This is a genomic window from Frankia sp. CgMI4 (assembly GCF_001756285.1).
GTDB classification, from domain to species: domain Bacteria; phylum Actinomycetota; class Actinomycetes; order Frankiales; family Frankiaceae; genus Frankia; species Frankia casuarinae.
Window position 1 is genome coordinate 1 of sequence record NZ_MAQZ01000084.1, and the last position, 45,125, is coordinate 45,125.

The following is a 45,125-nucleotide window of genomic DNA, read 5'->3' on the forward strand; positions in this document are numbered from 1 at the left end:
GGTGCAGTGATCGGGCCGGTGCAGTGATCGGGCCGGCCCGCCGCGGCGGTGGGCTACGGTCATCGCGTGACCTCTGCCCCCGCTCAGGCGCCGGTCATCGCGGGTGAGTCGCTCACCCGCCGGCAGCTCGTCGTCGAGGTCTGGCTCGTGCTCGGGGTCTCCTTCGCCACCTCGGCGCTGTTCGCGGTCATCCGCTACGTCGGGGTGCTGACCCGGCCGGGCCCCGTCCGTTCCCAGGTGGCCCGGCTGAACACCTCGGCGGCGCCGGGACGGCCTTGGCTCGACCTTGCGCTCCAACTCGCCGACCTGGTCACCGGGCTGGTGCCAGCGCTGCTCGCCGTATACCTGCTGACGAGGCACGGAGGCGGACCGCGGGCGATCGGCCTGGACGGTCGGCACACCGGTCGCGACGCCGGCCGGGGAGCGGCGATCGCGGCCGGGGTCGGCGGGCTCGGCCTGGGCCTCTACCTGCTGGCGTGGCACAGCGGGGCGAACCTCACCGTCGCGCCCTCGGGCCTGCCGGACGTGTGGTGGCGTGTACCGGTCCTGGTCCTCAGCGCGGCGCAGAACGGCCTCGCCGAGGAGGTCATCGTCACCGGGTACCTGCTGGTGCGGCTGCGTGAACTTGGTGTCGCGGCCAACCGGGCGCTGGCGGCCAGCGCCCTGCTCCGCGGTTCCTATCACCTCTACCAGGGGCTCGGTGGGTTCACCGGTAACCTCGCGATGGGCCTGCTGTTCGGCCGGATGTTCCAGCGGACCGGCCGGGTGCTGCCGCTCGTCATCGCCCACGCACTCATCGACACCGTCGCGTTCGTCGGATACGTAGCGTTGGTCGGAAAGATCTCCTGGATCCCGGCGCCGCGCTAAGGTTACGGGTGGGGAAATAGAGATCGTCTGATGGGCATACGATGCGTATCTCAACGGTGTATCGCGGAGGCGGTGGATCGTTCGAGGACGTCAACGTCGGCGGGTTCGGGGCGCCGGAAGGCCATGGGGCGCCGGAAGGCATAGCCGTCGAGTGCCTGCCGCGGTACGGCTGGTCGGGGAGGACCGATGGTCAACGGAATCCGCGAGATCGAGCGCAAGTTCTCGGTCGAACCGACCTTTGTGCTCCCGAAGTTGGGGGAGGTTGCGGGCGTCGCCACCGCGCGCACCCGCAAGACCGTCAGCCTGGAGGCCGTCTACTACGACAGCGACGATCTCCGATTGGCCCGTAACAAGATCACGATACGGCGTCGGACCGGTGGGGCGGACGCCGGATGGCACCTCAAGCTGCCCGTCCGGGTGGGGGAGYGGGACGAGCTCCAGCTCCCGCTCGACGCGGGCGTGGGCGTGGGCGTGGGGGCGGAGGGCCCGCGGTACAGCCCTCCCGCGGAGTTCGTCGATCTGGTGTCGGTCCATCTGCGCGGCGCCGAGCCGCGGCCGGTCGCCAGGCTGCGGACACTGCGGACAGYGCGCCGACTGCGGGACACGGTCGGAGTCGACCTGGCCGAGGTCGTCGATGACCAGGTCTCCGCGCAGACCCTGGGGGAGACGACGGTACTGAGCAGCTGGCGGGAGATCGAGGTCGAACTCGTCAACGGCGGGCCCGAGGTGCTCGACGAGGTCGCCGGTCTGCTCACGGCCGCGGGCGCCACCCCGGCGGCGGACTCCTCGAAGCTCGCGCGGGTCCTGGGTGAGGCGCTGGCCGCCGGCCCCGGGCCGGACGTTCCTTCGCCGCCGCGCAAGCCACGACGCGGGACGCCGGCGGGCGAGGTGGTACGGGCCTACCTGATCGAACAGGCACGTGCCCTGCTCGCGGCCGATCCGCGGGTGCGGCTCGACGAGCCCGAGGCGGTCCACAAGATGCGCGTCGCCTGCCGTCGGGCCCGCAGCACCCTGCGGACGTTCGCGCCGCTGTTCCCGCCCGAGAGAGCGCTCTTCCTGGACGGCGAGCTGCGGGACCTCGCCGGCGCGCTCTCCGGCGCCCGCGACGCCGAGGTCCAGGCCGCCTATTTCGAGACCCGCCTGGCGGAGCTGCCCACCGAGCTGGTCGCGGGGCCCGTGCGCAAGACGGTCACCGCGCACCTCGGCGCCGGCACGGCCAACGGCCGGGCGGAGGCGTTGGCCATGTTGCGCAGTGACCGGTACTTCGCGCTCGTCTCCAACCTGCTCACCCTACTGCGGGGCCCGCTCACCCCCGCGGCGGCCCGTCCGGCCGGCAAGGCCCTCCCCGATCTGCTGCTCGGCGCCGACCGGAAGCTGGCGAAGAAGGTCCGTGCCGCGAGCGCCCTGAAGGCCGGCTCGGAACGGGACGAACTGCTGCATTCCGCCCGCAAGCAGGCCAAGCGGTTACGGTACGCGGCGGAAGCCGTCGCACCGCTGTACGGGAATGACGCGGCGCRGCTGGTCGAGCAGGCCCAGATCGCGCAGGAGCTGCTCGGAACCCATCAGGACGCCACCATCGCGCGCAGGCTGCTGGGGGACTGGGGGACGGCAGCGCAGGCCCAGGGCGCCCCCACCGCGTTTACTCTGGGTGTCCTGCTGGGCCTGGAGGAGTGCCGGGCACGCATGGCGGAACGAGACTTCTTCGATGCGTGGCCCGCGATCTCGGCAGCCCGGCACCGTCGCTGGATCCGCTGACCTGAGGCCGTGCCGGGTGGGCTCTGCCGTGGTCTGACCGATTACCTCCTCCGCGTCACCCATTCGTGCGCCACATCCGGGCCATCGGGCGCACGACCATCCGCCACGGGTCGGCGCGMTCGGGAAATCCCTGTCAGCTCGACGGATTGCGGGACGGGACGGGTGGAGCTGCCGGCGGCCGGACCTGCTGCGTTGTTCTGTGACCGGGGTATGAAGTGGACTTCCTTGCCCGGAGGACTCCCGCGAAGGCCTCCGTCCGTGTAGCGTCGTCCCTGGCCGGAGTTCGGCGGTTCGCGTCTCAACCGAGGCGCGGCGGAACAACGTCAGGGGCTCTTGCAGCTTCCTGATGTTCGGCCCGGGGCCCGCGCGGTGCGGGTCCTGACTGCACCAGCAGGGAGAACGGCACGTGGCTCAGGGCACGGTGAAGTGGTTCAACTCGGAGAAGGGCTTCGGCTTCATCTCCGTGGACGGCGGCGGTTCCGACGTCTTCGTTCACTACAGCGCGATTCAGATGGACGGTTACAAGGCACTTGAGGAGGGCCAGCGGGTCGAGTTCCAGGTGACCCAGGGTCAGAAGGGTCCGCAGGCCGACGCCGTCCGCGTCGTCTGAGCCACGAGAGACTTCAACGGTCAGCCCGCCCAAGGGTCCTCCTGGGGCGGGCTGACCGCTTCTCGACTTCTCGATCAGTTCGATATCCGACAGTTCGGTGGAAGGTATGTTTTTTCCGGCTGATCTCGATCGTTTTCTCGGGCCGGAAAGCGCGGGGCGTTCATCGGTTCCCGGATGGCGTGGTTCGCGGCCAAAAGCTTAACGCCTGATTAAAGGTACAGCCAATCCTGCACGAGAAGTTCGGCGATCTGCAGGGTGTTCAACGCGGCGCCCTTGCGCAGGTTGTCCCCGCAGAGGAACAGCGCGACCTCGTGCGGGTCGTCCGGCGACTGCCGGATTCGGCCGACCCAGGTCGGGTCCGTTCCGACGACGTCGGCCGGGGTCGGGAACTCGCCGGCTGACGGATCGTCGACGACGGCGACGCCGGGAGCGTTCAGCAGCACCGTGCGCGCCTCGTCCGCGGTCACCGGCCGGGTGAAGCGGGCGTGCACCGCGACCGCGTGCGTGGTGATGACCRGCACCCGCACACAGGTAGCCGACACCCGCAGATCCGGGATACCCAGGATCTTGCGGGACTCGTTGCGGACCTTGAACTCTTCCGAGGACCAGCCGCCGTCCTTCAGTGAACCGGCCCAGGGCACGACGTTGAGCGCCAGCGGCGCCGGGAAGGGGCCGAGGCCGTCCTCACCGATGGCCTTACGCACGTCACCGGCGGTCCGCCCCAGCTCGCGGGTGCCACCGACGACGGTGAGCTGGTCGTAGAGGGCGTCGATGCCGGCCTGCCCGGCGCCGCTCGCGGCCTGGTAGGAGGCCGCGAACATCGACTCCAGCCCAAACGCCCGGTGCAGAGCGCCGACCGCAACGATCATCGACAGGGTGGTGCAGTTCGGGTTCGCGATGATGCCCCGCGGCCGCGTGGGGATCTGGTCGGCGTTCACCTCCGGCACGACCAGCGGCACGTCGGCGTCCATCCGGAACGCGCCGGAGTTGTCGACCGCGACCGCGCCGTGGGCCGCCGCTACCGGTGCCCACCGGGCGGAGACCTCGTCGGGAACGTCGAACACGGCCACGTCCACGCCGTCGAAGACCTCCGGTGCCAGGGCCTGGACGACGACGTCCGCGCCGCGCACCCGTACCGTCCGTCCCGCGGATCGGGCCGAGGCGATCGGCCGGATCTCTCCCCAGATGCCGGGGCGTTCGTCGAGCAGCGACAGCATCACCGTGCCGACCGCGCCGGTCGCCCCCACCACTGCGAGCGTCGGTCGCCGGCCCGCCTCGTTGCTCGTCACGATCCATCCTCCTGATTCGCCACTGTGCCGCCGCGGCGTGTCCAGCTGCCGCGGTGTGCCGCCGTCTCGAGGACCCACGACGTCGCCAACGTCATCGTCCGGTTCCCGCGTACACGATCGCCCCGCCGTTCGGGTCACCCAGGTCGAAGGCGCCGTGCACGGCCCGCACGGCGAGCGGGAGGTCGGTGTCGCGCACCACTACTGAGATGCGAATCTCAGAGGTGGAGATGATCTCGACGTTGACCCCCGCGTCGGCGAGGGAGYCGAAGAACCGGGCGGACACCCCCGGGTGCGACTTCATCCCCGCGCCGATCAGCGACAGCTTGCCGATGTGGTCGTCGTAGAGGGTGCGCTCGAAGCCGATCTCGCTTTGGACCTTCGTGAGCGCGGTGAGCGCGGTACGTCCATCCGCCTTGGGCAGGGTGAACGAGATATCCGTCCGCCCCGACCCGGCGACCGAGCCGACCTGAACGATCATGTCCAGGTTGACGTCGGTGTCCGCCACGGCCCGGAACACCGCCGCCGCCACCCCGGGCTTGTCYGGGCATCCGACGACCGTCACCTTCGCCTCGCTGAGGTCGTGCGCGACCCCACGGATGATGGCCTGTTCCACGAGCTGTTCCTCCGGAATCTCGGTGACCCACGTGCCCGGCTTCGCAGAGAAGGACGATCGGACATGCACGGGGACGCTGTAACGGCGGGCGTACTCGACGCACCTCAGCATGAGGACCTTCGCGCCGCACGCCRCCATCTCCAGCATCTCCTCATAAGAGATCGTGTCGATGCGGCGGGCGTCGGGGACGATGCGCGGGTCGGCGGTGAACACGCCGTCTACATCGGTGTAGATCTCGCAGGCGTCCGCTCCCAGCGCGGCAGCGAGCGCCACCGCGGTCGTGTCCGAGCCGCCTCGACCGAGCGTGGTGATGTCCTTCGTGTCCTGGCTCACACCCTGGAAGCCCGCGACGATCGCGATGGCGCCGGAGTCMAGGGCGGCGCGGATCCGCCCGGGGGTAACGTCGATGATGCGCGCCTTGCCGTGCACCGAGTCGGTGATGACTCCGGCCTGGGAGCCGGTGAACGAGCGGGCTTCGGCGCCGAGGGTGGTGATCGCCATGGCCAGCAGCGCCATCGAGATTCGCTCACCGGCGGTGAGCAGCATGTCGAGCTCCCGGGCGGGCGGAAGCGGCGAGACCTGTTCGGCCAGATCGAGAAGTTCGTCGGTGGTGTCACCCATCGCGCTGACCACCACGACGACGTCGTTGCCGGCCCGCCGGTTCTCCACGATTCGCTCAGCGACTCGTTTGATGCGGTCCGCGTCGGCAACGGAGGACCCACCGAACTTCGCGACCAAGAGCGCCATGGCAGCCAGGTTACCGAGCGCGGCCGCTGACCGAGCGCGGCCGCCCGTCGCCCTTGYTCGGCGGCCTTGCCCGGATCTGGTCCGGTGTCCCTTTTCCGCCGCCGGGACGATGTCGCCCCGGCGACGGGGTGCTGGGCGTATTCCTTCCGGTGTGCCAGGGTGATGACATCCGCACGACCGGCTCACCCGTATGACCGACTCACCCGTACGACCGGCTCACCCGTATGACCGACTGCGACGCACGCGGTCCACGCGATGGTCCCCGACGCCGAGGACCAGCTCAGGAAGGACGATCCTCAATGGCAGTCAGCCTTGCCAAGGGCGGCAACGTCAGCCTCACGAAGCAGGCCGCCGAGGCCGGCACCCCCCAGCTCACCGCGTTGAACGTCGGGCTCGGATGGGACGCCCRCACGACCACCGGGACCGATTTCGACCTGGACGYCTCTGCCATCGGCGTCCGGGCGGACGGCAAGGTCCTCAACGACGGCTACTTCGTCTTCTTCAACAACCTCGCGTCCCCCGAGGGGGCGATCACGCTCACCGGTGACAACCTGACCGGACAGGGAGAGGGGGACGACGAGTCCGTTATCATCAACCTTGCACTGGTTCCAGTCGACATTGACCGGATTATCGTTCCGGTTTCCATCTACGACGCGGTGAACCGGAACCAGAACTTCGGCCAGGTGCGCAACGCCTACATCCGCGTGGTCGACCAGGGCGGAAACGAGCTGGTCCGCTACGATTTGTCCGAGGACTACTCCACCGAAACCGTCGTCATCTTCGGTGAGGTCTACCGCAACGGCGCCGACTGGAAGTTCCGCGCCGTCGGCCAGGGCCACAATGACCTTGGTGGTCTGGCTCGTGATCATGGCGTCAACATCTGAGCTACCCGAGCGGATGCGTGCCTGGCAAGTAGTCGCTCCCGGGCCGATGAGCACCCGCCCGCTGCGCCCGGCCGAGCTGCCCGTGCCCCGGCCAGGGCCGGGCCAGGTTCGGGTCCACGTCGACGCCTGCGGAGTCTGCCGTACCGATCTGCACCTCGCCGAGGGTGATCTCCCGCCGCACCGACCGCGCACCGTGCCCGGACATGAGGTCGTCGGACGGGTCGACGCGGTTGGCGAGGGGGTGAGCGGCGTGCGCACCGGGGACCGGCTGGGCATCGCCTGGCTGGCCTCGACCGACGGGACCTGCGGGTACTGTCGGCGCGGAGCGGAGAACCTCTGCCCGGCCTCGACCTACACCGGATGGGATGTCGACGGCGGATACGCCGAGTACGCCTGCGTGCGCGCCGACTATGCCTACCGGCTGCCCGACGGCTACAGCGATGCGGAGCTTGCCCCGCTGCTGTGCGCCGGCATCGTCGGCTACCGGGCGCTGCGCCGGGCGGAGCTGCCGCCCGGCGGGAGGCTCGGCATCTACGGGTTCGGCGCGTCCGCCCATCTCGCCGCCCAGGTGGCGATCGCACAGGGCGCCACCGTCCACGTGATGACGCGCTCGGCGCGGGCCCGCGAGCTTGCTCTGGAACTCGGCGCCGCCTCGGCGGGCGAGGCGTATGCCGCACCGCCCGAGCCGCTGGACGCGGCCGTGCTCTTCGCCCCGGTGGGTGACCTGGTGCCGGTGGCGCTCGCCGCGCTCGACCGTGGCGGCACGCTGTCCATCGCGGGCATCCACCTCAGCGACATCCCGCCGCTCGTTTACTCCGACCATCTGTTCCAGGAACGGTCCGTACGCAGCACGACCGCCAACACTCGCGCCGACGGTGAGGAGTTCCTGGCGATCGCCGCCGAGCACCGGCTCGCGGTGACCGTGTCGCCCTACCCGCTGTCCGCGGCCGACCGGGCCCTCGCCGACCTCGCCGCCGACCGGGTCACCGGCGCGGCCGTGCTGCTGCCCTGACCGTTTTGCCTGTCCTGTCGGTGCCGGGCCTTCCTGCCGATGCCGGCCCTTCCGGATCTGGTTCGTAGATCCGGAAGGGCCCGGGATCCGGAAGGGCCCGGAGGTTTGGCGACCTTGCCGGGGGATGCGCGCTGAGCTTCCGCGTTCAGTCGCCGCGGGTCGCGAGTCGGCGCAGGAGCAGGGTGCCCGCGGTGGTCAGTACGGCGGCCGTCGCAATCTCGCGCGRCAGGCGGTGTCGGGCCTCGTTCTGGATCGCTTCGTGGAAAYGGTCGAACCGGCTCGGCMAGGGACTCACCCCGACGAAGTACCGGCCCACCTTGTCGGTGTCCGGTAGGCAGGCACCGGTCATGCCGGCGAGGACGGCGAGTCGGCGCCCGGCGGGGGCGGACGCCGTCAACAAGGCCATGGCCGCGAGTCCCGCCACGCCGTCCTTGCGTGCGATCGGCAACCATTCCGGCTCGGTGTTCGGACCCGTTYCCCAGTGGGGCAACGCGTCCATGACCAGGTGTGAGACGAAGCCGGCGGCGAGGGCGGACACCGGGTGCCGGATCGCCATGCCCACGAAAGCGCCCGCCCCGACATGTGAACTGATGATCATGCTTCAGGACCTCCTGGTGGCAGACGGACGGCAGAGCGTTCGCCGGGTACCCCCTACCCTGACGTCCCGATTGGAGGATGCGTACCGCGGGGTGATGGTGGGGCCTTCCGGTGGTCACCATCAGTGGTCGCCCGGTGGTCTCCGTGTTTGGGGGCGCGGGTACCACCGCTCCCGGGATCGGATCCGGGTGTCCGATGCTCGCGCGAAGGTGCGCGCGGACGCCGTCCCACCTTTCTCTGGATGCTCTTGCTGCCGCCCGTCTCGATGCGTTCGTCGATGCTCCGGCCGATTCCCACGCCGACGCGCGAGCCGACGAATTCGTCGAATGCCCGCGCAGATGCTCGGGCGAATGCGCATCATGGGTAGATCGGCGCGCCTCGTAGCATCTGGGCGCGTAGCGGAGCGACTCGGCGGCAATCCATGGATGAAGGGCTGCTGTAGCGTGAAGGAGATAACTCAGAGTGATCAATTTTGAGGTTTGGGTGGCGTTGGTGCGGGAAGCTACCGGGATGTCCTCCGGTGAGGATGGCGGTTCGCCGGGCGGTCCGGGGCACCGCGGCGGCGTGGGTCCGGGGCACCGCGGCGCTGGAGACCTGAGCGGTGTGGATGGATAGGCGCGTCCGTGATCTACGCATGTGCCACCTACCAGCCGTCTGCGACCTGRCCACGCCGGTGCCGTCGGGGGTGGTCGTCTCCGTCGCGTGGCGGCTGGAAGGGGCCGGGCGGATCATCGGCGGCATGGTGCCCCGCGGCCATCCGGGGGCTGGCCCGCAGGGTAAACGGGTCCTGCACGGTGAGGGGATCTGGGCGGCCGAGATGTATCCGCGGGACCGGGAGATCGCGGCGGAGGCCGACCTCGTCGAGCCGGGTTCGGCGGCCCGGCCGGTCCGGCTGGTGGTGCACGGCTCYGACCGGGACATCATCGGCTATCTGGATCAGCCCTGCCTGCCGGCCACCCGACTCGCCCGGCTCACGACCGGGCTGCGCCGGGACGCCCGTCAGGTCAGGGTCCGGGCGGCCGGGCGGGTCTGGTGGCTACGGGCGACGAACGTCTTCGGAGTACAGGTCGTCCGGGATCCCGAGGTACGGATCTACCGCACCAGAGGATTACACGCCGTGTTCAGTGCCGAGGCCGACCACCTTGACGTCAGCGTGGTCCTGCTGGCCCTGGCCTCGATTCCCAGCTCGGCTTATGCCCCCATCCTGGGGTTCTAGCGGCTGCAGCGGCCCCGRCGGACCCGGTGGCGGACCGGCGGACCCGGTGGCGGACCGGTGGAGCCGGGTGGCTTCGGGGTGGGACCGGGTGACAGCAGGCCGGGGTGTCAGGCGCTGACGACGCGGCGTCCCTCGAAGGCGCGTCCCAGGGTCACTTCGTCCGCCCATTCGAGGTCACCGCCCATGGGCAGGCCGCTGGCGAGGCGGGTGACCTTCAGGCCCATCGGAGCGATCTGCCGGGCCAGGTAGGATGCGGTGACCTCACCCTCGGTATTCGGATCGGTGGCGAGGATCAGTTCGGTCACCGTGCCGTCCGCCAGGCGGGCGACGAGTTCCCGGATGTGCAGGTCGTCGGGACCGACACCGCCGATGGGATTGATCGCGCCCCCGAGCACGTGGTACCGCCCCCGGAACTCGCGGGTGCGTTCGATCGCCACGACGTCCTTGGGTTCCTCGACCACACAGATCGAGCTCGGATCGCGGCGGGGATCGGAGCAGATCCGACACAGTTCCGACTGCGCCACGTTGAAGCAACTCCGACAGAACTGGACCTTCTCCTTGACCTCGGTCAGGGCGGTGGCCAGCCTGCGGACGTCCACGGGGTCGGCGGCCAGCAGATGAAACGCGATCCGCTGGGCACTTTTGGGACCGATGCCGGGCAGCCGCCCGAGCTCGTCGATCAGATCCTGGACGATGCCCTCGTACACCGGTGCCGCCGGTTGTCAGCCGAGCCCGGGAAGGCCCGGGCCACCCGGAGGGGGGCCTCCGAGGCCGCCACCGGACAGCAGGCCACCGAGTCCACCGAGTCCACCGAGTCCGTCGGCGCCACCCGGACCTGCCGGGCCGCCCGCGCCGAGGCCACCGGTGATCGCGTCCATCCGGTCGGCGGCGAGCTTGTGGGCATTCGTGGTCGCGTCACGGACCGCCGCGAGGATCAGATCCGCGAGCGTCTCAGTGTCCTCGGGGTCGACCGCCTCGGGGCTGATCGTCAGATCGACCAGTTCCCCGCCGCCGTTGACGGTGGCGCGGACCAGGCCGCCGCCGGCCGTCCCGTCCACCCGGGCGGTGGCGAGGTCCTCCTGGGTGGCGAGGATCGCGGCCTGCATCTTCTGCGCCTGTTCGAAGAGCTGCCCCAGCGCCCCGCCCCCGGCGGAGGCCCCACTCCCGGCGCGGTTCTGTGGGTTAGACATGTCGATGAGCCTACGTCTCCTTCAACCGGACGAGATCTGTTCCTTCAGCCGGACGAGATCAGCCGGACGAGATCTGTTCGATGATCGTGGCACCCAGTCCGCTCCGTAGCAGGGACACGGCGGCCTCCTCGCCCCCGCGGGCCCCGCCGGGACCGGACGGGACGGCCTCGTCGTCGAGGGACGGCTCGTCCTCGCGCCGCGGACCCGGCTCGTCCCCGGCGGGAGGTGCGCTGGCAGCGGCGGCGACCCCGTTCGCCGGTCCGGGCGACGAGCCGTCCCGGCCCGTGGCGGACCAGGGCCTGTCGCCCTCGGGGCCGGGGCCGCCCTCGGGGCCGGGGCCCGGGCCGGTGGAACCGTGCCCGGCGCCGTGGGAGTCGCCGTGTTCGCGGGGGTCGCCGTGTTCGCGGGGGTCGCCGTGTTCGCGGGGGTCGCCGTAGCCGTCCGGGCCGCGGCCGGGGTCTGTCGTGCCGCCTTCGGTTCCGTCGGTGGAGCCGCCGTAGCCGTTCCCGGTGTCGGGGGACAACCCCGCCGGTCCGCGCATCTGGCCGGGCATGGCTCGGGGGGATCCCGGCGAGACGGCGCGGTTCTCGGCGCCGACGGGCGGATCCAGCCGCGGGCCCCAGGAGGGGCCGGAGGATTGTCCTGCCGGGCCGGCGGCCCGTGCCGGCGCCGGTGCTGGTGMCGGTGAGCGGGATGCTCCCGCCTGGCCGGTGGGCCCGGGGGCTCCGCCCGAGCCGGCGAACCCCGAGGCCTTGGAGGGACCGGGCGGGCCGGAGTAGCCACCGCCGCCCGGACCGGGACCCGCTGCGGGCCGCCCGCTGCCGCGACCAGATCCGCCCGCGGGAGCGACGGTGACCCGCCAGGTCCCGCCGAGTCTCTCCGCCAGCACCGTACAGAACAGCTCGGCGTTGTTCCCCTGCCCGAACATCCGGCCCATCGTCGGGGTGGCGAAGGCCAGCACGACCTCGTCGCCCCGAACGTCGGCAACGGTCGCGTGATCCTTCAGGATCGCATGCGTCTTCCGGCTGTGGCGGCCGGCGAGCGCGAGAAGCTCGTCCCACAGCATCCGCAGGCCGGCGGCGTCGATCCGCCCGGTCCCGGGCGTGCCGGCCGTGCCCGGAACACCTGCCGGGCCCGAGGGGCGATCACCCGACGTGAACGCGGGACCCGGCGAACCAGGCTGGGGGCCCGCCGCCGGTCGAGACACCGGTCCGGTCCGAGCGGATGCCCGGACTGCCAGCGGCATGGGCTCCGGGTCCGCGGCGGGCGGGTGGACCGGCGCGGGAGCCCGGCCGACCGGCAGCGGGGCCGGGGGGCCCGGCTCCGGTTCTTCCCCGCCGAGCACGGCCCGCCGTTCCAGCCGCTCCAACCGGGTGAGCAGCGCGGCCGGGTCGGTCGACGCCGTGGGCAGCAACGCACGGGCCATGATCAGTTCCAGTATCAGCCGTGGGCTCGCCGTCCCCCGCATCTCGACCAGGCCGTTGTGCAGGACGTCCGCCGTCCGGGACAGCTCGGCGGGGCCCATCCGGGTGGTCTGCGCCCGCATCCGGTCGATCTGGTCGGGGGAGAAGGATTCCAGCAGGCCGCGGGCGTCCGCGTCCGGAACGGCCGCCATCACGATCAGGTCGCGGAACCGGTCGAGGAGATCGGTCGCGAACCGGCGCGGGTCGTGACCGGCGGAGACGACCTTGTCGACCACGGTGAACAGGGCCGCGCCGTCGCGGTCGGCCAGCGCGTCGACGGTCTCGTCCAGCAAGACGCCGTCGGTCATGCCGAGCAGCGCCACCGCCCGGTCGTAGCGCAGGCCGTCGTCGTCCGCGCCGGCCAGCAGCTGGTCGAGAACGGACAGCGAGTCGCGAACCGATCCGGCGCCCGCCCGCACGATCAGCGGCAACACGGCTGGATCGACGACGACCCCCTCCCGGGCGCAGACCGACGCCAGATGTTCGCGCAGCACRCCCGGCGGAACCAGCCGGAAGGCATAGTGGTGCGTCCGGGACCGGATGGTCGGGATGACCTTGTCCGGTTCGGTGGTGGCGAAGACGAACTTGAGGTACGGCGGGGGCTCCTCGACGACCTTCAGCAGCGCGTTGAACGCCGCCGCGGTCACCATGTGCGCCTCGTCCACCACGAAGACCTTGAACCGGGCCGACGCAGGGGCGAAGAACGCCCGCTCGCGCAGGTCACGGGCGTCGTCAACGAGACCGTGCGACGCGGCGTCGATCTCCGTGACGTCCATCGAGGCGCCCGTCCGGATGCCCACGCACTCGTCGCACACCCCGCAGGGTTCAGGGGTCGGGCCCTGGACGCAGTTCAGCGAGGCGGCGAGGATCCGGGCGGAGGAGGTCTTGCCGCAGCCCCGGGGGCCGCTGAAGAGATAGGCGTGGTGCAGCCGACCGGTGCGCAGGGCCTTGCGCAGCGCGTCGGTCACGTGCTCCTGGCCGACGACCTGAGCGAACGTCGCGGGACGGTAGCGGTTGTACAACGCTGTGCTCACTGACCTGCTCCGCGTGCTCGACGAGACGATCGGCGAAACGAGAGGACCCCCCGCACACCCGCCAGAGCCCGCTTACCCTTGCTGCCTTCCGGCCCTGGGGGGGTTCACGAGGGTAACGCCGCACGAGGGGTCTGCTGTGCAGTCTAGCCCGTGATGGACGATCATGAATTCCGAGGTCTGCCGGGCGGCACGGCGGCAGGCCCGGCGCCCGGCCCCGCAACGATCAGATAGTCTCATCCACGGAGGATTCGCCTAGTGGCCTAGGGCGCACGCTTGGAAAGCGTGTTGGGGGCAACCCCTCGCGAGTTCGAATCTCGCATCCTCCGCCGTTTCGCTGTATTCCGGCAATTATGATCAAGGCTCCTGACCTGGGCGGATTCCGGGTCGGACACAGGGTCACCATCCTCCGATGATCGTTGTGAGAGTCCCGTGAGAGTCCGGCGTGTGCGGGGCACCGCGGTAGCCACCGCCTCGGCGGYCCGCTGGCCGGACGACCGCATCAGGTGGACGTAGAGGTTGCCGGTGATCGCGGTGGAGCTGTGCCCGTGCCGCTTGGACACCAGCGTGATGTCGACACCGTTGCATGTGAGCGTCCAATGGTGCTCTCATGCCGCCTTGCCTCTCGGCGAGGCGCCCCGAGTCTGATCGGCCGAAGCCGCGCTCGGTTCCCGCTTCTTAGCCACCTGCCCGCTTGCGCGGGTCTTACGGTCGTCTCCACGGGCGTTTACCGTCTCCGACGCACTGGCGGCGACGAGGTTGTGCAGGTTGRTTGCGGCGTTGTGGTCGCGGTCGAGTACCAGTCCGCAGGACTGGCAGGTGAACGTGCRCTCGGACAGCGTCCGCAGGCGCGCYCCGCGCGGCGATCGCGGAGGGAGGCCGGTGGTCTCCAACGTCGACCGCGCTCGACCGGTACACCCGGCAGACCGACCTCCGCAGGAACCACCCGCTCCGCAACGTGGCGATCCGACCTGCCCCTGCACGACGTCCAGGACGCCGCCGGCCACGCCGACCCGCGCACCACTCAGCGGTACAACCGCGCCCGGCACCCCGCCTACGCCCTCGCTGGACACCGCGCCGGCTGACGGTCACCGCTGCCGTGACACTCTCTGAGCTCGCGGTGCTGGATATGCCCGTCCGTAGGCTCTGAGGAGGGCTTCCCGCTCCGCCGGAGTCGCGCCGCGAAGCACCACGATCAGCCCCAGCAGCCAGACACCGCGGTACAGCGCCTCGGGTACCGCGGTCATCAGAACGATCAGAAACACGGGGTTCCTCCCTTTAGCCAGACCACTCCCTTGTGGAGCGGACCGACCGAGGGCGACCCACATCCGTTCATATCGACGATCATCCGGCTACGGCAAATTATTGATCTTGAAACATCAAGATCTATGATCTTCTATTGATTGACCCGCTATGTGACTGAGATCACGCGATTGGGGGCCGGGGCTGCGGGTTCCGGGCCGGATTCCGGTTCGGGACGGAGCGGCGAATACGCCTTCCCGTCCGTGTCCATCGCAGCGAACACGTTGACCTTGTGACGGATCAGCCCGGCGCGGGCGTACAGGTCATCCATGGCTGTTGCCTTCCTGGAGGATCGCGATCAGGCGCGCTAGGTCATCGCGGGACATGTGCTTACGGAGAGCGGCAGCGACCGCGGTAGGCGAGGAGACGACGATCCGCGGGTGCYGCCAGCCCATTTCCCGCGCGGCGGCATTTGCGGACATCTGGCCACCGACGACCCTCGCGGCCAGATCTGCGGCCTCGGGATCCGTTACTGCATCTGCGCGTCGCACACCGACGCCGTGACGCTGCCCGCCCGCTATGGGCAGAACGGGCGCCGCCGCGGTCCCTATGGCCGCGGAGCACGCGGTAGGCATGCAGAAAGGCGCGGCTCAGACGTTCGTTCCGGACGTCAGTGCCGGGCGTTGCGCTGCCGCGACCGGTTCGCCGAGTTCCCGGACCGCCGGCATCGTTCCCCAGCGGGCATCCAGGGTGCGCCAGGTCTTCGCGGCTGGTCCGACGACCCACGAAGTCCGCTGGTCTCCGACCGCCTCCAACGCACTGCGCGTCGCAGCGGTGGCCCGTTCCGGGTCCGGTTCGGCCCGGTGCAGGTAGCTGCGGGCGAGGGCGTTGTAGGAGCCGCCGAGGTTCGCCGACCGGCCGCTTCCGAGGTAGGCGTCGACGGCGCGCTGCGCGAACTTCTCGGAGGCCGGGTCCCGCAGGGTGGCGAGGATCGCCGCTGTCTGAGCCACGGCCTGGCCTTCATCGATGCGGACCTCACCGGGCATGACGGGTCCGTTCCACAGGTGGTCCCACATGTCGTCTAGCGCGGCTCGCGCGGTCGACTCGTCGCCCCCGCGGGCGGYGGACCGCGATTCGCAGGCGGCCAGCATGGGCCGCGCGTAGGGGTGCGCGTCACGGCGCCGCTCCGCGGCCACGCTCCGCGCGCGATGCGGATCATTCCGGAAGTAGGCGAACGAGCTGTCCGACCGCGGCGACGCAGTCGGACAGGAGCCGGTCGCCGGCTTCCTGGGCGTGCTGACCGGCAAGATCGAGATAGGTGTCGGAATCCTCCTGCGCGCCGAGGTCGTTGGCGGTCAACGCGAGATAGATCGCGTACTGGCCGGCGCGGAGGTCCAACGTGGTCCGGGTCTTCCCTCRCACCCGGCGATCGAGCATCTGCTCGACGGCCATCCACTCCCGTTCGGCTTCGGCGGCGAGCTCGGCCGGCGGGGTGACGATGTAGGCGCGGGCGATGCGGTTGATGTTCGCCTCGATCTCCCGCAGCGTCGGGGGGCGATGGCGGCGGYGGCCGCGATCCGTCCGGAGATCTGGGCGGCAACGGCAGYGGCTCCGAGCAGGCCGACTGTTCGGCCAGGACGTCGAGCACCGCGAGGCCCTGAACCTCAGCGACGAGCAGGTGAAGATCCTCACCGAGGAGTGCACCCGCTACCAGGGCACCGCCGACACCAACGTCCGCCAGATGGCGCGGACCGTCGCGCTCGTCCACCACCTCCTGTACGGCGGCACGCTGCCCGCGACCGAGCAGATGGAGGAGATCGACCGCCAGCTCGTCCAGTGGGCGGCGCTCGCGCTCGAACTCGCCCGCGCCCAGGTCGCCGGCACCTACCACGGGATGAAGGCCCTCACCCCCGACCAGCTCACGCAGCGCGCCGCCCTCCACCAGGGCGGCGAGCTCCATCCCCCGCGAGCCCTCACCGCCCACTGATCCCCACCGCATCCACCCGCAAGGAGAACAAGTGACCACCACCCTTGCCCCACCGCCGATCGACCGGCTGTCGCTGGAGCTCACCGGCCGCTGCCAGCTTTCCTGTTCCCACTGCTACGCCGACTCGGGCCCGGCCGGCGGGCACGGGCCGATGACCGCGGCCGACTGGGCGGAGGTCATCGACGCTGCCGCCGAGCTCGGGGTCCGCCTGGTGTCGATGATCGGCGGTGAGCCGACGTTGCACCCGGCGCTGCCCGAGTTTGTCGGCCGGGCGCTCGACACCGGCATGACGGTGGAGATCTTCACCAATCTGGTCCGGATCCCGGATGGCCTCTGGCCGACACTGACGCGGCCTGGGGTACGGATGTCCACCAGCTACTACACCGCGGGGCGGCGCCGTCGAGGTGCACCGGGGGCGGATGTGGCGGGGCATGGCGGAGCAGCGCCAGTTCCTGCTCGACGCGTCCCGCGGCCGATATGTGCTCTACCTCGACGACGATGTGCTCTGCGAGCCGGCCCTCGTGGACCGGCTGCTCGCCGCCATCCGCATCCTGCGCTGCGGCTTCGTCGGCACCCCACCGCAGGGGCTGAGCCACGTCACGGACGTGCGGCCGCACGAGCAGAAACCCTTCGAGACYGTTACCGACGCCGCGGACGTCCGGCCGGAGCGGGTGCGCAAGGGCACTCCCGGCTGGGAACGCTGGCGGTTGCACAACGCGGCGAACCTCACCCACATCACCGCCGACCTCGCCCGTCGCGGCCGGCTGCCGGCGGGCGGCTGCCACGACCGCACTGAGGCTCCGCCGGTGCAAAAGTCACGGCTAGTGACCTGCGCCGGGTCGACCGGTGCCGCCGTGGGACGCCGTGGGCCGTGGCCCGCAGGCCGCGGGAGACCACGTTGTGCTGGGTGTTTCCGCTTCCGGCGGGYGGCCGCCCCGGCTAGCGTCCAGCGAGTGTGCAGTCGGACCGGCAGACGGGGCATGATCATGGAAGACGGGGCGTGACCATGGACGATGACCCGTTTCTCGACTGCCCACGGACGGATCATGGTCATGGGAGGCGGGCGACATCCCGAAGCGCAGGTGCGGCATGGGCGACGAGTCCGATCGACGGCGGTTCCTCCGGCTGGCGGCGGGGGCATCCCTGCCACCCGGGCTGTTCATGGTCCGGAGCGGGCGAGTGATCCCGAGAGTGATCGCGTCCGAGGACGTCCTGAACCACATCGACGTCCGCATCGAGCAGATCACCGGGGCGTACGAGCGGACTCCGATCGGCGCGACGAGCGTGTACCTACGCCGGCATCTGCCGGCCGTCCGCTCCCTGCTCGCCGAGGGCGGGCACCCGACCGCCGTCGACGCCCGCCTGCACCGCGCCGCCGGCCGCCTGGCCGCCCTGTGGGCCACCACCCGCCACGACCTCGGTGATATCCCCGGGGCGACGGCCGCGTTCGCCGAGGCGTTCGGCCACGCCGAGGAGGCGCGGGACCGGACACTTCAGTGCTGGGTTCGGCTGTGGCAGAGCTCCCTGGCCCGCAAGTCCGGCCGCCTGACCTCCGCCCTCGCGCTGGCCCGCGCCGCCACGTCCCACGTCGGTGCGGGCTCGCCGGCCGCCAGCCGCGCCGCGGCGATAGAGGCCCGTACCCTGGGCGCGCTCGGTGAACGGGCGGGCGTGCACGAAGCGATCAATCGTGCCTGGCGCATCCAGGGGACGCTGAGTCGCGCGCAGTCGGGTAACCCCGGGTTCTCGATCGACACCCTGCACATGCTGACGCTCGCCGAACTGTCCGCGGCAGCGTACGTCGAACTCGGCCAGCCGGACGCGGCATCGGTCTATACCGACGCCTCGGTGCACCATCTCGATGTCGCCGGGGCGACCGGCCTGCGGTCGATGGCGAGGATCGCCGCGGCTACAGCGGCCCTGTACCGCCACCACGTCGACGAGGCTGAAGCGCTCGTCACCGAGGCACTGGACATCTCCGAGCACCGGCCGAACGCCGTGATGGTCACGCGGACCCACCGGTTCCTCGCGGACGCCCGGCGGATCGCCGGGCGGCGCCAGGGCACGAACAACATCGCCGAACGCCTCGACACCTGGACGTTGCCGTCGTTGCCGTCGTTGCCGAGGTAGCCGTCGTTGCCGAGGTAGCCGCCGGTGCCGCCGGCGGTCACCCCGCGCAGGTRTCCTGGTAGGGCAGGCCGGGAATGTGGAAGCTCCACGCCGACCGGTCGAGCCCGCCCTGGGCCTCGTGGCAGGCGTACTCGACGACGCCGTTGCGGCGGAACGCGTCGACCGCGGCGAGCCGCCACAGCCGGACGRTGCCATCGTTGCCGCCGGAGGCCAGCGTCCCGCCGTCCGGGGAAAACRCCAGCGACAGGACGGAGCGGGTGTGCCCGGTCAGCGGCTGCCCGATCTGCCGCGGCGGGGTGACGCTGGTATCCCAGAGCCATACCCTCCGGCCAGATCCGACCGCGGCCAGGACCTGCCCGTGCGGGGAGAAGGCCACGGCCCGGACCGGTCCGGGGTCGGCGAGAAGGATGCTGGGCGGCCGGGGCCGATCCGGGGCGGTGACATCCGCCAGCATGATTGATCCGTCCTGGCCGGTGGCTCTGAGGCGCCCGTCCGGGGAGAACGCATCCCACGGCGTGGGGAGGGCCGCGGCGGCGTTCACACGCCCCCGCAATTGTGGCCGGTCTGGGTCGGTGACGTCCCACCGCAGCACCGTCCCGTCGACGCCGGTCGCGTCGAGGTTCCGGCTGTCCGGCGAGAACGTCACCGACGTGATCCCGCTGTGCTGGCCGGTGAGGGGCGGGTCGATCCGACGATGTTGACCCTCCGTCACATCCCACAGCACGACCGTTGCGTTCGCGCCGCCGACGGCCAGGATGCGTCCATCCGGGGAAAACGCCACCGAGGTGACGGGATCGCCGCGGCTGGCGAGTGGGTTCGGGTCCTCGGCGAGGGTTTGCAGCAAGTTCGCCCGGCTGTCGGCGCCCCTGTCGGCCTTACCGCCGGCCTCACCACTGGCGGCCTCACCACTGGCGGCCTTACCGCCGGCCGCACCACCGGTACCGGGGTCGATGTCCTCGGCGGCGATGGCGAGTCGTAACGCGCGCACCTGGTCCGTCGCCCGCGCGGCGTCGGCGTCGGCGAGCAGGGTGTGAGTGATCAGGGCGTGCCGCGCCCGTTCGGTGGTGCGCTGCGCCCGTTCCGCGGTGCGCTGCGCCTGCCGGGCGGTGAGGGACTGCCAGGTGGCGACCGCGGCCCCGACGACGGTGAAGACGAGGAGCACGGAAAGGACAGCGATGACCTGCTGGCGGCGTTGACGTTCGTGACGTTCCCGGCGGCGGGCCGCCTCGACGCGCGTACGTTCCTGGCGACGGGCTTCCTCGATCCGCTGGTCGCACGCGTCAATGAACCTCCGCCCGGCCGGTTTGAGATGGACCACCGGCTCCTCACCGGCGCGGAAACGCTCATAGGACTGCCACAGCGTCGTGATGGCGGTGGTCAGCCGGTCCTCGTCCCAGAGCGGGCCGTCGTTGTGCTCCCACTCGGCGGCGGCGCGCTCGACCTTGCCCYCACTGAGCAGGGCGGCTTCCCGTTCCCGGATGACGGCATCCAGTGGCTTCCAGGCGGTCAGCAACGCCTCGTGGACGACCCCGACGGCGGTCCCCAGGCTGTCGCTGGGGGTGGACAGCAGCCATTGGTTCACGAAGACCTGGAAGGTTCTCCGCAACGCGTCGGACGGCAGGTCCTTGAGGTCGATGCGTCGGYGGGTCCGCCGACCGGCCTCGTCGAGCGTGGCGAGCTCGGCCATGCCGACCAGGATCTCCTCCCGGCCCAGCCCGCTCGTCTCCACGGCGTCGTCGAGGACGGCGTCGGCGCGGCGGGCCAGCGCCCCCCRCACGCCACCCAGCTCGTGGTACCGGTCCATCGACAGGGTGCCGCCGCGGGTCTGGTCCTTGGCCAGCTCATGGAGCGTGAACGCCAGCAGCGGCAGCGCCTCGCCGTCCTCGGTGTCCGCGACCATCCTGGCGACCAGCTCCGRCTCCACGTGCAGGCCGGCTACCCGGGCCGGCTCGGTGATGACGACCGGCAGCATGTCCCGGGCCAGCGGGCGGAGGGGGAAGACGTGCAGGTTGACCCCGCCCTGTTCGGGGGGGCCGCTCAGTTCGGGCAGGGCGAAGACCTGGTCCTGGAACTCGGAGCGAAGCGCCATGACCACCCGCACGGGACCGGTGACCCCATGCCGCAACAGGGTCGCCAACCGGGCCCGTTCCTCTTCGTCCGATCGGGTGAACARCTCCTCGCCCTGATCGATGATCAGTAGCAGCAGGCTGTCCCGCACCGGGCCGGAGCCGGCCGTCAGAAGTTCCTCGGCCAGCCCCATCAGGGCCAGGTCGTCCTCCCTGAGCTGCCGGTCGATGTCGGTGACCGCCCACTGCTGGCCGACACGCCTCGCAGCCTGGGTCAGGGTGTGGGCGAGCTTGCGGACCGGGTCCCGGCCCGGCCAGAAGGGGTCGGCCACCTCCCAGCCGGGCTCGCCCGCCAGCTGGGCCGGCAGGCCGGCGGTGACCAGCGACGACTTGCCGCATCCGGAGGCGCCGACCACCAGTAGCAGACGCTGTTCACCGAGGGAGCGTAGCCGGTGGGTGAGTCGCCGCAGCTCGTTGCCGCGCCCGTAGAACACCTTGGCCATGTCCCGGGTGAACGGCCGCAGACCCGGGAACGGGGACCGGTCGTCCGCCCAGCCCAGCCCGCCGCCGGCCTCGACGCGCCGCAGCCCAATGTTCAGGTTGTCGGCCCACCCCGGATTCTCGTGCAGGTGAACGTGCTGCCGGTCCTCCAGAAGCGGGGAGGTGACCGTCGGCTCCACGCGCAGCGGCAGCAGCAGGCTGCCGACCTCGTAGGCGATTCCCAGTTCGTAGGCGCACCACGGGGAGGCGTTGTAGGCGTTGGTGATGACACAGACCACGGCGTCGGCGGCTCGCAGCTCGCGGTGCAACCGATCCTTCCACATGTCGCCGGGCTGGACGCCCACCCGGATGTTCTGAGCGAGGAACACCCGGTGGCCAAGAAGGGTCAGCGTCTGATGCACTCTGTCGGCCAGCTCCGCGTCGGAGCCCGCATGGCTGACGAAGACTCGTGCCACCATCGCCCCCAGGACTCGCCGCATTTGCCGCGCACATTCTCGCGGACATTCTATGCGCCGCTTGTCCTACCTCCGGCAGGCGGCATGGATACTCGTCGGCGCCCGGYCGCAACCGGTCCCGTCGGCGCCCTGGAACGATCCCGCCGCATCGCCGCGAGATATCACCAGAAGGGCCGGGACGGCAACCTCGTCGCGTCGAAAAAATGTACTTTACCCGTTATCAAATTTCCGGTGTACGGAAAGTAAAGGGGGAATGGCTGGATGGTTGTGGCTGCCCCCTTTTGCGCTGTTCCCGTGCCTCCGGCACGTTTCTTACTGCAACGATCACACGATTAACGATCGTACGGTTATTGTGTGGTTATTGCACAGAGATTGCTTGTTTATTGGGGTGGCGTTGAATCGGGTCCGCCGAACGTGGACCGTCCACTGGTTCCCGGGCCCGATGTGGCTYCTCTGGTACGTGGATCGGCGGTGAGGTGGCCTGATMGGCACGGACAGCCGGCCCGGTCCGCGCCGATCGGTTGCGAACCCCGTGCGGGGGGATGGTGGTGTCCGTACCATCCACGCACGCCATTCTCACCGACGATCTGGATCTCACCGACGATCCGGGCGAGTTGGGCGGCGCCAGGGATGTCGTCGAGCTGGGAGGCCTCCGATGWTGACCGTCGCACAGTCCCATGTCCGGCTCTCCCGCGCCGCCGGGTGGCGCAGGCCCGACGACGTGGTCGTGGTCGCCCGGCCGACCCGATGGGGCAATCCCTTCGACCAGCGCGAGTGGGGGCGGTCCGCGGCGGTAGAGCTGTACGCGGCGTGGATGACCGGCAGTGGGCCGGATGTCCGGTACGACCGGTCCGGTCGCCGCTACTCGCGGTCGGAGCGGCTCGCCGAGTTGYCCGACCTGGCTGGTAAGCGGTTGGCCTGCTGGTGCCCGCCGGGCGAGCCCTGCCATGCCGACATCCTCGCAGCCCTTGTCGCCGAACGGGTGCGATGAGGGCGACTGTGAAAGCACCGTCCAAACGCCGGGCCGCGTGAAGATTGCCCCGCGATACGACACGTGTCCATCGTGCTGTCGTAGGACGCGTCGGCTTGTCCGGCGGTCCGGTCGCACGCCTGGGACCACTTCATGGCATGCTCGGTTTCGATGGCATGAGGATGTGTCAGCCGTTCGTCCCCCGGGACGGCGGGTCTGGGCACCTTCCGCGGCGTCCATGGGGTATATGGATGGACGCCCGGGCATGTCGTCCCGTAGGCCGGGTCCTCATCGTGGAGGTTTGTTGTGAAGCGTGTCGGAGCGATTGTTCTGTTGGTTGCCCTGGTTGGTGGCGGGTTCCTCTTCCGTCGTCAGCGCGGCAAGCAGGACGCGTAGCCTCGCGTCGTCCCTCGGGTCGCGGGAGATCACCCGACCCGGGCGACTTGTGACGGTCCGCGACGAGCCGGTGTGAACTCGGGGTTGACCCGGAAACGCCGGTGTTGCGGCGGGGTGAGCTGCCCGATGTCCGGGCATGGCCGACCCTAGACTCCGCCTGTGCATCGGTTTGACGCGCAGGCTGCCGACCTCGTCCGCGCGATATGTGACTTTGCCCGMGTCCGGCTCGGATTCGATCCGGTACCGCTGGACGCGCCATTGTCATGGGACGAGTTGGCGGCGGCGGTGGGATCCACGATCACCGCCGAGGGCATCGGTGGCCGTCGCGCTCTCGAGGTGTTCGACGAGGAGCTGTCCCGCGCCTGCATCTCGACGGATCATCCCCGCAATCTCGCCTTCATCCCGGCCGCCCCGACTAAGGCGGCTGTATTGTTCGATCTGGTGGTCGGGGCGTCGTCCATCTACGCGGGCAGCTGGATGGAGGGCGCGGGCGCGGTCTTCGCGGAGAACGAGGCGCTGCGATGGCTGTCGGRCCTCGCGGGCTTCCCCGCCTGYGCCGGTGGGCTGTTCGTACCGGGGGGCACCGTCGGCAACCTGTCGGCGCTGGCCGCCGCCCGGCATGCCGCCCGGAGCCGGTTGACCGCCGCCGGTCGGCCRACTCCACCGCGATGGCGGTTCGTCTGTGGGGCCGAAGCGCACTCCTCCCTCTACCAGGCCGCCACGGTGCTCGACACCGAGGTCGTCGTCGTGCCGACGGATGACGCCGGACGACTGACCGGTCCGCTGTTGGCCGAGGCGCTGGACCGGCTCGCCGAGCAGGACGGCGCCCAGGCCGTCGACGGCGTGTTCGCGGTGGTGGCGACCGCAGGGACCACCCAGTTCGGCACCGTCGATGACATCCGCGGGGTGGTGGACGTCTGTCAGGCCCGCGGGCTGTGGGTACATGTGGACGGCGCCTACGGGCTGGCCGCGCTCGCCGCCGCATCGACCCACTCTCTCTTCGACGGGATCGCCGAGACCGACTCGTTCATCGTCGATCCGCACAAGTGGCTGTTCGCGCCGTTCGATGCCTGCGCGCTGGTGTATCGCGATCCGGCGGTGGCCCGGGCGGCGCACGGCCCGCAGCGGGCCGGCTACCTCGAGGTCCTGGATTCGGCGGGGGCCTGGAACCCGTCGGACTACGCCATCGGGCTGTCCCGGCGGGCCCGCGGGCTGCCGTTCTGGTTCTCGCTGGCGACGCATGGCACCTTGGCCTACGGCCGGGCCATCGAGTCCACGCTGGCGACCGCCCGGGCGGCCGCGCTCCAGATCGCCGCGCTGCCTTACGTCGAGCTGGTGCGGGAACCGCAGCTGTCGATCGTGGTGTTCCGTCGGCTGGGTTGGCAGGCCGCGGACTACCAGCGGTGGAGCGAGAACCTGCTGCGGGACGGTTTCGCGTTTGTTCCGCCCACCGTGCACGAGGGCGAGACCGTCRCCCGGTTCGCCATCGTCAACCCGCGGACCACCGTTGACGACATCGGCGCGATCCTCGCCACGATGGCCTGATCCTCGCCGCGATGGGCTCCCTCTCCCCGCCGTCCGGTCTCCCCGCCGRCCCGGTGCCCGGGCTTGATCCTCCGGGACCGCTGTGCGGGCCCGGCCAGCACGCGAAGAGCGAGACGTGCCGCTAGGGCGGTGGAGGTGGGATTTGAACCCACGGAGGGGTTGCCCCCTCACACGCTTTCGAGGCGTGYGCCCTCGGCCACTAGGCGACTCCACCGCGGACTAGCCTACCGGACGTCGCGAGAGTCCGGTTCGCCGGGGTGTGTAGGGGTCCGACGGCGCCGAGGCTGCGGCCCGTCGCCCCGAACCGGGCGAGCGTGGCGGCGGTGTGCCGGCTAGCGCCCCGCCGGGCGCCGGCGCGCGGCGAAGAACTCCGCCAGGAGGGCGCCACACTCGTCGGCGCGGATCCCGGCGACCACTTCGGGTCGATGATTGAGCCGCCGGTCCCGCACCACGTCCCAGAGCGAGCCGACCGCCCCGGCCTTCTCGTCAACCGCGCCGTAGACGAGGCGGTCCACCCGGGCGAGCACGAGGGCCCCCGCGCACATGGTGCAGGGCTCCAGCGTGACCACGAGGGTGGCTCCCGGTAGCCGCCAGGAACCCGTCCGGCGCGCGGCCGCCCGCAGGGCGATCATCTCGGCGTGGGCGGTGGGATCGGCGCCGCGTTCCCGCTCGTTGTGCCCGAGCCCGAGCACCGTGCCGTCCTCGGTCACCACCAGGGCACCCACCGGGACGTCGGCGTGGTCCGGGGCCAGGCGGGCCTCGCGCAGGGCGAGCCCCATCGCCTCGTGGAAGCGGTCCGGTCCGGGCGGACCGCTCAGCCGGGCGGGAGCGCCCGCCCGGGGGTACTCGTCGGGATCGGTCATCCCGGATCAGCGGGCCGGCGGCGCGGGACCGAAGCGGTGGGCTCAGCCACGTGYGTCATCGAGGATCTCCCCCGCCCCGGCCCGTTCGCTGAGCGCGCTGATCACATCGCCTGGCAGCATCCCCTCCTCGCCGATCAGTTCCAACAACGCCTCCGCGGGGGTGCCCAGATCGCCGAGTAGATCGAGATCGCCCACGGGGGCGGCATGGGTGACGGCGGACGCGTCATCCTCGTCGTCCGGGGTGGTCAGCCCCGCCATCGAGGGCAGCGCGTCGGCGAACAGGCGTTCGGCGAGGTCGGAGGTCACCAGGACCCGGCGATCGGAGAGGAAGACCTGCGGATCCGGGTCGTCGGGACACACCCGGACCACCGCGAGGTACTCGTCGTCCTCCTCGAGGAAGGCGACGACGGGGCCATCACCCAGATCCCGCATCATGTCGGTGAGGGCGTCGAGGTCGTCGACGTCGGCCGGGTCGAGATCGTGCACCGACCAGTGGCCGTGTACCCGCGCGATCGCGATTGCCTTCGTGGTCACTGTGCGCCCTCACGTCCCTTCTGCAACCGCGCGGCGGACCCGGGCCGGCCGTGCCGGTCCGGGATGCCCGCCCGGMGCGGCCCCCGGTGGCCAAACCGGCGCACCCGCGCCGACCAGCCGTGTTCCGCCTGTGATTCTCACCTGTGGGGGCGGCCGTGGGTATTCCGGTTCACCCTGTCAGGTGAGTTCTACCGCGATGYCGCGTCGATTCCGCGACGGTGGTCCGGTCGACACCTTCCCCAACGGACTATGGGTAACGCCAGCTCACGTGAGGTAATGTCCGGGCTGGAACAAACCCCCGTCCGGGGGCGCTACCGGGTGGTACCGGGCCGATGACCGGGGACTGGACCGGGATCTATCGGAACAGAAGACGGGGCGGGCTTCGCCGCCCGGTGCCGTCGTGGCACTGTAGAAACCGCGATGACGACATCAATCCCCCGCCGGTTCACCGCCAGGACCCAGGCCGCGCTCGCCGTTGAACGCCTGGCGGCCGAGGCGTCACGCCGGCTCGGCCGTGGTTCCGGCGAGATGATCGGTGGCAAGCTCGCGCTGCGGGTATCCCCGGCGGCGCTCGCCGAGGTCGRCTCCCACCGGATGACCGCCTGCGTGTCGGGCACCAACGGCAAGACCACCACCACGAGGCTGCTTGCCCGGGCCCTGGGCACCCTGGGGCCGGTCAAGTCGAACAGCGGCGGGGCGAACATGGCGCCCGGGGTGCTGGCCGCGCTGTCCCGGCCGCCGTTTGACGCGGCGGCGGCTCTCGAGGTGGACGAGATCTGGCTGCCGAAGGTGGCCAGGGAGATCTCGCCGCGGGTGGTCCTGCTGCTGAACATCAGCCGTGACCAGCTCGACCGGTCCAACGAGACGCGGCGCATCGCCGCCATGTGGCGCGAGCTCGGCTCGGAGCTGCGCGACACGACGGTGGTCGCGAACGTCGATGATCCCCTGGTGGCCTGGGCGGCGGCGGGCTGGCACCGGCAGGTCTGGGTGTCGGCGGGGCAGAACTGGACGGCGGACGCGATGGTCTGCCCGCAGTGCGCCCGGCTGCTACACCGCAACAGCAGCGGCTGGTGGTCCGAGTGCGGGCTGGCCAGGCCCGAGCCGATCGTAGCGGTCACCGGCTCCCGGGAACTACTCTGGTACGGCCGCACCATCGAGGCCCGGCTCGATCTGCCCGGACGGGTGAACCTCGGCAACGCGGCGATGGCCGCCGCCGCGGCCCGGGAGTTCGGCGTCGAGATCGAGGATGCGCTTGCGGCCATGACCGGCCTGGGCGATGTGCAGGGTCGCTATCAGGAGGTGGCGCTCGGCGAGGAGGGCCATCGAGGCCGGCTGCTGCTGGCGAAGAACCCCGCTGGCTGGGTGGAGATGATGGAGCTGTTGGCGGACGCGCCGCCGCRGCCTGTCGTCATCGACTTCAACTCCCAGACCGCTGACGGGCGGGATCCGTCCTGGATCTGGGACGTGCCGTTCGAACGGCTCGCCGRCCGGCAGGTGCTGGTCACCGGGGAGCGCAAGGAGGACATGAGCGTGCGGCTGGCCTATGCGGAGGTGCCGCACAGCGTGTATGCCAGTGCGCGGGACGCGGCCCTGGCCGCCAACGAGAAGGTGGTCGACGTCGTCGCCAACTACACGGCGTTCCGCGATCTGCTGGTGAGGTCCACGCAGTGAGGTTGTGCACGTGGCTAGGTTGTGCACGTGGCTAGGTTGTGCACGTGGCTAGGTTGTGCACGCGGCGAGGTTGTGCACGCAGTGAGGTTGTGCGCGAGATGAGGGGATCCACGCGATGACGGGCGGCTCTGCGACCAGGATCGCGCTGATCTACCCCGAGCTGCTTGGTACCTACGGCGACKGCGGTAACGCGATCGTGCTGTCCCAGCGCCTGYGCTGGCGTGGTTTGCCGGTCGAGGTGGTGAACGTTCCCGCGGGGTCGGCGGTGCCCGAGAGCTGTGATATCTACCTGCTCGGCGGCGGCGAGGACGCACCGCAGGTCCTCGCCGCGGACGGCATCCGGCAGAACCGGGCGATCCGGCGAGCGGTGAGCTCGGGAGCGGCGGTGCTCGCCGTGTGCGCCGGCTACCAGGTGATCGGCGCGACCTTCCCATCCGGTGGGGAGATCCACGAGGGGCTGAATCTCGTCGACGTGGAGACCCGTCGCTCCTTCGGCCCGTCGGACGCGCCGCCGGCGCGTGCGGTCGGGGACATCGTGGTGGAACCGGACGCACGGCTCGGCCTGCCCACCCTGTACGGGTATGAGAATCACGCCGGGCGGACGAGGCGGTTGCCCGGCGCGAGCGGCATCCCGCTCGGTACGGTCCGGCTCGGGATCGGTGACGGTGACGGCGGAACGGACGGCATCGTGGATGGCYGGGTCATCGGCACCTACCTGCACGGGCCGGTGCTCGCRCAGAATCCCGCCCTCGCCGATCTCCTGCTGAGCTGGGTCCATGGTCCGCTGCYGCCGTTGGACGCGCCCCGCGAGGTGGAGGTGCTGCGCCAGGCCCGGCGCCGCGCGTTGGCCGTCACCTGACGCGTCCCCTGGCTTTTTTTGGGGGGACAAGTGGGGGGACAAGGCGGACAGGCCCCGGTCTGACCCCGGTCTTGTCGTCATCTGCTGCCAGGTTTGCGGCGTTTCYCGGCCAGCGGTGTGGTTCGGTTGGACCGTGGTGTCGAATCCCCTCGCCGGATGGTGGGGCAAAAACAAGAGAACCGTGCTCATCGTCGGTGTCGTGATCGTGGTCGTCTGGGGCTACCTCGGGACCCGTGACCGCCCGAAGACCCAGCGGGTCAGCCTGCCCGGCGACTACGCGTCGGCGGGCCGCGAGCTGCTCGTCCAGGCCCCGTCCGATCCCGCCAACCCGCTTCCGCTGGTGTTGATCCTGCACGACGACAACGCGGACGCGAAGTCACTTGACCGGCAGAGTGACGCCGGCAAGCTCGCGAACTCCCGCGACTTCGCGGTGGCCTTCCCGGAAGCCGTGGGCGGCACGTGGCGGATCGACGGACCCGAGGGGGCCGACGTGCGCTATCTGCGCGACGTGGTCCGCTTCGTCTCCACGAAACGGACCAAGGTGGATCCGAACCGGGTCTACGTGTGGGGGATCGGCGAGGGTGCCCGGCTGGCCCTGACCGCCGCCTGCGCCCCGGGTAAGCCGGAGTTCGCCGCGGTCGGCGTCGTCGGGCAGTTCGACCCGGAGCCCGGGCCGACCTGCCAGGACCGTGTCCCGGAGGGCCGGGCCCCGGAGGCCTCCTGGGACCGGAAGGTCAGCGAGACCCTGTGGAAGTTCTCGTCTGGTCACCGGCTGGGGGCCTGACCGCGGCGCCCGCGAGCGGGCCGGGCGGTTTCCGCACCGGGCAGAGACCGAGGGCTGAAGTCCGCCGATGCCGCCGGGAGGGGGGTAGCGGCATCGGCGGACCTGGTCGGCCGGGGCCCGAGGCCCGCCGGCCTTCCCGTGCGGATGGGGGGGGAATCCGAGGGAAGGCCGGCGGAATCGGGGGCCTTCCGGCCGGACGGACGTCAGATGGGGGGGAGATCTGACGTCCGTCCCACCGGAAGGAGGGCCCGTCCGGAGAGCTGGAAAGGAACCACATAGGCGGGTTGTCGGGCGGTGACAGGGCCCGCTTGCTGGTCTGTCCGCGGCTTCGCCGGTGGGTGGGAGTCCCGGGTCCGGCTTCCACGGCTTCGGGTCGGCGCCTGGAGAGGGGCTCGGTAGCCGGCCGCTCGTGGACTGGCAGGGCTCGTGTGGTCCGCGCCCCAGCCGCGAAGGCGATCCACCGGAGCCGGGTGAGCCGTTGCGTCGGCATGAGGGCGGTGCGCCGGCTCCGACCGGCCGCTAGAGGATCCGACCGACGTAGTAGGAGGTGGTATAGATCTTCTTGAGCGACACGACGTCGCCGGTGTGCGGCGCCGCCMACATCATGCCGTCGCCCGCGTAGATGCCGACGTGGTAAATGTTCCCGGGTGTCCCGAAGAAGATCAGGTCGCCGGGCTGTTTGTTGTACTGCGACACCCGGGTGGYGGCGGCGAACTGGGCGTCGGTCGTCCGCGGCACGCTCCTGCCGAGCTGCTTGAAGATGTACTGGATGAGGCCGGAGCAGTCGAACGAGCTCGGGCCCTCCGCACCGTAGACGTAGGGCTTGCCGGCCTGCAGGGAGGCCAGGTAGACGGCCTTCTCCCCGAGGGAGCTCGACGGGACCGGAACCGACGCCTGGTCCGCGGCGTCCCCTGTCGTGAGGAGATCCGACCAGGCGGCGTTGCGGACGAGCCGGGGGGTGGGCGCCGGCCGTACGCGCAGGGTGGCGTCGTTCGCCGAGCGGGCGGACTGCAGGGCGTCCGTGCCGTCGAAGACCGCGGTGACATTCGTGGTGGTGAGCACCCGGGCCGTGTAGGAGGCGTAGCCCTGGGCGTTGGTGTAAAGGTGCTTGAAGGTGGCCCACCCGGTGGGGAGCTTCACCTGCACCTTGACCAGCTGGTTCGCCAGCGGTTCGTGGRTCTGCTCGTTGTAGAGCGAGAAGCCGATGTCGATCGGCTGGTCCGCGCTGACGCTCACGTCGGGGTTGGTCACCCGGAGACCGACCTGAACCTTGCCGGCCAGGGGCGGGGCGTCGACACCGCCCGTCGAGCCGAGCAGGGAGGTGGAGCCGTGGGTGCTGACCGCCGCGGCGGCGATGCTGCCCCCCAGGGCGGCCTGGGAGCCGATCTGCGCGGCGAGGGTGATCGGAGCGGTGTTCGGCTGCTCGTCCTTCGCGGCGTCGGCGTTGATGTCGGTGGCGCAGCCGGCGAGAGCCACTCCGGAGACCGCGACGGTCCCGGTGGTCACGGCGGCGAAGGCGCGGGCCCGGGCCCGGCTGCGGGCGGCCGGGGGCGCGGAGGGTGCGCGGTGACGGCCGCGACCGGCGCCTCGCGTTTCTTCGTCGAGCTGCACGCTTTGCGCGGACAACGGTGTATTCCTTCCCGTGCGCCTGCGAAGTGAGCTGTCGGGTTCGGGCTGGGCTGCCCGGCTCTCGCGTGACCTTCACGCGTCGAGCTTCACCCCTAGGTCGACACCGCGGATCGGCGCCGGCCGGTGGAGGTGGGTCCCCCGCTCCTGCCCCTGATGACGACTCGGAGGGGACACCGGGGCCGGGGGCAGGACTCGGCGTTCGGCCCGGTGTTGTCGTGACGTCGGCGTGAGACTAGTCCACTTGGATGGGGTGGGTAAACACTAGTCCTTCCCAACTACAGCGAGTGCGCGTTGAAGTTCCCGTCGCGCGGCGTCGGCGGCCCGCGCGGTCGGCCGGGCTGACCGGGCGGCCCTAAGGCCCTTCGCGCCCCGTTTGTCCTGCTGGTTTTTCGTTGCGTGTGGGGTCCGCGGCGGCGGCCGGTCCGGGTGAGAGGCGGGCGGGCGGGTAGCCCTCCCGCGGCCCGTGGGCGATTTTGACTACTTAAAGTAGTCGACGGGTGAGGCCGGGTGTGCACCCCCCTCAGCGGGACCGGGAGCCGCGGCGGGTGAGGAATCCCGCCGCATCGAGCACTTGGAGCTCGACCGCGAGCTCGTGGACCTCACGGGGCAGCGAGCGGTGGTGCGCCAGCGCCTCGACCGCGGCGCGGGCGTGGTCGGCGAGCTCGTCGAGGGCGTGCTGGCGCTGGCGCATCCGAGCCCGCTCCTCCTGGATGGTCCGGACCGTGTCCTCCTGCCACCGGCGGGTCCGGATGAGATGCTCGCTGGCGTCGGCGGCCTGCCGCTCGGCATCCTCCAGCCGGTTGAGGAGCGCGTCGAGGGCCTCCAGCCGGCCGGCGAGCTCCGCGATGAGATCGCCCCGATCGGGCAGGATGGCCGTTTTACGACTCTTGGGGTCAGGCGAGGTCATGGAGTCCCCCGAGGGGTGGGGGGTCGGCGGGGACCGCGCCGAGCGGCTGGCGCGAGACCCGGTTGCTCCGACACGGTTGGTAACGGTAACCGACGTGGCGGGCCAGGGGTAACCCATCGTACGGATACGTCGCGTCAGCCAACTTATAGTAAAAAGGGACTATGGATCTGCYGTCATTGTCGTGGTCTATGCGCGCATAGCATGCAGGTCGGTGTCAGAGCCAGCCGTTGCGCTTGAACGCACGGTAGAGAAACAGACAGATCGTCGTAATGACGGCCAGGACGGCCGGGTAGCCCCACGTCTGACGAAGCTCCGGCATGTGGTCGAAGTTCATGCCGTAGATCCCGGCGACGGCGGTCGGGACGGCGCCGATCGCCACCCAGGCACTGATCCGTCGCATGTCCTCGTTCTGCGCGATCGTCACCTGCGTCAGCGTCGCCTGGAGCACGGAGGAAAGCAGCTCGTCGAAGTGAGCTATTCGCTCGCTGACCTGCTCGAGGTGGTCGGCGACGTCCCGGAAGTAACGGCGCATCGCCACGTCGACCATCGTGGGGGCGTCCATGGTGAGGGTACGCAACGGGCCCGCGAGCGGCAGCACCGCGTGCTTGAGCTCCAGAAGCTCGCGTTTCATCTGGTAGGCGCTTTCCGTCGACGGCTTCTGATCCCGATGGAAGACGCCCGTCTCGATCTGGTCGACGTCGGCCTGGATGCTTTCCACGGTGCGGACGTAGTCGTCCACAATGCTGTCGCAGATGGCGTGCAGCACGGCCGTCGGGCCGTGCCGGAGCATCTCCGGGTTGGCCTCCAGCCGGCCGCGCAGCTTCGTCATCTCCCCGTGCCTGCCGTGCCGCACGGTCACGACGAAGTCCTCGCCGAGGAAGATCATGATTTCGCCGGTGGTGACTACCTCGGAGGTGCCCGTTACCTGGGTGTGCTCCACGTAACTGGTCGTCTTGAGCACCATGAACAGGTGGTTCTCGTATTGCTCGAGCTTGGGGCGCTGGTGGCCGGTGACCGCGTCCTCCACCGCGAGCTTGTCCAGCCTGTACTCCTCGGCGATCGCGGTGAGCTGCTCGTAGCTCGGCTCGAACAGGCCGAGCCAGGCGAACCCGTTGCGTTCGGACCGCGCCAACCGCAGCGCGTCGGCCTGGTYGATGTCCATGGTGACCCGCCGGCCATGGCTGTACACGCCGCAGGCCATGACGCGCCCGTCCGGTGTCCGCGGTAGCTCGGAGCGGGGCGCCCCGCGTCGTTTGCGACCCACCCGGACCAGGGAGACCGGACGGGTCAGCGCGCCGGCGAGCTTATGGGCGTTGGCCGACGCCTGCTCCAGGGCGTCCCCCAGCACCTCCCGAACGGGATGCTGGCTGCCGTGGTCGCCGCCGTCCGGGCGCGCGCCATCAACGTCGCGTCCCCGGGTCTCGCGTACCGTCTCGTCGCGTACCCTTTCGCCCGGCACCGCGTCGTCCCGCATCACTGCCTTCTTCCCTGCCGCCGATCCATGTCCAGGTCCACCTGTCGGCATCTCCCACGCCCTTCCCCGCTGGTGAACCTTCATGGTGACAAGTCGGTGCCGGCCGTCCGGAGGCGATCCGGGCTTCACCGTGGACGCGGATGCCTGGCAACTGTGCCGGCGTGGTGTGGCACGAAGGGTGAGATACACGTCCGGCGCATGGGATACGTCACAGGGAGGATCGAGTGATCGGGATCGAGGTACGCACGCTTCGGGTGTTCGCCGACGAGACGGGCGCCGGCGGCAGCCTGCTCGCCGTGGTGCTGGATGCCGCGAAGCTGCTGCCCGACGCGCGGGAGCGGTCCGTCGTCGCGCGCCGACTGGGCTGCCCCGCCACGGTCTTCGTCGACGACCCGGAGTTGGCGGAGCTGGCCACCTTTACGCCCACCGGGGAGCTGCCCATGGCGGGGCACGCCTTGGTGGGGTCGGCCTGGCTGTTGGGTCGGCTGCTCGGTGGCCATCCGGAGATCCTCCGCCCGGCCGGCGGCGAGGCGGTCAGCTGGCAGGAGCAGGGCCGGGTCTGGGTCCGCGGCGCCCTGGCCGCCGTGCCCTGCTGGTGGCATGAGATGCTCGCGGACCCGGGCCAGGTCGACGCGCTCGACCTGCCCCGTCCACCCGCCGAGGACCTGACCCAGCTCTGGGCGTGGGAGGATGAGCCGGGCGGGGTCGTGCGGGCCCGGGCCTTCGCCAGCAGGCACGGCGTCACCGAGGACGAGGCCTGCGGGTCGGCTTCCATGCGACTGGCCGCGATGCTCGGGCGGCGGCTCACCATCCGGCACGGCGCCGGTTCGATTGTGCTCGCGCAGCCGGGTCCGCCCGGCCACGCCGATGTCGGCGGCCTGGTGGTCGAGGACGAGACGAGGTTCCTCGCCGATCTCGACGAGTTCCTCGCCCGGTGACGGTGCCGTTCGGCGCGGCCACGGCCGGACACCACGGGGACCAAGCCTGAGAGTGTAGGTGCCGAGCGAGGCGACTGGCACCCTTTGTGGGTACCGGGTTACGGCTGCGTGGTGGCTGCCGAGATGCGGACCGGGTCGGATAGGCGTAGCTTTGGATCCCGGTAGCTCTCCGCTGGGTATCCGCCCATGGGCTGCGAGGTGGTCATGGCCGAGACGTTGGTGACCTTGGTGGAGGCCGCGCATCAGGATGCCGTCCGTCTGATCGAGCTCTCGCGCGACGTCGGTGCCCACGGTGACGTGGATGGTCCGTCGACCGACCCGCGGCAGGCGCTGCGCGCCAGCGACGCGGCCGTGGCCGCCGTCTCCGCGCACCTGAGCGCGATGGAGTCGGTGGTCTACCCGGAGATGGCCCGCCGGGTCGTGGGCGGCCGGGCGCGGGTGGCGGACCTGGGCCGCTTGGCGCGGCGCTGCTCCTCGGTGATGCGCGGCATTGAACAGTACGTCCAGGGGGACCTCAACCGGCCCGCGGAGCCGGTCGCGAACCTGCGCCGGGATCTGGCCGCGTTGATGGTCGAACATGCGACGCTGGAGGACGAACTTCTGCGTGAGCTGATGGCCGAGCTGTCCGACGACGAGCGCCGGGATCTCCTCGACCGCTTCTCCGACGCGATGCGCCACGCTCCGACCCGACCGCATCCGCACCTTCTGCACAGCAGGCTGTTCGGTGGAAGCCTGGCGGCCCGCCTGACGGGCTACTGGGATCACCTGCTCGACGTGATGGACGCCCGGGAGGTGCCCGGCGCGCCGAGGCGGGCCCCGGTGCCCGCCGGGCTGTGGGGCTGGTACCTGCTGGGCCGTCCCACGGCGCCGGCTGCGGGTGAGACCMCGTCAGGGAAGGAAGGCGCGCAGGGCGACACCACCGCTGGTAGCCACAACGTCACTGGTGGCCACATCGCCGCTCATTGATCCGTCCTTGCGACTGCCGTCGTTTCCGTAGGCCCACCATGTCTTCCTGAGCCCGGTCTTCCGGAGCCCGTCGCGCTCTGTCTTCCTGACGGTCTTCCTGGCCGCGGTCCACTCCGGTTCGGCGTTCCGATGCGCACGGGCGCCGTGGTCGTGCCATGCTTCGAGTCCGGGTTGGGCCGGTATGGCCTCGTGTCGTGCAATGCCGAGGAGATGTGTCAGGAACCGAGGGCACCGCGATGCRGGCGCCGAACGCTGATCCCGTAAAAGTGATCTGGCCGGTGCTGTTGGTCGAGGATGATGATGCCGACGCCTATCTGGTGTCCGAGCTCCTCGACGAGGTCTCCGCTCCGGTCGAGCTGACCCGGGTGCGCACGGTGGCCGAAGCCGCCCGTCGCAGCGAGCACGTCGCGTGCGTGCTGCTGGATCTCGGGCTGCCGGACAGCGAGGGCCTGTCGGYGCTACGCCGGTTGCTCACGGTCGAGGCGGGAGCGCCGGTCGTGGTGCTCACCGGTCTGGTTGACGAGTACCGGGGGGCGCAGGCGGTCGCCGCGGGCGCGCAGGACTATCTCGTCAAGGGTCAGGTCGACGGGCGGGACCTGGTCCGGGCCGTCCGGTACGCGATTGAGCGCAAGCGGGCCGACACCGCCGCGCAGGCGCTGCGGGAGTCGGAGCTGCTGGCGGACGAGCGGGCCCGCCTCGAACGCGGCCTGTTACCCCGGCCACTCATCGACGACGGCCGGTTGCATCACGACGCCCGGTACCGCCCCGGCCGGCAGCAGTCCCTGCTCGGCGGGGACTTCTACGACATGGTGTCCACCGCGGACGGCACGCTCCACGTCCTGCTCGGCGACGTCTGCGGGCACGGCCCGGACGAGGCGGCGCTCGGGGTGAGCCTGCGGATCGCGTGGCGCACGTTGGTCCTCGCCGGTGTTCCGGAACCCGACCGGCTCGGGTATCTCCAACGCGTGCTGGTGAGCGAGCGGGAACAGGATGAGATCTTCGCGACGGTGTGCACCCTCGCGATCGCTCCCGACCGGACCTCGGCGCGGATGCGGCTGGCCGGTCATCCGCCGCCGGCGCTGTTGCATCCGCGGCTGTCGGCGCTGCCGGGCGACGTCGTCGGTCCGGCTCTTGGCATCGTCGACGACGACCTCTCCGAGGAGGTGCGGATCGAGCTCGGGCCGCACTGGGCGCTCCTGCTCGCCACGGACGGCCTGCTGGAGGGGCGGGAGGGACCGGGCGGGGAACCGCTGGGCTGGGAGGGCGTGCTGCCCGAGATCRCCAAACTCTGGCCCGCCGACGACCCCGACGGGCTGCTCGACAACCTGATCGACCGGGTGGAGGCGCGCAATGGCGGCCCGCTGACCGACGACGTCGCGCTCCTGCTGCTGATCTGGGGTGCCGGCTGATGCCGGAGCGCACCCACCCGAACGTCACCCACCCGAACGTCACCGACGGGGGAGCGGGCGACGCGGGGCCGAGCGGAGCGGTGGAGCGCGGCCGGGTCGGGTCCGTCTGGCGCCTGCGCCGTCGACTCGAGGTGACCTACGCGGTGGCGGCGATGGTGCTGATGATCGTCGCTGGTCTCGTCGTCTCGTCGTTGGTCCGGCTTGATGACGCCCTCCACACGCGCAGCGACGTCCTCGCCCCGGCTCTGCTGAGCTCCACCGAACTGGTCTCCAGCCTGGTCGACCAGGAGACCGGGATGCGGGGCTACCTGCTTCAGGGCAGCGAGGACTTCCTGGAGCCCTACAACGAAGGGCGCAGGGCCGAGCGCACGCTGCTCGCGGACCTGCACCGACGGCTCGTGGAGCGCCCCGACCTGCTGGCGAGGCTCGCCGTGCTGGAGGACCGGATCCGGGCCTGGCACGGYGACTACGCCGATCCGGCCATCAACGCGGTGCGGGTGGGCGGTCCCGCGGCGGCCCGCCTGTTGTCACCGGAGTTCGGCAAGACCCGCTTCGAGGCGGTCCGCGCCGCGGCCGGGGACCTCGAGGCGGACCTGCGGGCCAGGGAAGTCCGGGCCCGCCAGCACGTCACGGCGGCGCTCCGTTTCCTGATCTTCGCGCTGGTGACCGGCGCGGCCGTCATGGCCGTACTCCTGGCGGTCATCGCGCGGGCGCTACGGTCCTGGGTCACCCGCCCGCTCGAGCGGGTGAGCGACGATGCGCGAACCGTCGCCTCCGGACATCTCGATCACGTGGTCGAGCCGACCGGTCCCCCGGACATCGCCTCGCTCGCCGCCGACGTGGAGTCGATGCGACGCCAGCTGATCGGGGAGCTCGGGGTCGCGCGGGCGGCGCGGTCCGCGGTGGAGGCGCAGGCCGAGGCGCTGCGGCGCTCCAATCGTGACCTGGAACAGTTCGCCTATGTCGCCTCGCACGACCTGCAGGAGCCGCTGCGGAAGGTGGCGAGTTTCTGCCAGCTCCTGGAGCGACGCTACGGTGACAGGCTCGACGAGCGGGGCAGCCAGTACATCGCTTTCGCGGTGGACGGCGCGAAGCGGATGCAGCAGCTCATCAACGATCTGCTGGCCTTCTCCCGGGTGGGGCGGACTACTGACGGTTTCGTCGATGTGTCCCTGGGGGAGATCTTCGACCGGGCGGTGGGAGCGCTGTCCATCGCGATCGAGAGCGCCCGGGCCGAGGTCACCGCGGATGATCTGCCGGTCGTGCGCGGGGACCCCGTCCTGCTCACCCAGCTGTTCGCGAACCTGATCGGGAACGCGCTGAAGTTCCGGGCCGAGACGGTTCCCGCCGTGCATGTCGGTGTCGTCGACCGGGCGGACGAGTGGGAGCTGTACTGCGCCGACAACGGGATCGGAATCGATCCGGAGTACGCCGAGAAGATTTTCGTGATCTTCCAGCGGCTGCACGGCCGGGATGTCTACGAGGGCACGGGCATCGGGCTGGCGTTGTGTCGCAAGATCGTCGAGTTCCACGGCGGCCGGATCTGGCTGGACGGCGCGGTGAAGGACGGAACCACCTTCCGGTTCACTTTCCCTAACCGGAGACTTCTAACGGCCAGAGACCCGCCGTGAGTCGCCTCATCGCCTAGAGTGCCGCACATGATGGGGTCAGGAGCGGTTCTCACCCGGCCAGGGGCCCGTGCGCAGCGGCGGGAGCTCGCGGACCTGCTGGCCGAGCGTGGCCCGGCGGCGTCCACCCTCTGCGCCGGATGGACGAACCATGATCTGGTGGCGCACCTGGTCACCCGCGAGCGGGTGCCGTGGGCCGCTCCCGGGCTCATCGTCGGTCGGCTGCACGGCATCACGGAGCGGGCCGAGCGGGCCACCATGCGGGCCCACACCTTTCCCGAGTTGGTCGAGACGTTCCGTGCCGGGCCGCCGTGGTGGCAGCCGACCCGCATCGGCCTGATCGACGATGCCATGAACCTGGTCGAGTTCTTCGTGCACGCCGAGGACATCCGCCGCGCCGCCCCTGGCTGGGAGCCTCGCGAGCTTGACACCAGAAGCCGTGACGCGATGTGGACCGCTCTGCTGCTGATCGGGTTCGCCGGGTTCCGGCGAGCCGGCCTGGGTGTCGTGGCGGAGCGTACGGACGCTCCTGGCCGGCGCGCCTTGCACGGCGGCGAGCCGGTGGTGGAGATCGTCGGGCCACCTGAGGAGATCGTGCTGTACGCGTTCGGGCGGGGCCAGGTCGCCCGGGTCGAGCTGYGCGGTTCCGACGCCGACATCGAGCGGTTCCGCGCGGCTCCCACCGGTCCCTAGCTCCCGGCGGCTGCGATCCGGTCGGAGCCGTGCCGCTATCGGGGCGGGGCGTTACCAGAGCAAGGCGCTACCAGAGCGAGGCGTAGGTGGCCGCGCCAGCGGGATRCTCTGTCGGGTTCACCAGGGAGGAGTGCACGTTCCCGGGTGACGAATCGCTGAAGTACGTCTCGTAGGCGAGGATGTCGCGGTTCGCGGCGAACGTCTGGTACATGTTGCGGATGTACACCGGGTTGTCGCCGCCGGCCTGGCCGGCGCGGCCCGCCCCGGTATCACTCTTCCCGACGAGTCCCCATTCTGGGACCGAGAACTGCTTGCCGTGCTGGCGGGCGAACGCGATCGTCGAGCAGAGCCCGGCTTCGGCGTGACACTGACTGGCGAAGGCAGCGTCGTCCGTGCTCGCCGGCCATTGGTCGTAGCTGTCGATGCCGATGATGTCGACGTACTGGTCACCGGGGTAGACGGCCCAGGCTCCGCTGCTGTGCGCATTCAGCGCCCAGTCGATGCGGGCCTGCGGATCCGTCGAGCGGATCGCGCTGACAACCTGGCGGAAGCAGTTCACCCAGGTGGTGGGGTTGGTCTTGGAGACCGACCACGGGAACCAGTCGCCGTTGAACTCCCAGGCGAGCCGGATGACGCTCGCCGGGCGGCCCTTCGCCACCAGCCACCGGCCGAAGTCCGCCCAGTGGCCGTTGTAGGCGCCGCTCGCGCAGGAGTTCATGTCCCCACCGCCCGTGGGGTAGAAGGACTGCGAGATGACCCAGGTGCCGGCGAAGGTCGAGAACTTCTCCGGGCCCGAGCCGAGCCACGGGTTCGTCATGGTCTGCCAGCTCGACCTGTCGGTGAAGGTGAGCACGACGTTGACCGGCGAGCCGCGGAAGCTCTCCCAGGCCCGCACCTGCGTCATCGTCCCCGCGGCGACGCCGCTCATGCCGCCGGGCACCGAACCGCCCCCACCACCGACGGGGATAACGGGCACTTGTACCGCAGGCTTCGTGACCCGGGCCGCGGCGCCGGGGGTCGTCGGCCTGGCGGTGGTCCGTGGGGCCGTACCGGCCGGGGTGCCCGCGGGCACCGGGGCGGGCGACGGCGAGCCGACGGTCGCGCGGGAGTTTCCGCCGGTCGTGCCCGCCGAGGCGCTGCCCGCCGAGGCGCTGCCCGCCGAGAGGCTGGGTTGCACCCGGAGGTCATCGCCGTGTCGGGGCTTCCCGTGCTGGATGGCGGTGGCCTCGACTGTCGCCGAGCCCTCGCCCCCGGTGTCGCGTTCGGGGACGAGGGTCCACCCGACTACGGCGGCGACCAGAGCCATCACGCCTAGCGACGCGATCCAGGCAGGGTGACGCGGACGGCGGCGCCCGCGCCGGGAACCGGATCGGACTCTCGGCGGGCTGGGATTGCCCTCCGCTCGGTGCTTCACCGCGGGTATCCCTCCGTGCGTGGCAGTGTCGTCAGGACCCCCCGGGTCCCGGCTTCGGCATCGAAGCGGATGACCTCCATGTCGCACAGCAGCCTGAGACGGACCGGACCGGCCTCCGGTCGCCCCCTCGACGCCGGCTGCCGTGTCTAGATAGTTCGGACGAGACACTACACCGAGGTGCTAGGCCGACTTGTCGGAACTCGGGGGTTTCGGGCGGTGAGGCTCTCGGGTGGCGTGGAGCCCGGTTGGTCGGCACGCCGGTTGGTCGACACGCTGGCTGTGCCACAATGTGCGCGCGCGGAGCCTGGGATGTGCCTGGTGGTCAACCCACCTCGCGTCACGGATTCCGCGCACGGGTCGGGGATCACGCGCCGGTGGRGTGTCCGCGGTGCCTGGTCGAGCGCCCCGGGGGTTATGCGGCCAGGCGYGGTGGCGGGGCCGTTCACCGRCTCGCCCGCCACGACGACAACAGGAGAGCACCCAATGTCCCAGCCACCCGAGTACCCTCCCGCCGGCGGTCACGGYCAAGGGGGTTATGACCAGGGCGGCTACGGCCAGGGTGGTTACGGTGGCCAGGGCGGTTATGACCAGGGCGGTTACGGCCAGGGTGGTTACGGTGGCCAGGGCGGTTATGACCAGGGCGGCTACGGYCCTCCACCGCCCGGCTATGGACCCCCGCCCGGTGGGTACGGCGCGCCGCAGGGCTACGGTGCCCCGCTGGGATACGGCGGCCCGGGTGGGTTCGGCCCACCTCCGCCCTACAACCAGCCGATCCCGACCTACCTGTGGCAGTCGATCGTGGTCACCCTGCTGTGCTGTCTGCCCGCCGGTGTGGTGGCAATCGTCTATGCCACCAAGGTGCAGAGCCGCCAGCAGATCGGCGACATCAACGGCGCGCTGGACGCCTCCAAGAAGGCCAGGATGTGGTGCATCATCTCGGCCATCTCGATCATCGTGGTGTTCCTGGTCATCCTCGTCATCGGCTTGGCCGGCGGCTTCGAGACCGATTCCAGCACGTCGTATTCGACGCTCCCACCCGCTCGCACCTGAAGGAGCGTGGCCTGACCGAGAGTCAGGCTCTCGTCGTAACGGCCGTCGGCTTGGCTCGCTTGTCGGCTCGTCAGCCGATGGAGCTCCCGCCGCAGAGCCCCGCCATCACCGAGAGAGACGCGAGGAAGAGGAGGCCGAACACGAGTCCGGCCAGGCACCAGGCCAGGCTGCGACGCGATGCCCGGCGCGCCCCGGCGACGTCGTGGGCAAGGAGTCGATTCGACGCGCGCGAGGAGTTGATGATCCCCATCACGCCGAGCGGTGCGCACAGGAATGTCGTCAGGATCGCGAGAGCCAGGTAATTGCCGACCTTTGGCGTCGCCTCGGTCCCCGGCCGCTGCCGCGTCCGCGCGTGCCGTGGTGTCTGCGCGTGCCGTGGTGTCTGCGCGTGCCGCCGGAGCGTCTGGTGGGGTTCGGCGGGTCGGTGGGCCTGTGTTCCGGGCCAGCCCGGATGGGGGCCGGTGTCGTTGTGTCGATTCCGTGGGTAGCCGGTCGAGTAGTGATGTCCGCTCGAGTAGTAGTGACCGCCGGTGTCCCCTGGCCCAGGCCACCGCACGTTGTGCGTGTTCCACCGCAATGGTTCGGTCGGAGGCGGGCGGAACTCCTCCTCCCAGCGGCTGCGGGGCCGATCGGTCCTCGGGCGACGCTGGGTGGTGCCGGTGGTGCCGGTGGTGCCGGTGGTGCCGGTGGTGCCGGTGGTGCCGGTGGTGCCGGTGGTGCCGGTGGTGCCGGTGGTGCGGGATGACGGGTCGCTGATGCGTGAGCCCGACCGCGGGCCGGTGTCGGCCGCGGTCCAGGGATCCCAGCGGGCACCGGTGTCCGTCCGGCAACCGGCGTTCGTGCGGGCGCCGGTATTCGTCCGGCYGGTGTGGTTCGTCGATCCCGGGCCGCCCGCGTCCGGTGTCGGGGACGAGGGCGACCCGGTGAGGCGGGCGTCGTACTCGTCCCGCCACCTGTCGAGGATTTCGTGGGACACGGTGAGGAGCTGCATCGTGCGCATGGACTGTGCGTCCCGGCTGGCGGGATTGTCGGGGTGATGAGCCCGGACGCGGGCCCGGTACGCCCGGCGGATCTCCGCCCGGTCGGCGGTGCGCGCTACCCCGAGCACGGCGTAGGCGTCGACGCCACCGAGTTCGCGAACCAGCCGGTTGAGCGGGGTCAACGTCCGATCCGCTTGACGACGTCGCCGCRGTTCCGATCGGAAGGCACCATGCGAACCGCCATTCCCCGTCGTCGGCCGGGCGCCATCAGCGGTGATGATAGGCGATCCGTCCGCCATCAGTCCGCCATTCGTCTGCCTTCGGCAGATTCGTGCTGTCAGGCCGTGACGTCCCGGCGGGCCAGGCTCACCGCCCCGACCACCGCCGCACCGGCGGCATACAGACCTCCGACCAGCAGCGCCGACCCGTAGCCGCAATGCCACTTCCACTAAGTCGATCAAGCTGCTAGCTGGGGTTTCGTGGGGTTGGCGAGCCTGATCGTGGGCGGGGCGTGGTGGCGGAGGCCGCGCTGGCCGGGTTTCTTGACCGGATACTGGTTGTGGCGCGCCCGGCGGACGACGCGGGGGTAGGTGCGTTCGCGGCGGGTGTTGAGCCGGGTCGGTCGGGTGATGTCGGTGGCGGTCTCACCCTGAGTGCGTGCCCGCTGGTCAGGGGGAAAAAGCCGGGTCGGTGACGACCCGGTCCCGGATGATCCTCACAGCGCGTTTGAACTTGATCCGGTCGGGGTCGATCCCGGCGGCGGTCGCGGCCTGGCAGGTCAGCGCACTGATCGCGTGGTGGGTGAGCAGGTAGCCGTAGATCTCCTGGTAGACGGTGTCGGGGTGCTTCGAGCGCAGGACCTTCCCCGGGCCACGTAGRTAGGTCTTGAGCTGCCTGTTGCCGATCTCGTGTTCCCATCTTTGCCGATACGCCCCGGCCAGGGCGGTCGCGGTCGCCTCCCGCGGGTCACAGATCGTGGTGAGCAGGCCGATGATCTCGTGTTTCCCGTCGCCGTCGCGGTCGGGCACGTCGTACTCGACGAGACGGGCGTAGCGGGCCTTCGCCGGATCGAGTACCTCACCGGCCCGGGCCGCGGCGACGAGTGCGTCCCGCGCCTTCCCACCGATCTTCGGGTTGACTAGGACCGTCAGGTACGAGCCGTCGGACAACGCGCGTAGCGGCGGCAGCCGCAGGCTGGCCTTGACCCGCCACAGCAACGCCGCGCCGGTGTCCGCGGCGGTGCACCAGTCCGTCCAGGAGTAGAAGTTGCGGTCCGCGAGCAGAAGCCAGCGTTCAGCCAGCCGCGGGTACAGGGTGCGGGCCAGGGCCTGCTCGCTGGCGGGCTTCGCCCCACCGGCCGGGCCGAACGCGGCCAGCACCGGCGCGTGCGAGGCGCACTCGGACACGGTGACCGCGCGGACCTTCGGGAGCGCCCCCGGCGCGCCGTCACGGCCCGCGGGCAGGCCGAACGCGGCGATGTTCTCCCTGGACGCGGGCACGTCCCACTCCAGTCCGTYGATACTCATCAGCCGCCACGGGCCGAGGAACGCCCCGACCGTGTCGAGGTCCGCGACCGGCCCGGCGACCTGGCAGAACAGTTCCGCCAGCGGCGCTGAACCGAGCCGCTGGCGGGCTTTCGTCAACCCGCCCGAGGTCGGTTCCCACCGCGGCCCCACCACATCGAGATCGTCCAGGGTGGCGGCGAGCCGGCACGCGACCGCCTCGTAGTCGTCGTCCGCGAACAACGCGAGCGCCATCACGAAGTAGACCGCGACCCGCGGCGGGATCGTCGTGTCGGAACGCCGGGCACCTCTCCCGGTCGCCTCGATCGCCTCATCAACCGCGTCCCGCGAGACGAACGACGTCAGGACCCCCAACGAGATCCAGTCCGTCAGCTGGCTACCCGTGTCCGTCACAGCCCAGGATCATGCCGTCAACCCGGCAGATCCACCCGAACCGACACACCACAGCCAGCCAAGATCCAAATAGTGGAAGTGGCATTGGGACTAGGCCCCTTCTCCGCCAGTCTGGTCGAGCTGTATTGGGAGTGGGAACAAGACCCGAGTGTATTGGTCGGATACGGTCGTCAGACTCCGGACTCACTCGAAAACCGGCGAGAAGGAGTCCAGCATCAGGCACGAGGTACCGACGATCAACTACGATTCACCGTCTACGACATAACGACAACCCCGCCAACCCCTGTGGGGACCACTGCCGTACTCATCGATCATCACGTACGGACCGGCGAGTTTATAATCCAGCTCAACCCGTCCAGCCGAGGCAAAGGTATAGGAACCGAAGCTACCCGCCTAACACTCGATTACGCCTTTCATATTTCCAATCTTCGATGCGTCTACCTGTCGGTGCTGACCCCGAACACAGGAGCAATCCGCGCCTACGAGAAGGCCGGATTCCGGAAGATCGGGGAACGGCGACAGTCCGGGTATTGGCTCGGCCAGTCGTACGTATTCGGAAATCCCGTTGGGGCATGATCGTGGGCGGCGTGACCGTGGGGCACTCCGCTGGGGTCTCGGGGGTCGGGGTCAGCCGGGAGGCTGTTGCCAGGTGGTGRGGTCCTCGGGGCTGGCGGCCCAGGGCAGGAACCGGTCGAGGTCGGCGCCGGTYGGCGGCTTGCCGCCGGCCCGGCCGCAGGCGTCGAGGTAGTTCTCCAGGTAGGTCAGCAGGTTCAGGTTGTGCATCGCGGCGGTCGCGGTGACCGTGAAGATCGTGGCGGCGTGGCGGGCGGTGTCCTCGGTGCGGGAG

The 45,125-nt window shown here is 70.6% G+C and carries 38 protein-coding genes, 2 tRNA genes, 1 other RNA gene, 4 pseudogenes and 1 riboswitch; of the genes and pseudogenes, 24 read left to right on the top strand and 21 right to left on the bottom strand.

What is annotated here, in order from left to right; translation table 11 throughout:
- Positions 1–66 precede the first annotated feature (66 nt).
- From Manayef4_RS15715 to Manayef4_RS15725, 3 genes are all read left to right on the top strand, one after another.
- Positions 67–867 carry a CPBP family intramembrane glutamic endopeptidase gene (locus Manayef4_RS15715; protein ID WP_232234979.1) on the top strand — a complete coding sequence of 267 codons (801 nt, stop codon included), beginning with the start codon at positions 67–69 and terminating at the stop codon, positions 865–867.
- Between the two features lie 186 nt (positions 868–1,053).
- Positions 1,054–2,622: a CYTH and CHAD domain-containing protein gene (locus Manayef4_RS15720; protein WP_070132081.1), complete on the top strand. Its 1,569-nt coding sequence runs from the start codon at positions 1,054–1,056 to the stop codon at positions 2,620–2,622.
- 406 nt (positions 2,623–3,028) lie between these two features.
- Positions 3,029–3,232: a cold-shock protein gene (locus tag Manayef4_RS15725; RefSeq protein WP_009740954.1), complete on the top strand. Its 204-nt coding sequence runs from the start codon at positions 3,029–3,031 to the stop codon at positions 3,230–3,232.
- A gap of 209 nt (positions 3,233–3,441) precedes the next feature.
- Here the strand turns inward: Manayef4_RS15725 and Manayef4_RS15730 are convergent, their stop codons facing one another.
- On the bottom strand, positions 3,442–4,521 hold the full coding sequence (locus tag Manayef4_RS15730; protein ID WP_083282491.1) for an aspartate-semialdehyde dehydrogenase: 1,080 nt from the start codon (positions 4,519–4,521) through the stop codon (positions 3,442–3,444).
- A gap of 91 nt (positions 4,522–4,612) precedes the next feature.
- Positions 4,613–5,881, bottom strand: coding sequence for an aspartate kinase (locus Manayef4_RS15735; RefSeq protein WP_070132082.1), 1,269 nt, complete (start codon positions 5,879–5,881; stop codon positions 4,613–4,615).
- A gap of 299 nt (positions 5,882–6,180) precedes the next feature.
- Between Manayef4_RS15735 and Manayef4_RS15740 the strand changes: the two genes are divergently transcribed.
- Together Manayef4_RS15740 and Manayef4_RS15745 are read left to right on the top strand one after the other, a co-directional pair.
- Entirely contained in the window at positions 6,181–6,765 is a 585-nt protein-coding gene (locus Manayef4_RS15740) for a TerD family protein (protein ID WP_070132083.1), read from the top strand.
- 13 nt (positions 6,766–6,778) lie between these two features.
- Positions 6,779–7,777 (top strand): zinc-dependent alcohol dehydrogenase family protein, encoded by a 999-nt coding sequence (locus Manayef4_RS15745; RefSeq protein WP_011434731.1) that lies wholly within the window; start codon positions 6,779–6,781, stop codon positions 7,775–7,777.
- Between the two features lie 145 nt (positions 7,778–7,922).
- Here Manayef4_RS15745 and Manayef4_RS15750 read toward each other — a convergent pair whose 3' ends face one another.
- Positions 7,923–8,375: a hypothetical protein gene (locus Manayef4_RS15750; protein ID WP_070132084.1), complete on the bottom strand. Its 453-nt coding sequence runs from the start codon at positions 8,373–8,375 to the stop codon at positions 7,923–7,925.
- A 606-nt stretch (positions 8,376–8,981) separates the two neighbouring features.
- Between Manayef4_RS15750 and Manayef4_RS15755 the strand changes: the two genes are divergently transcribed.
- Positions 8,982–9,590 carry a hypothetical protein gene (locus Manayef4_RS15755; RefSeq protein ID WP_070132102.1) on the top strand — a complete coding sequence of 203 codons (609 nt, stop codon included), beginning with the start codon at positions 8,982–8,984 and terminating at the stop codon, positions 9,588–9,590.
- 107 nt (positions 9,591–9,697) lie between these two features.
- On the opposite strand, the gene recR is transcribed toward Manayef4_RS15755, so the two are convergent.
- The 4 genes from recR to ffs form a co-directional block, all read right to left on the bottom strand.
- Positions 9,698–10,297 (bottom strand): recombination mediator RecR, encoded by a 600-nt coding sequence (recR, locus tag Manayef4_RS15760; RefSeq protein WP_011434735.1) that lies wholly within the window; start codon positions 10,295–10,297, stop codon positions 9,698–9,700.
- A 15-nt stretch (positions 10,298–10,312) separates the two neighbouring features.
- Positions 10,313–10,780 carry a YbaB/EbfC family nucleoid-associated protein gene (locus Manayef4_RS15765; protein WP_070132085.1) on the bottom strand — a complete coding sequence of 156 codons (468 nt, stop codon included), beginning with the start codon at positions 10,778–10,780 and terminating at the stop codon, positions 10,313–10,315.
- 58 nt (positions 10,781–10,838) lie between these two features.
- Positions 10,839–13,277, bottom strand: coding sequence for a DNA polymerase III subunit gamma and tau (locus Manayef4_RS15770; RefSeq protein ID WP_070132086.1), 2,439 nt, complete (start codon positions 13,275–13,277; stop codon positions 10,839–10,841).
- Positions 13,278–13,315: 38 nt separating this feature from the next.
- Positions 13,316–13,412, bottom strand: an RNA gene (gene ffs / locus Manayef4_RS15775) — signal recognition particle sRNA small type.
- Positions 13,413–13,518: 106 nt separating this feature from the next.
- Between ffs and Manayef4_RS15780 the strand changes: the two genes are divergently transcribed.
- Positions 13,519–13,603 (top strand) — tRNA-Ser (locus Manayef4_RS15780).
- Positions 13,604–13,882: 279 nt separating this feature from the next.
- Here Manayef4_RS15780 and Manayef4_RS23200 read toward each other — a convergent pair.
- A pseudogene (locus Manayef4_RS23200) lies at positions 13,883–14,116 on the bottom strand (zinc ribbon domain-containing protein); the annotation flags it as partial.
- Positions 14,117–14,224: 108 nt separating this feature from the next.
- Here Manayef4_RS23200 and Manayef4_RS26720 point away from each other — a divergent pair.
- Positions 14,225–14,359, top strand: a pseudogene (locus tag Manayef4_RS26720) (integrase); the annotation flags it as partial.
- Between the two features lie 807 nt (positions 14,360–15,166).
- Here the strand turns inward: Manayef4_RS26720 and Manayef4_RS25055 are convergent.
- Both Manayef4_RS25055 and Manayef4_RS25060 read right to left on the bottom strand, forming a co-directional pair.
- Positions 15,167–15,562: a hypothetical protein gene (locus Manayef4_RS25055; protein WP_175443405.1), complete on the bottom strand. Its 396-nt coding sequence runs from the start codon at positions 15,560–15,562 to the stop codon at positions 15,167–15,169.
- A 169-nt stretch (positions 15,563–15,731) separates the two neighbouring features.
- A complete protein-coding gene (locus Manayef4_RS25060) occupies positions 15,732–15,968 on the bottom strand; it encodes a hypothetical protein (protein WP_070132088.1) in 237 nt (78 codons plus the stop codon).
- 61 nt (positions 15,969–16,029) lie between these two features.
- On the opposite strand from Manayef4_RS25060, the gene Manayef4_RS23210 reads away from it, so the two are divergent.
- The 4 genes and pseudogenes from Manayef4_RS23210 to Manayef4_RS15810 all read left to right on the top strand — a co-directional run bounded on the left by Manayef4_RS23210 (position 16,030) and on the right by Manayef4_RS15810 (position 18,630).
- Entirely contained in the window at positions 16,030–16,503 is a 474-nt protein-coding gene (locus Manayef4_RS23210) for a hypothetical protein (RefSeq protein ID WP_070132089.1), read from the top strand.
- 31 nt (positions 16,504–16,534) lie between these two features.
- A pseudogene (locus Manayef4_RS26080) lies at positions 16,535–16,816 on the top strand (radical SAM protein); the annotation flags it as partial.
- A 106-nt stretch (positions 16,817–16,922) separates the two neighbouring features.
- Positions 16,923–17,507, top strand: a complete 585-nt coding sequence (locus Manayef4_RS24335; RefSeq protein ID WP_139140103.1) for a glycosyltransferase — start codon at positions 16,923–16,925, stop codon at positions 17,505–17,507.
- An 85-nt stretch (positions 17,508–17,592) separates the two neighbouring features.
- Positions 17,593–18,630, top strand: coding sequence for a hypothetical protein (locus tag Manayef4_RS15810; protein ID WP_023840116.1), 1,038 nt, complete (start codon positions 17,593–17,595; stop codon positions 18,628–18,630).
- 37 nt (positions 18,631–18,667) lie between these two features.
- Here the strand turns inward: Manayef4_RS15810 and Manayef4_RS15815 are convergent, their stop codons facing one another.
- Positions 18,668–21,676, bottom strand: a complete 3,009-nt coding sequence (locus Manayef4_RS15815) for a TIR domain-containing protein (RefSeq protein WP_254665682.1) — start codon at positions 21,674–21,676, stop codon at positions 18,668–18,670.
- A gap of 631 nt (positions 21,677–22,307) precedes the next feature.
- Between Manayef4_RS15815 and Manayef4_RS15820 the strand changes: the two genes are divergently transcribed.
- Together Manayef4_RS15820 and Manayef4_RS15825 are read left to right on the top strand one after the other, a co-directional pair.
- On the top strand, positions 22,308–22,643 hold the full coding sequence (locus tag Manayef4_RS15820) for a DUF4326 domain-containing protein (RefSeq protein WP_070132091.1): 336 nt from the start codon (positions 22,308–22,310) through the stop codon (positions 22,641–22,643).
- 534 nt (positions 22,644–23,177) lie between these two features.
- A complete protein-coding gene (locus Manayef4_RS15825) occupies positions 23,178–24,563 on the top strand; it encodes a pyridoxal-dependent decarboxylase (protein ID WP_070132092.1) in 1,386 nt (461 codons plus the stop codon).
- Positions 24,564–24,690: 127 nt separating this feature from the next.
- Here Manayef4_RS15825 and Manayef4_RS15830 read toward each other — a convergent pair.
- The 3 genes from Manayef4_RS15830 to Manayef4_RS15840 form a co-directional block, all read right to left on the bottom strand.
- Positions 24,691–24,777 (bottom strand) — tRNA-Ser (locus Manayef4_RS15830).
- A gap of 118 nt (positions 24,778–24,895) precedes the next feature.
- A complete protein-coding gene (gene tadA, locus Manayef4_RS15835; protein WP_035909245.1) occupies positions 24,896–25,342 on the bottom strand; it encodes a tRNA adenosine(34) deaminase TadA in 447 nt (148 codons plus the stop codon).
- A gap of 126 nt (positions 25,343–25,468) precedes the next feature.
- Positions 25,469–25,960: a tRNA adenosine deaminase-associated protein gene (locus tag Manayef4_RS15840; protein WP_070132093.1), complete on the bottom strand. Its 492-nt coding sequence runs from the start codon at positions 25,958–25,960 to the stop codon at positions 25,469–25,471.
- Positions 25,961–26,380: 420 nt separating this feature from the next.
- Here Manayef4_RS15840 and Manayef4_RS15845 point away from each other — a divergent pair, with 420 nt between their 5' ends.
- From Manayef4_RS15845 to Manayef4_RS15855, 3 genes are all read left to right on the top strand, one after another.
- The gene (locus Manayef4_RS15845; protein WP_070132094.1) at positions 26,381–27,631 is read left to right on the top strand and encodes a MurT ligase domain-containing protein; all 1,251 of its coding nucleotides are present in this window, start codon (positions 26,381–26,383) and stop codon (positions 27,629–27,631) included.
- Between the two features lie 115 nt (positions 27,632–27,746).
- The gene (locus Manayef4_RS15850) at positions 27,747–28,490 is read left to right on the top strand and encodes a glutamine amidotransferase (RefSeq protein WP_070132095.1); all 744 of its coding nucleotides are present in this window, start codon (positions 27,747–27,749) and stop codon (positions 28,488–28,490) included.
- 133 nt (positions 28,491–28,623) lie between these two features.
- The gene (locus tag Manayef4_RS15855; protein ID WP_330218923.1) at positions 28,624–29,274 is read left to right on the top strand and encodes a PHB depolymerase family esterase; all 651 of its coding nucleotides are present in this window, start codon (positions 28,624–28,626) and stop codon (positions 29,272–29,274) included.
- A 519-nt stretch (positions 29,275–29,793) separates the two neighbouring features.
- Here Manayef4_RS15855 and Manayef4_RS15860 read toward each other — a convergent pair.
- The 3 genes from Manayef4_RS15860 to corA all read right to left on the bottom strand — a co-directional run bounded on the left by Manayef4_RS15860 (position 29,794) and on the right by corA (position 33,284).
- A complete protein-coding gene (locus Manayef4_RS15860) occupies positions 29,794–30,900 on the bottom strand; it encodes a C40 family peptidase (RefSeq protein ID WP_083282494.1) in 1,107 nt (368 codons plus the stop codon).
- A gap of 5 nt (positions 30,901–30,905) precedes the next feature.
- Positions 30,906–31,072: riboswitch (cyclic di-AMP (ydaO/yuaA leader) on the bottom strand.
- A 351-nt stretch (positions 31,073–31,423) separates the two neighbouring features.
- Positions 31,424–31,810: a hypothetical protein gene (locus tag Manayef4_RS15865; RefSeq protein ID WP_011434752.1), complete on the bottom strand. Its 387-nt coding sequence runs from the start codon at positions 31,808–31,810 to the stop codon at positions 31,424–31,426.
- 214 nt (positions 31,811–32,024) lie between these two features.
- A complete protein-coding gene (gene corA, locus Manayef4_RS15870) occupies positions 32,025–33,284 on the bottom strand; it encodes a magnesium/cobalt transporter CorA (RefSeq protein WP_254665683.1) in 1,260 nt (419 codons plus the stop codon).
- A gap of 224 nt (positions 33,285–33,508) precedes the next feature.
- Here corA and Manayef4_RS15875 point away from each other — a divergent pair, with 224 nt between their 5' ends.
- From Manayef4_RS15875 to Manayef4_RS15895, 5 genes are all read left to right on the top strand, one after another.
- Positions 33,509–34,222 (top strand): PhzF family phenazine biosynthesis protein, encoded by a 714-nt coding sequence (locus Manayef4_RS15875; protein ID WP_011434754.1) that lies wholly within the window; start codon positions 33,509–33,511, stop codon positions 34,220–34,222.
- Positions 34,223–34,426: 204 nt separating this feature from the next.
- Positions 34,427–35,188, top strand: coding sequence for a hemerythrin domain-containing protein (locus Manayef4_RS15880; protein WP_254665684.1), 762 nt, complete (start codon positions 34,427–34,429; stop codon positions 35,186–35,188).
- Between the two features lie 236 nt (positions 35,189–35,424).
- On the top strand, positions 35,425–36,597 hold the full coding sequence (locus tag Manayef4_RS15885) for a SpoIIE family protein phosphatase (protein ID WP_070132097.1): 1,173 nt from the start codon (positions 35,425–35,427) through the stop codon (positions 36,595–36,597).
- On the top strand, positions 36,597–38,228 hold the full coding sequence (locus Manayef4_RS15890) for a CHASE3 domain-containing protein (RefSeq protein WP_011434757.1): 1,632 nt from the start codon (positions 36,597–36,599) through the stop codon (positions 38,226–38,228). The genes Manayef4_RS15885 and Manayef4_RS15890 overlap by 1 nt, the downstream gene beginning before the upstream one ends.
- Before the next feature lie 27 nt (positions 38,229–38,255).
- Positions 38,256–38,918: a TIGR03085 family metal-binding protein gene (locus tag Manayef4_RS15895; RefSeq protein WP_175443406.1), complete on the top strand. Its 663-nt coding sequence runs from the start codon at positions 38,256–38,258 to the stop codon at positions 38,916–38,918.
- 67 nt (positions 38,919–38,985) lie between these two features.
- On the opposite strand, the gene Manayef4_RS15900 is transcribed toward Manayef4_RS15895, so the two are convergent.
- The gene (locus Manayef4_RS15900) at positions 38,986–40,332 is read right to left on the bottom strand and encodes a glycosyl hydrolase (RefSeq protein WP_070132098.1); all 1,347 of its coding nucleotides are present in this window, start codon (positions 40,330–40,332) and stop codon (positions 38,986–38,988) included.
- Between the two features lie 483 nt (positions 40,333–40,815).
- On the opposite strand from Manayef4_RS15900, the gene Manayef4_RS15905 reads away from it, so the two are divergent.
- Positions 40,816–41,382: a CD225/dispanin family protein gene (locus Manayef4_RS15905; RefSeq protein WP_011434760.1), complete on the top strand. Its 567-nt coding sequence runs from the start codon at positions 40,816–40,818 to the stop codon at positions 41,380–41,382.
- Between the two features lie 70 nt (positions 41,383–41,452).
- Here Manayef4_RS15905 and Manayef4_RS15910 read toward each other — a convergent pair whose 3' ends face one another.
- Together Manayef4_RS15910 and Manayef4_RS15915 are read right to left on the bottom strand one after the other, a co-directional pair.
- On the bottom strand, positions 41,453–42,544 hold the full coding sequence (locus Manayef4_RS15910; protein ID WP_070132099.1) for a CD225/dispanin family protein: 1,092 nt from the start codon (positions 42,542–42,544) through the stop codon (positions 41,453–41,455).
- 486 nt (positions 42,545–43,030) lie between these two features.
- Positions 43,031–44,278, bottom strand: coding sequence for an IS4 family transposase (locus tag Manayef4_RS15915; protein WP_070132100.1), 1,248 nt, complete (start codon positions 44,276–44,278; stop codon positions 43,031–43,033).
- Between the two features lie 78 nt (positions 44,279–44,356).
- Here Manayef4_RS15915 and Manayef4_RS23220 point away from each other — a divergent pair, with 78 nt between their 5' ends.
- Positions 44,357–44,854, top strand: coding sequence for a GNAT family protein (locus tag Manayef4_RS23220; protein WP_254665685.1), 498 nt, complete (start codon positions 44,357–44,359; stop codon positions 44,852–44,854).
- Positions 44,855–44,905: 51 nt separating this feature from the next.
- Here the strand turns inward: Manayef4_RS23220 and Manayef4_RS15920 are convergent.
- Positions 44,906–45,125, bottom strand: a pseudogene (locus tag Manayef4_RS15920) (IS66 family transposase); the annotation flags it as partial.

Excerpts from the sequence above, each read along its gene's own strand:
- Manayef4_RS15765 (WP_070132085.1), bottom strand. The coding sequence starts at position 10,780 with ATGTCTAACCCACAGAACCGCGCCGGGAGTGGGGCCTCCGCCGGGGGC.
- Manayef4_RS15810 (WP_023840116.1), top strand. The coding sequence starts at position 17,593 with ATGGGCGACGAGTCCGATCGACGGCGGTTCCTCCGGCTGGCGGCGGGG.
- tadA (WP_035909245.1), bottom strand. The coding sequence starts at position 25,342 with ATGGGGCTCGCCCTGCGCGAGGCCCGCCTGGCCCCGGACCACGCCGAC.
- Manayef4_RS15865 (WP_011434752.1), bottom strand. The coding sequence starts at position 31,810 with ATGACCTCGCCTGACCCCAAGAGTCGTAAAACGGCCATCCTGCCCGAT.
- Manayef4_RS15745 (WP_011434731.1), top strand. The coding sequence starts at position 6,779 with ATGCGTGCCTGGCAAGTAGTCGCTCCCGGGCCGATGAGCACCCGCCCG.
- Manayef4_RS25055 (WP_175443405.1), bottom strand. The coding sequence starts at position 15,562 with ATGCCCGGTGAGGTCCGCATCGATGAAGGCCAGGCCGTGGCTCAGACA.